Source organism: Chitinophaga niastensis (assembly GCF_003014755.1).
Lineage (GTDB): Bacteria > Bacteroidota > Bacteroidia > Chitinophagales > Chitinophagaceae > Chitinophaga > Chitinophaga niastensis.
Genome location: NZ_PYAW01000001.1, coordinates 922744 through 980414, shown reverse-complemented (window position 1 = coordinate 980414; position 57671 = coordinate 922744). Strand labels below are relative to the sequence as shown.

Annotated in this window: 48 protein-coding genes and 1 tRNA gene (2 of these 49 only partly in view); 20 read left to right on the top strand and 29 right to left on the bottom strand. The window is 40.3% G+C overall.

The window, feature by feature from the left end; all coding sequences use genetic code 11:
* On the top strand, positions 1 to 242 hold the end of the coding sequence (locus tag CLV51_RS04185) for a family 10 glycosylhydrolase (RefSeq protein ID WP_106526741.1). It extends 847 nt beyond the left edge of the window; only the last 242 of its 1089 coding nucleotides appear in the window; its start codon lies off the left edge, out of view; the stop codon is at positions 240 to 242.
* A gap of 108 nt (positions 243 to 350) precedes the next feature.
* On the opposite strand, the gene CLV51_RS04180 is transcribed toward CLV51_RS04185, so the two are convergent.
* Positions 351 to 2639 (bottom strand): GH92 family glycosyl hydrolase, encoded by a 2289-nt coding sequence (locus tag CLV51_RS04180; protein ID WP_245898613.1) that lies wholly within the window; start codon positions 2637 to 2639, stop codon positions 351 to 353.
* Positions 2640 to 2700: 61 nt separating this feature from the next.
* On the bottom strand, positions 2701 to 3912 hold the full coding sequence (locus CLV51_RS04175; RefSeq protein WP_106526740.1) for a glycosyltransferase family 87 protein: 1212 nt from the start codon (positions 3910 to 3912) through the stop codon (positions 2701 to 2703).
* Positions 3913 to 4231: 319 nt separating this feature from the next.
* On the opposite strand from CLV51_RS04175, the gene CLV51_RS04170 reads away from it, so the two are divergent.
* On the top strand, positions 4232 to 6082 hold the full coding sequence (locus CLV51_RS04170) for an ABC transporter ATP-binding protein (RefSeq protein WP_106526739.1): 1851 nt from the start codon (positions 4232 to 4234) through the stop codon (positions 6080 to 6082).
* On the opposite strand, the gene CLV51_RS04165 is transcribed toward CLV51_RS04170, so the two are convergent.
* From CLV51_RS04165 to CLV51_RS04120, 10 genes are all read right to left on the bottom strand, one after another.
* Positions 6083 to 6517: an SRPBCC family protein gene (locus CLV51_RS04165; protein WP_106526738.1), complete on the bottom strand. Its 435-nt coding sequence runs from the start codon at positions 6515 to 6517 to the stop codon at positions 6083 to 6085.
* Between the two features lie 60 nt (positions 6518 to 6577).
* Entirely contained in the window at positions 6578 to 7150 is a 573-nt protein-coding gene (locus tag CLV51_RS04160; protein ID WP_106526737.1) for a Crp/Fnr family transcriptional regulator, read from the bottom strand.
* A gap of 136 nt (positions 7151 to 7286) precedes the next feature.
* Positions 7287 to 9209 carry an AIPR family protein gene (locus CLV51_RS04155; RefSeq protein WP_106526736.1) on the bottom strand — a complete coding sequence of 641 codons (1923 nt, stop codon included), beginning with the start codon at positions 9207 to 9209 and terminating at the stop codon, positions 7287 to 7289.
* A 9-nt stretch (positions 9210 to 9218) separates the two neighbouring features.
* A complete protein-coding gene (locus CLV51_RS04150) occupies positions 9219 to 10175 on the bottom strand; it encodes a PD-(D/E)XK motif protein (RefSeq protein WP_106526735.1) in 957 nt (318 codons plus the stop codon).
* 3 nt (positions 10176 to 10178) lie between these two features.
* Positions 10179 to 13175, bottom strand: coding sequence for a Z1 domain-containing protein (locus CLV51_RS04145; RefSeq protein WP_106526734.1), 2997 nt, complete (start codon positions 13173 to 13175; stop codon positions 10179 to 10181).
* A gap of 12 nt (positions 13176 to 13187) precedes the next feature.
* Positions 13188 to 14669, bottom strand: a complete 1482-nt coding sequence (locus CLV51_RS04140) for an ATP-binding protein (protein ID WP_106526733.1) — start codon at positions 14667 to 14669, stop codon at positions 13188 to 13190.
* A gap of 19 nt (positions 14670 to 14688) precedes the next feature.
* Positions 14689 to 15951: a DNA cytosine methyltransferase gene (locus CLV51_RS04135; RefSeq protein ID WP_106526732.1), complete on the bottom strand. Its 1263-nt coding sequence runs from the start codon at positions 15949 to 15951 to the stop codon at positions 14689 to 14691.
* On the bottom strand, positions 15938 to 16372 hold the full coding sequence (locus CLV51_RS04130) for a very short patch repair endonuclease (RefSeq protein ID WP_106526731.1): 435 nt from the start codon (positions 16370 to 16372) through the stop codon (positions 15938 to 15940). The genes CLV51_RS04135 and CLV51_RS04130 overlap by 14 nt, the downstream gene beginning before the upstream one ends.
* Positions 16373 to 16549: 177 nt before the next feature.
* On the bottom strand, positions 16550 to 17275 hold the full coding sequence (locus tag CLV51_RS04125; RefSeq protein WP_106526730.1) for a hypothetical protein: 726 nt from the start codon (positions 17273 to 17275) through the stop codon (positions 16550 to 16552).
* 51 nt (positions 17276 to 17326) lie between these two features.
* Positions 17327 to 17539, bottom strand: a complete 213-nt coding sequence (locus CLV51_RS04120) for a helix-turn-helix transcriptional regulator (RefSeq protein WP_106526729.1) — start codon at positions 17537 to 17539, stop codon at positions 17327 to 17329.
* Positions 17540 to 17706: 167 nt separating this feature from the next.
* Between CLV51_RS04120 and CLV51_RS04115 the strand changes: the two genes are divergently transcribed.
* Positions 17707 to 18033, top strand: a complete 327-nt coding sequence (locus CLV51_RS04115) for a hypothetical protein (protein WP_106526728.1) — start codon at positions 17707 to 17709, stop codon at positions 18031 to 18033.
* A gap of 329 nt (positions 18034 to 18362) precedes the next feature.
* Here the strand turns inward: CLV51_RS04115 and CLV51_RS04110 are convergent, their stop codons facing one another.
* Positions 18363 to 18851, bottom strand: coding sequence for a hypothetical protein (locus tag CLV51_RS04110; protein ID WP_106526727.1), 489 nt, complete (start codon positions 18849 to 18851; stop codon positions 18363 to 18365).
* Between the two features lie 233 nt (positions 18852 to 19084).
* On the opposite strand from CLV51_RS04110, the gene CLV51_RS04105 reads away from it, so the two are divergent.
* On the top strand, positions 19085 to 19372 hold the full coding sequence (locus tag CLV51_RS04105) for a hypothetical protein (RefSeq protein WP_146151220.1): 288 nt from the start codon (positions 19085 to 19087) through the stop codon (positions 19370 to 19372).
* A 61-nt stretch (positions 19373 to 19433) separates the two neighbouring features.
* Here the strand turns inward: CLV51_RS04105 and CLV51_RS04100 are convergent, their stop codons facing one another.
* The 4 genes from CLV51_RS04100 to CLV51_RS04085 all read right to left on the bottom strand — a co-directional run bounded on the left by CLV51_RS04100 (position 19434) and on the right by CLV51_RS04085 (position 21929).
* Positions 19434 to 19709, bottom strand: coding sequence for a hypothetical protein (locus CLV51_RS04100; RefSeq protein WP_106526725.1), 276 nt, complete (start codon positions 19707 to 19709; stop codon positions 19434 to 19436).
* 174 nt (positions 19710 to 19883) lie between these two features.
* The gene (locus CLV51_RS04095; protein ID WP_106526724.1) at positions 19884 to 20156 is read right to left on the bottom strand and encodes a winged helix-turn-helix domain-containing protein; all 273 of its coding nucleotides are present in this window, start codon (positions 20154 to 20156) and stop codon (positions 19884 to 19886) included.
* Complete coding sequence (locus CLV51_RS04090; RefSeq protein ID WP_106526723.1) at positions 20147 to 20539, bottom strand: response regulator; 393 nt, start codon at positions 20537 to 20539, stop codon at positions 20147 to 20149. The genes CLV51_RS04095 and CLV51_RS04090 overlap by 10 nt, the downstream gene beginning before the upstream one ends.
* A gap of 673 nt (positions 20540 to 21212) precedes the next feature.
* On the bottom strand, positions 21213 to 21929 hold the full coding sequence (locus CLV51_RS04085) for a hypothetical protein (RefSeq protein ID WP_106526722.1): 717 nt from the start codon (positions 21927 to 21929) through the stop codon (positions 21213 to 21215).
* A 316-nt stretch (positions 21930 to 22245) separates the two neighbouring features.
* Here CLV51_RS04085 and CLV51_RS04080 point away from each other — a divergent pair, with 316 nt between their 5' ends.
* Entirely contained in the window at positions 22246 to 22452 is a 207-nt protein-coding gene (locus CLV51_RS04080) for a YwbE family protein (RefSeq protein WP_106526721.1), read from the top strand.
* On the opposite strand, the gene pth2 is transcribed toward CLV51_RS04080, so the two are convergent.
* On the bottom strand, positions 22453 to 22848 hold the full coding sequence (gene pth2, locus CLV51_RS04075; RefSeq protein ID WP_106526720.1) for an aminoacyl-tRNA hydrolase: 396 nt from the start codon (positions 22846 to 22848) through the stop codon (positions 22453 to 22455). It lies immediately after the preceding gene.
* A 109-nt stretch (positions 22849 to 22957) separates the two neighbouring features.
* On the opposite strand from pth2, the gene recD reads away from it, so the two are divergent.
* From recD to CLV51_RS04045, 6 genes are all read left to right on the top strand, one after another.
* On the top strand, positions 22958 to 24778 hold the full coding sequence (recD, locus tag CLV51_RS04070; protein WP_106526719.1) for an exodeoxyribonuclease V subunit alpha: 1821 nt from the start codon (positions 22958 to 22960) through the stop codon (positions 24776 to 24778).
* 17 nt (positions 24779 to 24795) lie between these two features.
* Positions 24796 to 28008 carry an exodeoxyribonuclease V subunit gamma gene (gene recC / locus CLV51_RS04065; RefSeq protein WP_106526718.1) on the top strand — a complete coding sequence of 1071 codons (3213 nt, stop codon included), beginning with the start codon at positions 24796 to 24798 and terminating at the stop codon, positions 28006 to 28008.
* Positions 28005 to 31406: an exodeoxyribonuclease V subunit beta gene (recB, locus tag CLV51_RS04060; protein WP_106526717.1), complete on the top strand. Its 3402-nt coding sequence runs from the start codon at positions 28005 to 28007 to the stop codon at positions 31404 to 31406. Before recC ends, recB begins: the two co-directional genes overlap by 4 nt.
* 5 nt (positions 31407 to 31411) lie before the next feature.
* Complete coding sequence (locus tag CLV51_RS04055; RefSeq protein ID WP_106526716.1) at positions 31412 to 32989, top strand: type I restriction-modification system subunit M; 1578 nt, start codon at positions 31412 to 31414, stop codon at positions 32987 to 32989.
* Positions 32986 to 34179 (top strand): restriction endonuclease subunit S, encoded by a 1194-nt coding sequence (locus CLV51_RS04050; RefSeq protein WP_106526715.1) that lies wholly within the window; start codon positions 32986 to 32988, stop codon positions 34177 to 34179. Before CLV51_RS04055 ends, CLV51_RS04050 begins: the two co-directional genes overlap by 4 nt.
* Before the next feature lie 346 nt (positions 34180 to 34525).
* Complete coding sequence (locus CLV51_RS04045; RefSeq protein WP_106526714.1) at positions 34526 to 35416, top strand: amidohydrolase family protein; 891 nt, start codon at positions 34526 to 34528, stop codon at positions 35414 to 35416.
* A 216-nt stretch (positions 35417 to 35632) separates the two neighbouring features.
* Here the strand turns inward: CLV51_RS04045 and CLV51_RS04040 are convergent, their stop codons facing one another.
* The 11 genes from CLV51_RS04040 to CLV51_RS03990 all read right to left on the bottom strand — a co-directional run bounded on the left by CLV51_RS04040 (position 35633) and on the right by CLV51_RS03990 (position 45674).
* Complete coding sequence (locus tag CLV51_RS04040) at positions 35633 to 36148, bottom strand: hypothetical protein (RefSeq protein ID WP_106526713.1); 516 nt, start codon at positions 36146 to 36148, stop codon at positions 35633 to 35635.
* A gap of 45 nt (positions 36149 to 36193) precedes the next feature.
* Positions 36194 to 37000 carry a hypothetical protein gene (locus CLV51_RS04035; protein WP_106526712.1) on the bottom strand — a complete coding sequence of 269 codons (807 nt, stop codon included), beginning with the start codon at positions 36998 to 37000 and terminating at the stop codon, positions 36194 to 36196.
* An 18-nt stretch (positions 37001 to 37018) separates the two neighbouring features.
* Positions 37019 to 37091, bottom strand: a tRNA-Gly gene (locus tag CLV51_RS04030).
* 61 nt (positions 37092 to 37152) lie between these two features.
* Entirely contained in the window at positions 37153 to 38256 is a 1104-nt protein-coding gene (locus CLV51_RS04025) for a glycosyltransferase family 2 protein (RefSeq protein ID WP_106526711.1), read from the bottom strand.
* A gap of 418 nt (positions 38257 to 38674) precedes the next feature.
* Entirely contained in the window at positions 38675 to 39391 is a 717-nt protein-coding gene (locus CLV51_RS04020) for a hypothetical protein (protein ID WP_106526710.1), read from the bottom strand.
* Positions 39388 to 42570 (bottom strand): lantibiotic dehydratase, encoded by a 3183-nt coding sequence (locus CLV51_RS04015; protein WP_106526709.1) that lies wholly within the window; start codon positions 42568 to 42570, stop codon positions 39388 to 39390. The genes CLV51_RS04020 and CLV51_RS04015 overlap by 4 nt, the downstream gene beginning before the upstream one ends.
* A 45-nt stretch (positions 42571 to 42615) precedes the next feature.
* Positions 42616 to 42810 (bottom strand): hypothetical protein, encoded by a 195-nt coding sequence (locus CLV51_RS04010; protein ID WP_106526708.1) that lies wholly within the window; start codon positions 42808 to 42810, stop codon positions 42616 to 42618.
* Positions 42811 to 42953: 143 nt separating this feature from the next.
* Positions 42954 to 43319, bottom strand: coding sequence for a LytR/AlgR family response regulator transcription factor (locus tag CLV51_RS04005; RefSeq protein ID WP_106526707.1), 366 nt, complete (start codon positions 43317 to 43319; stop codon positions 42954 to 42956).
* Between the two features lie 15 nt (positions 43320 to 43334).
* Entirely contained in the window at positions 43335 to 43538 is a 204-nt protein-coding gene (locus CLV51_RS04000) for a hypothetical protein (protein ID WP_106526706.1), read from the bottom strand.
* A gap of 228 nt (positions 43539 to 43766) precedes the next feature.
* Entirely contained in the window at positions 43767 to 44501 is a 735-nt protein-coding gene (locus tag CLV51_RS03995; RefSeq protein ID WP_106526705.1) for a LytR/AlgR family response regulator transcription factor, read from the bottom strand.
* A gap of 6 nt (positions 44502 to 44507) precedes the next feature.
* Positions 44508 to 45674 (bottom strand): sensor histidine kinase, encoded by a 1167-nt coding sequence (locus CLV51_RS03990; protein WP_106526704.1) that lies wholly within the window; start codon positions 45672 to 45674, stop codon positions 44508 to 44510.
* Positions 45675 to 45924: 250 nt separating this feature from the next.
* Here CLV51_RS03990 and CLV51_RS03985 point away from each other — a divergent pair, with 250 nt between their 5' ends.
* From CLV51_RS03985 to CLV51_RS03945, 9 genes are all read left to right on the top strand, one after another.
* Positions 45925 to 48120 carry a peptidase domain-containing ABC transporter gene (locus CLV51_RS03985; RefSeq protein ID WP_106526703.1) on the top strand — a complete coding sequence of 732 codons (2196 nt, stop codon included), beginning with the start codon at positions 45925 to 45927 and terminating at the stop codon, positions 48118 to 48120.
* 140 nt (positions 48121 to 48260) lie between these two features.
* A complete protein-coding gene (locus CLV51_RS03980) occupies positions 48261 to 50660 on the top strand; it encodes an outer membrane beta-barrel family protein (RefSeq protein ID WP_106526702.1) in 2400 nt (799 codons plus the stop codon).
* A gap of 97 nt (positions 50661 to 50757) precedes the next feature.
* Positions 50758 to 50952 (top strand): hypothetical protein, encoded by a 195-nt coding sequence (locus tag CLV51_RS03975; RefSeq protein ID WP_106526701.1) that lies wholly within the window; start codon positions 50758 to 50760, stop codon positions 50950 to 50952.
* A 188-nt stretch (positions 50953 to 51140) separates the two neighbouring features.
* Entirely contained in the window at positions 51141 to 52454 is a 1314-nt protein-coding gene (locus tag CLV51_RS03970) for a radical SAM/SPASM domain-containing protein (protein ID WP_106526700.1), read from the top strand.
* 18 nt (positions 52455 to 52472) lie between these two features.
* Positions 52473 to 53657 (top strand): hypothetical protein, encoded by a 1185-nt coding sequence (locus tag CLV51_RS03965; protein ID WP_106526699.1) that lies wholly within the window; start codon positions 52473 to 52475, stop codon positions 53655 to 53657.
* Between the two features lie 27 nt (positions 53658 to 53684).
* Complete coding sequence (locus CLV51_RS03960) at positions 53685 to 54560, top strand: hypothetical protein (protein ID WP_106526698.1); 876 nt, start codon at positions 53685 to 53687, stop codon at positions 54558 to 54560.
* Between the two features lie 19 nt (positions 54561 to 54579).
* On the top strand, positions 54580 to 56328 hold the full coding sequence (locus tag CLV51_RS03955) for a galactosyltransferase-related protein (protein WP_106526697.1): 1749 nt from the start codon (positions 54580 to 54582) through the stop codon (positions 56326 to 56328).
* 15 nt (positions 56329 to 56343) lie between these two features.
* Positions 56344 to 57519 (top strand): glycoside hydrolase family protein, encoded by a 1176-nt coding sequence (locus tag CLV51_RS03950; protein WP_106526696.1) that lies wholly within the window; start codon positions 56344 to 56346, stop codon positions 57517 to 57519.
* Between the two features lie 15 nt (positions 57520 to 57534).
* On the top strand, positions 57535 to 57671 hold the beginning of the coding sequence (locus tag CLV51_RS03945; RefSeq protein WP_106526695.1) for a glycosyltransferase family protein. Its footprint extends 1015 nt past the window's final position; only the first 137 of its 1152 coding nucleotides appear in the window; it begins with the start codon at positions 57535 to 57537; the stop codon falls past the right edge of the window.

Sequence of the window (57671 nt, the reverse complement as noted above, 5' to 3'; positions counted from 1 at the left end):
CTATGATCTATCATGGGTTTTACCGCGAAAATATAAGCTGGATAGGAGATGCCGTAGCAGAAGGCGTGAAAGGATTACATGGTGCGTTCCCACTGTATGCAGGGCTTTATTTACCTGATTTTCATGGCAACAGTACTGATCTGGCAGAAGCAGTGAGATTAGCTATACAGAATGGCGCTGCAGGGGTTTCCATTTTTGGGGAAGTAACGCCAGAAGTATTGCGGGTATTGGGCGAAAGCTAAACTGTGATTTTTGTGATTAATATGATTATCCTGATGAGCGATGATATCCGCGAATATCTCCGCTCATCAGGATAATCATATTAATCACAAAAATCACAGTTCAGACATTTATAATATATTCTTAGGTCTGTCTGCTAACAGTTTACCAAAGTTATAATTAGGTTTGTTGCCCATCTTAATCACCATAGTACCACCTTTCACAACATCCTTATGCGTGATAAAGCTTTTGCTGTAAGGCTTTCCATTAAGCACGATACTTTGGATATAGATGTTTTCGGCACTGTTGCCGATAGCTTGTACTGTAAAGGTTTTGCCACCAGGAACTTTCACTGTTGTTTTATCAAACAGCGGGCTACCTAATACATATACACCACTGGCGGGGTTTTCAGGGTAGAAGCCCATAGCGGAAAACACATACCAGGATGACATTGCACCGCAATCTTCGTTACCAGCAAGACCTTCAGGTTTATCGAAATAAAATTCTTTCATTACCTGTCTTACCTTTTCAGCAGTTTTCCATTGATTACCGGCAAAAGCGTACATGTAAGTAACGTGATGACTGGGCTCATTACCGTGGGCATACATACCTATCAATCCGGAGATATCATCGGAAGCTTGCGAACCCATATCACCTTTGGCGGTGAACAGGCTGTCGAGCTTATGGGTAAAGGCATCATCGCCTCCCATAAGACTGATCAGACCTTCTACGTCCTGTGGTACCAGCCAGGTGTACTGCCAACCGTTACCTTCGGTGAAGTCGCCTTTCTCGTGGATAGCGTTGAATGGATCGTATGGTGTTTTGAATCTGCCATCACTCATACGTGGACGTACAAATTTGATGGTGCTATCAAAATAGTTTTTGTAGTAGCCGGCGCGTTTTTTATAGTATTCGTAATCTTCCTGCTTGCCCATTTTCTTTGCCATGGCTGCAATACACCAATCATCGATCGCATATTCCATCGCCTTGGAAACAGATTCATATTCTTTATCCGCCGGAATATATCCTCTTTCCTTTACGTATTTCACGCCGAGGTCATCACGCATAGAAGAAGCTTTCATAGCAGCAAATGCATCTTCTGCATTGAAGCCGGAAAAGCCTTTCAGGTAAGCATCTACAATGGTAGGTACTGCGTGGTAGCCCACCATACAGTTAGTTTCGCTTCCCATCAGCGGCCAGATAGGCAATTTACCCTGTTGCTTGTAGATGGTGATCATTGAGTTCACAAAGCTGTTCACTTTTTCAGGATGCAGGATAGTGCTCAATGGTGCGCAGGAACGATAAATATCCCACAGCGAGAAAACAGAGTAGTTATCGAAGCCCGGATTAGAATATACTTTTTTATCGGTGCCACGGTAGCTGCCATCATGATCGTTGAACAATGCCGGATCAATCATGGTGTGATACATAGCTGTGTAGAATACACGACGTGCAGCAGCATCCTTTGTTTCAATGTTTACTTTAGATAATTCCTTATCCCATTTAGCATTGGCGCTATTGACAGTTTTAGCAAAATCCCATCCTGGTATTTCTGCATTGATATTAGCGAGTGCATTTTCGCTGCTAACAGGTGATACACCTACTTTCAGCATTACCTGTCCGGGTGATTTAGCAAAGGAGATAACACCTTTTACTTCTTTTGCTTTCAGAGATTTTCCGTCTTTCTTCTCATCTCCTTCAAACACCATAAATTGTTTTACGGGTACAGAGGATTTGATAGCAAACCAAAGCCGTTGATCTTCGGCCCAGCCTTTGGAATAGCGGTAGCCCTCAAGCGTATATTCATCTACCTGACGGATAAATGTTTCTACAGGCGCATCCCAGCCAATACCTTCTTTCAGGTCGATGATGATGTTGGATGGTTGATCTTTAGGAAATGTGTATTTATGAAAAGCTACTCTTTCGGAGGCAGTGAGTTCTACTTTAATGTTGTAGTCATCCAGCTGAACGGAATAGTAACCCGGACGGGCCTTTTCACGTGCATGGGAATAATGGGAGCCATAACCGGAGGTAGGATTTTCCTGTGTGCCTCTGTTGGTTCTTACTTTGCCGGTGTAGGGCATCATGAGTACATCACCCAGATCACCGATACCAGTACCACTCAGGTGCATCTGCGAGAAGCCGATGACAACGCTGTCTGAGTAATGATAGCCTGAGCACCAGTCCCAACCTTTCACAATATTAGTAGGACCTACCTGCACAGCGCCGTAAGGAACGCTGGCGCCTAAAAATACGTGTCCGTGGCCACCAGAGCCTATATACGGATCTACAGAAGCTACTGATTTACTTTCCACAAAGCCTGATGCTGCCGGCCCCTTTGTTTGAGCATCTGCCTGGATGCTATTAAACATCACAGCAGATAACGCGAATGCGCTGCCAATCTTGAATCCCGATTTCATAATCAAAAACCTTTAATAATCTGGCAATTTACGGTCTGATTATTACTTTTTTGGCTATTTTTTATAAATGGCTAACAGTTTGGAGACTTGGTATAGGCGCAATAGGCTTCGCTTTCTGTAACAAAAATTTCTTTGTGAAGATATCGTACGCAATCATCAACCATAATACCAAACAGGGTAAGGCTTTCAGGGCGTATGGCACTGCCAGGTTTGTTCTTACCCAAGGCGTTACAACGTCTGAATGAGAGAAACTAACCAGCAATATGGAGAAAAAGATAAATATATTATTCCACTTCGTAGCGGGCTGCATCACATACCAGATACAAATAGCCGGAATGGCGATGATGTAGGTAGGCGACTCAGAACTGGTGCTAAAAAGCACAGGGAACATGAGCGTAGAACACAGGATATATAAGCGGTAACGCGAGTTGTAGCGAAATTCCAGCCTGGAATATTGTAACAGGAACAACAGGAAAGCAGGAATCAGCACAGCAGTATTGCTTAACCAGGGGATATGAAATATCCTTTTGATCAGGCCTCCGGCAGAAATATCCTGGAATAATGTATTAACGCCTACGTTCAGCTCATTCTTATGAACAATAGCGGCAAACCACTCATAATAGCAATTAATAATATACTGAGGAGAGGAGATGATCATTGGCAGGGCAAACAGCACGCCGCCCCATAAAAATAGTCCTGCTATAAAGCGTCTTGGATTAGGGCTGAAAAAGAAAAAGGCCAGTCCTACTATACCATAAAATTTGGTAAGCGTACCCAGCACAATAAAGAATGCCGCCCAGAGGTCTTTTCCCTTAATAGTGGCGGTAAAGGTGAGTATAATGAAAGCTCCTACAAACTGATTCAGCTGAAACCAGCCACTGGCGCCCATCAATTCCTGAGAGCAGAGCAAGAGGATAATATTTTGTTGTATGCGGGTGAGTGGCAATTGCCGGATGGCGTAAAACAAGGCCGCAGCGCCGGAGAGTGCCCAAAGCATAGCACCCAGATGATTTTCAAATCCTGCAAAAGGGGCTATCATAAAACTAAACACGGGCCCATACAGGTTTACATCATAGTATTCTGCCGGATAATGTATATATAGCTGCTGCTGATGCAGCACATGAAAGAATACATTCTTAAAGATGAGAAAATTATTGATGTTACCCCTGGAACTCTCAACGATAGCGCCCAGAAAAGCCAAGCCAAACCATAAACTGATGATCAGCCATTCTTTTTCTGCCAGATAAGTCAGCACATTCCTTTTTTCGCGCATATCAATAGATTACTTCCAGGTTAAAAGCCACAATATGCAGATATAACGCAACTCAGTGGCAGTTCCCCCTATTATACCAATAATTTATTAGGGGTTATTTAGTCTTGTGAAGCAGACCATTGTTTTGAATGGCTGTTAATAGCCATTATAGCGCCTGCAACAACCAGGCATATCAAACTTAAAGCAATCACAACAAATAATAACATAGCATCCCGATTTATTCACTTATCCTCAAATTTATATAATTGTCATCATAGTCAGGTAACATAAAAATAGGAAGACGATAGGGAGATTATCATTTTCGACGTAAATTACCTGCATGAGCTCATTAGGTAACCCTCGAAAGAAACGCCAGGGAATAGACGATAAATTAACCTTCCAGGAGCGACTGGCAGCCCTCCGTAACCTGCCGGCGTTTTTCAGGATGGTATGGCAAACAAGCCCGGGTCTTACGATTGCCAATACAGTATTACGTATTGCGCAATCTGCCATGCCATTGTCTTTGTTATATGTAGGTAAGTTGATTATAGACCAGGTAGTACACCTGAGTAAAGATAGCACACAGCACTCTTCTTCTTATTTATGGCAACTGGTAGCCCTTGAATTTGGGCTGGCTATATTATCCGATGCCCTTAGCCGGGTGATTTCCCTGCTGGATAGCTTATTGGGCGACCTCTTTGGAAAACATACTTCCATAAAGATCATGGAACATGCGGCTGTACTGGACCTGGATCAATTTGAGGATTCCGAATTTTACGATAAGCTGGAACGCGCACGGCAGCAAACTACCGGCAGAACCATACTATTGGCACAAGTGCTGAGCCAGGTGCAGGATATTATTACCATCGGCTTCCTGGCGGCGGGCTTAGTATTGTTTAATCCCTGGCTGATATTGTTATTGCTGCTGGCCGTAATACCGGCTTTCCTGAACGAATCGCACTTCAACGACTTGACCTATAAACTCGCCTGGGGGCAAACATCTGATCGTCGTGAACTGGATTATATCCGCTTCCTCGGCGCCAGCGATGAAACTGCCAAAGAGGTAAAAGTATTTGATCTCTCTAATTTTTTGATCAATCGTTTCCGGGTGATATCTGATAAGTTTTATACAGATAAAAAAAACCTGGAAGTGCGTCACTCGGTGTGGGGAACACTCTTTGCCGTAATTGGAAGTGCCGGCTATTATTCCGCCTATGTCATCATCATTCTGCAAACAGTTAACGGGCGCCTATCCCTTGGTGACCTCACTTTCCTGGCAGGTTCCTTCCGGCAGCTACGGACTACCTTTCAGGGTATCCTGATCCGCTTTTCCAGTGTTACACAAGGCGCAATGTACCTGCGCGACATGTTTGACTATTTTGAGATTAAGCCCAAGATGGTTACACCATTGCATCCACGGCCGTTTCCCAAACCTATACAGCATGGATTTACCTTTGAAGGAGTGGGCTTTAAATATATTAATTCCGAAAAATGGGCCATCCGTCATCTTAGTTTCACCTTAAACGCCGGCGAAAAGCTGGCGCTGGTAGGAGAAAACGGTGCCGGCAAAACCACACTGGTAAAGCTGCTCGCACGTTTATATGAACCAGTAGAAGGACGGATTTTGCTGGACGGTTTTGACCTGAAAGAATACGATTTAATAGAACTTCGTACCCAGGTGGGCGTTATATTCCAGGATTATCAGCGCTACCAGATGACGGTATCACAAAACATTGCTGTAGGCAATATTGCTCAAAGTGAAAATCGCGCCCTCATTGATGATGCTGCGCACCAAAGTCTTGCTTATCCTTTGATAGAAAAACTGCCGATGGGCTATGAGCAAATGCTTGGTCGCCGCTTTAACCAGGGTGTAGAGCTATCAGGTGGTGAGTGGCAAAAGATAGCACTGGCGCGTGCCTACATGAAAGATGCGCAGCTGCTGATATTAGATGAGCCCACCTCCGCACTCGATGCCCGCGCAGAATACAATGTCTTCCTTCGCTTCGCTGATCTCACAAAAGATAAAACAGCGGTACTAATATCACACCGGTTTTCCACCGTACGCATGGCCAACAGGATATTGGTATTGGAAAAAGGGCAGCTGATAGAAATTGGCAGTCATGAGGAATTGTTGCAACGCCGCGGCAGGTATGCGGAATTGTTTGAGTTGCAGGCAGCGGGATATAAATAATTAATTTTTCTCTGCCTGATCCTTAATTTTTGTGAGCCAGTCGCTCATACCGTTGACCAGCATTTTATTAAGCATGCCTTTAAACAGGAATGCTACAAAGCCTTGCATACTTTCTTCTGTTCTTAACAGTGTGCCGCCGTTTTGTGCTACCAGTATCCAGTTATGAACAGCGTAAGTACCGGCAGCTTTGCCTGTCCAGCCGATGAATTCATTGGGTTTTACGGTGTGTAGTACAGAACTGATGCCCGTGCCGCCGTTTGTCCATTTGAAGCTGGTACCGGGCTTTACATCTCCATTTACTTTAATTTTTTTCACTTCAGGCAGCCACATACCCCAGCCATTGATGTTGCTTAAAATCTTCCACACCTTTTCAGGGGCTGCATTAATAAAGAGTTCTTTTGTCTGTTGTACGGGTGCGTTGTGATTGATGTTCATTTTGTTTGCGTTTTGTGATACAAAGATGCGCCACAAACAAACGCGTGTACTTGATATAAATCAAGAATTTAATTTCTTGTTCCTCAACCGGCTCAATGTTTCTGCCGTCATGCCCAACATAGAAGCGATGTACTGCAACGGCACCTGGTTAAACAACTCGGGTTGCCAATTAAAGAACTGCTGATATCGTTCTTCCGCCGTCATCGCCAAATGCGTAAACACCCTATCTTCCAGGGTTTTGAAGCACTTCGCGATAAACAACTTCTCCAGGTAATGCCACTGCGGAATAACTTTTCCTATATCATTGTAATCCTCTCTTTCAATAGAATATAACTCACAATCCGTAAGTGCCTGGATATTACAGGTAGATGGCAACTGAAATATTAGTCCGGATAAATCAGTGATCATATAACCTTTAGAGCTGATCCACTGCGTTACGTCTTTAGTAGCCGTAGTAGTGTAAACCCTTAACAGCCCTTCCTGGAGGAAGCTAAGCCTGCTGCATTGGCGCCCCGCTTTAAGGAAGTAGTCGCCTTTTTTTATGGACTCCGGCTTGAAAAAAGATTGGATTTTTTCTATGTCGGAGGAAGGGATGTTGAAGTAGGATTGGATGTAGGTGGCCAGGTGATTCATGAGGGGAAGGTAGGAAAAATGTTGGGATGGGGTCTTTAGCAAAATAAGAGCAGCTGGATAACCCACTGTTTGTTAACGTGAGAACCATACTGCCATTATATTTTTTTATAGCCTATAATATTATATTTTAACAACATTAATTTGCTACCTCCTCGGACAATAATAACTCTTCTTCGTTCATATATCTGCTCTCAATATCTTTTTCGGATAATGAGTATTTCATGATTATTTGCCGATTTTCCTTTATGAATGCGGCGACCTCTTTGCATAGAGAAACATCATTCCACAATTCCTCCTTTTTTGCATACTCCGACTTATCATCGCTTTTAGCATATTTTATACAAGCATCATGTGCTACAACTAACAATTGTTTGGAAAACTCTTTAAAATCAGCAGGCAGTTCTTGTTCTCTCCAAATCCTGGCAAGATTAAAATTATTACTTTTGCCTTGCACTGTTGCTTTATACAAAATGGATAAAGCATAGGGAACTGCAGCAGAGCGAATTTGCCCTATAGCCTTAGCGCCGGAACCATATATCTTCTCAAACTCTTTAAATAATATAGCTTTCGCTATTAAATCCTCATAAAAAGTAGTTCCCATTTGGCTTGCATCCCATTCTTTTCTGTTTCGATCTTTTTTGATCAGCTCCATAAAATCTCTAAAAACTTTCTCTCCCCCCTTCCTTACAAGAAACGGTGTTTCACCCCATGATACAAAATACTTTGAAATCTGCTCTTTAGTAAGTCGCTTTTCCTTTGGATATAGATTTTCATTGCTCTTCTTTTCTTTCTCATTTACCTTCAGCAAGGTTATAAACTCTCCCCGTGCCCTTTCAAAAAACCACTTATTCCCGGCAGGAGTAAAGATCATTTGTGAAAGTTTTTTTATCCTAATGAGATATGGGCTCCTGGAATTCAAATCAACATTCGATACTCTGGATTGAGAGTTGGAGAAAGCGGATATCTTAGATACCAAATCATCAAGAACTTCAGCAGACCCGGACTTAACTATATTAATCTTTGCTGTAACATTTACCCCGGATATAGGTAATCCTTCTTTTGCGGAAAAATATATCGAAGCAGTAGTCTGCCCTCCATTAACAATTTGAAAATCTGTCAATTCTTCTATATGGTACATTCCCCCGACTTCCTTTCCCTTTATTTCAGTAGCAGTTATTGTCAAACCATTATTAAAAGCCATGAATTTCTCTGGCTCTTCCTTAATAGTCTTTCTCATTTCCTTATTCACAACATTGAATGATAAGAAGGACCGCACATTTCGCTCCAATAATCTTGTGCTATTGCTTTTATATATTTTTGCCAAAACCTCAGCAGGTATCACGGACAGATAAGATTCGTAGTGCTTTTCATTTGCCGCTTTAAGCGCTTTAAGAGGCTTATCAAAGCGGATTACCAGAGGATCTCCCTGAGTTTCAGAATATATATAATTGTAAATTTTATTTAAATCAATTAATTGAAATTTTATATCGATTTTTTTTGTTTTGGGTTTACCTGATAAATTGTATTTAACATTTATTGCCTCTTCAGAGAATTGAAAAACTTTCAGAGAAGGCTCATTTCCCCTTGGTTCAATTGAGATCCCATTTGTAATGATAAACATTTCAATTGTATCAATTTGCTCAATAAAATCCTCATTAACACATGATTTTATTAAACTCGCACATGGATCATTTTCCTGAATTGCGGACAGATTATTATTGAAAGCTTTTTTAGAAAAATTCTTCAATTTTAAAAACAGATTTTTATAATAATCAGACTTGGTAATCAACAAACTATCATTTCCCTTGGTAAGAATCAAATTTGTCAAAAATAACTGAAGCCGCTCTCCTGTTTCATTTATCAGATATGCATCTACTTCTGTATTCTCAACAGGTAAAGAAAAGAAAGACGGGGAGTAACTCTCCGAATCTGTAAGTCGTGAGGAATTTAGAAAAGGAAGAACATAATCCAATAACTCATATCGGTCAACAGTATTTTCTTCTGTTGTAATTTGTTCGATCAAAGATTGATTATATTCTACTAAATCATTAACTGTCATACCGCACGATTAAAAAATATTAGGGAATTTGAACTCACTTATTGCATCAAGTGATAATCGATACTTAACATCTACTATTGCATCAGGTAAGGCTGATCTTTTTATTGAAGGAAACTTTTCAGCATCAACTTTATAAATAATGCATTCAGAAAGCTTAAAAGTGAACATATCATACTCATGTATATTTGTTAAATTTACACCTGCTTTACTTAATGCCTTCCAAAATCCTTCAGTATTAATTACGGACCCGGATCTCAGCAAATCAGCAATCTTTCTTACCAAAGCAGATATTGTAAAGGAATTCTCATCTGTAGATGCTTCCAGCTCATAAACTACCAAAAACAGTGTTTGATGGGATAAGAAATCAAGTTGATATTCACTAGAGATATTGACTAGCTGTTTATTCCTATCAATAGCCTTAACTTCAATAAATGTGCCTCCGAGTTCAAAATCGTGCCCTTTGCCATAAGGCCCTCGCCAGGAATTAATAACATCAACTGCTGAAGCTCCGCTATAATTTAATACATGCTCAAACATCAGCAATTCTCCTATTAAACCTATAACATCCTTCTCTTTAAGGCCAGAAGAGGTTGCATGAAAAAGCTCAACCCACTTATTATAACATTGCAGATATCTATCTATAGCGACAGACTCCGTGGTTACATCGACGAGACTTTCCAATATTGAACCAATAAAATAATCAAAAATATCAGAGAAGCCATTATCCAACAGCGTTAATACAATGACAGCCTTTGAATAGATCTTCTTTGTCTCAAGACTAATATTCTTAAAAGAGTTATCACGTATCATATCGGAGTGGTTCCGATCATTGATATAGAAAAGGATACATCTGTTACCAGTTGGATCAATTGCATAATATATCTCATGTTCGCAGTGAACCGGGAATCTCAATTGACGGTAACCAGATGCATTGGCGTCCTTAAGCTCATCCCACTTTAGAATCATAAATTAAATAAGATTTATGGCCTCTGAATAATCATCATCTGGTAATTCATCTTCAGATAATTCAGCTTTAATTTCTTCATCATCCACAATTGCAACTTTGTTTGCGACATAATCATACTCTCCACCTGGATCATTTATAATTTTGGGGAAGCTTAAAGCATAGCCAATTAATGGCACCTCCTGAAAAAGAGATTGTATCCCGTTTCTCTTTGCGGCACCAAGTAATTCATCGTGTGGTGAGAAGATTTCTTGAATATCAATCAAATAAACAAGTAATAAACCTTCTGAATCAGACCTTAAATCATAGAAAATATGGCCCGGAATTGTAATTTTATTAGCCATATCTATTGCATTCTGAAGACTTTCCCCTCTTTCTATAAACCTACCTTTCTTAAATTCTCTGAATTTATTCTCCGCTTCTTTTTTGGTAGTTATATCGAGCCCCAAACTTTCATCAGTGCCGGAGGTAATAATATTCTTCGATTTCTGCGCGGCTGTAAATTCAAGCTTATCACCTTTTAAGCTATTGTAGTATTTAGAAACAGGCTCTTCTTTTTGGGGGCCACGTCTTATTGTCCCTGTAATATCTAAATCTTTATGCTTAAATCTCTTTTTACTTCCCCCTCTTTTAATTGCAATAGTCCATTTCATTAACTTTCCATGTTCATTACAAAGTTTAATATATCTCTTTAGATTAATAGTATCTAAATGTGCCGGACTAAAGGCAAGAGTAATATCCAGAAACTTGAATAAGTCATCTATGTTAACCTCAGTTCTATAGAATCCAATATCATTGGTCCACGTGAAGGAGGAATAAAGGTTTCTAAAATCAGCCCATGACCTAAGAAGATTATCTGCCTGAAGATTAAATACAGTAGACTGTTTATGACTTGCGGAATAAGAAAATTTAACCTCATTCCCATTTTTCAATATAGATGGTCTTGTTATTTTTAGAACACCAGGATGTTTTTTAATTCTTAACTCAAAATCTTTAGGTGATTTCTTTTGTGCCTCCATCGATTCAATCAGCACTTCCAATTCATGCAAGGTTTCATTTACAAAGTCATACCTTTCTTCTGTATCTTTATCAATAAACAATCTGCAGGCATCGATGTATCCGGGCCTGTAGCCAAACCATCTTCCCATTTGCAACAGTGCATCATAATAATTTGTGCTACGGAGAAAATAATTTACAGTGAGCCCTTCCAGCGTGAATCCTCTTGATAAACGATTACCTCCAATAGCAATGTATTTTTTTGAAGCACCCTTATACTCCAGCTTATCCTTAGTTTTAGAGTTTACTGCTTTAACCTCAACATTAGATATAGCGTTTGGCAAAAATTTAGAAATATCTTGGTACTTTTTAGGAATCAGCCCATCAGCATTATAGGCCGCCGGGAGATATTCTTTTATCCTTGATACTTCTACTTCAAAAAATCTATTCCATTGTAATTCCAGCTTCTTGTATATACCATCCTCCTGATCTAATCCATCAAAGTTAATTTTGTCACTAAGGTATTTAACATATTTACTCACGTTTTCAGCCAATGCATTTTGCGCATCAATAAGCCGGGAGATGTGAATAAGCATTGAATGGTGAGAAGTATACCCTGGAAGATCTTTCAATATATCATTCCTACTTTCCCTTAAGGCAATAGACAAAATAAAGCAGTCAATTGCATCCCGCATAGAACGGGATAAATTAAAATCATTTTCACCAGCATCAGGGGCTGGTTGATTGTGATCTTCAATAGTTACGATAAGAGGTAGTTTCAAATCATTTAACTCCTCACTTGTAAAAGAGAAAAACTGCTTTGGCCCTATATAACTGGAAGGCGGATTCAGCTTATAAATGAATTTATCAGGAAACAGACTTGGTGCCAGGGAAAAGCCTAAAATTTTTATTTCTCCATTAATTCTGTATTTAACCTCCCAACCATTTTTTTCAATGTTCTCTGCATTTTGATCCTGTAAGATATTAGCAAAAGGAGTGGCAGTATAACCCAGGTAAGACCGGCGCTTAAATAAATTCAGTAAAGCTCTGATATGTCCATTTATTTTGCTTGCATACTCGACTCCCTTATGCCCAAGATTATTGAGCGACGCATTATCCGCCTCATCATCAAGAATAAGTATCGATTTATCAATTCTATCCTGTCCGTGTGCAATCGAGGTTCTAATCCAGTATAGAATGTTAGCTAAAACACTGTGGTTCTTTTTACAAACCATTATTTTCCGATTACCCAAATGAGAATCAGCAGCCCGTTTATTAAAATCAAAAACTTCAGAGGTAACGGATTCTATCTGAAAAATGCCTGAATTAGAGAAATTCTCTATGCAACCAACACCTACAGGTTGATTTTGCTGTCCACTATCAACCTTTCCCAAACCAATCACATCACTGTTAATCCTTCTCTGCGTTTGAGTACGCAAATCGTCCATTATACCGGAAAAAACAATAATTAAGTCATAGCCAAGATCAATAGCCCTGTTTACAACTCCGTTAAAATTTGCTGTTTTACCTGATTGAACTGCCCCTAAAACGAGTCCTTTCTGCAGTTCAGGAATATCGGCTCTGGGGTCACCTAGTCGCTCTATAATTTCAAATGTACTCTTTTCTGTATTGGATAAAACGTCCAACGGCCTTCCAATACGCTTCAAATATTGATAATAACGTGACCAGTAATGCCACTCTTCATCCTTTATTCGATCTTTATTCAGCCATCTTGAATAATCCTCTGATTCTGAAAGAACGTTATCTGGTTCTGCAGTAGTAACAATAATGGATTTTAATCTTGAATTGATTTTATTCAGCCAAATATGCAGGTTCTCCTCAGTTTGCCCTTCAAAATGATCCTGAAAATATGGGATTCCTTTCAATTCATTAAAATGATTCCGGGATAATGACTCCAGTCGGGATACAGTAAAGGCATCTCCATCATCTCGTTTTGCCTTTTCCATTTTTGGTAGAATAATATCGCAAATACCTTCCCAGGACATAACGTTATTTTTTTAGGTTAACGATTTAATATAGGCTTGTTGAGCGGCGGATTGGGAAATATTATCAAGTAGCCATTTCTCTACTTCCTGTTTTGACAATCCTCCATCAATATAATAATGTCTTAAATTTAAGATTTTTTCCTTTTCTTCCTGAGAAAAATCATTTTCTTCGACAACACTCCCTGACGAATCTGCCTCCCATACTTCATTTAACTTTCCTTCTATAAGCTGAAGGAGAATCAATAATTTATTCTTATCGGCAGCACCAATACTCTCCAGAAGCTGACGTACAAGTAAAAATGATTCATTTATTCTCAATTTGGGTCCCGCACCTGTAATAACTTTATTTATAAGCTGTAGATCAGAAGGGTACCCGATATTCTTTAACACCATCTCTCCGGTCACTTTCTCCTTATATTCTTTTATGGATTGCGCTTCGACCACACCTATCATTTCAACCATAGCCTTTTTCAACTCAAAAGGTAATTTCAAAAATGATTTAGCCACATTTAGCTGAAAAAGAGCATCAGTGTCATTTTTTATATCAATTCTTACCCTTCCAAGTCTTAACAGGTTTGACTTTTTCCTTGTCCTTAACCAGCTACCATAGTGAATAAGGCGATCATTTCTATAAACGAACAAACCTTCCATATCAAAAAGGCTTTTCCCTGGCGGAGTCCATATCGAAGATCCTCTCTTACTTTCTTCTATTGCTTTTTTAGGTAGAATAATACCTTGAAAATCAATATAGTCCGTTCCACTCCACCAATGTTTCTCATTCACCTTCTGAATATCAGACTGGTTAAGAGGAAATGGATTAAATCCGCTTATAATCTCATTATTAAGTCTGATGATCAGCTTTCTTGAGTCAAGATACCTGTGAAATATTAGCGACAAATGGTTTCTTACTTCGTTCAGTTCATCTTCCAGTTCCTGTTCATTGGCCTTCCGGAGCTTAAAAAGATTACTCCATGTAATTAATGTATTGGGGGAAAAAGACGGATCAAGATTGTGGTAATTCTTATTATCAGAAAAATATTGATCAATAAATCCCTGAACTTCATCATCCGTATTAATAATCAGGGCCCAACCATTATCTTTTAAATAATCAAGATCCCAGGTTCTGCCACTAAACTTCTCTGTGCCTTTCATTCTTGATATAACAGCAAATTTCTTCGCCTGAGAGAAGGATGCTGTTTTAAGCCCCAGGCCAAACCGACCCAAATCATCACCCTCTCTTTCCAATTCAAGATCATTGCTGGGGAATCTCATATTCGCCACAAGCTGATCTGATGCCATACCACCACCATTATCTGCAATAAGTAATTGGTGCGGCAATGATTTTTTATTAAATAAGATCTCAACTCTGGTAGCACCAGCAGTAATAGAATTATCTATCAAATCCGCTAAAGCAGTTGAAAGCGTATAACCTTGTTCAGCTATTGATTTAATAAAAAGGGCAGGAGAGGGAATTAATTCAACGTGGTCGGGCATTCACAATTATTTTAATTATTTAATCAACAGTACAGGCTTTAATAAGTTTCTTAATTCTCTTGGCTATCTCGGCAGCCATTAAAGGAGGCACCGCATTCCCTATCTGTTTAAATGCAGCTGTTCTGCTACCACCTTCCTTTACACCTTCAAAATAGTAATCATCAGGAAACGATTGTAATCTTGCAGCTTCTCTAACAGTTAGCGAGCGATTTTGTTCAATATCAGGATGTATATAGTAATGCCCATCCTTCGCAATATGAGCGACAACAGTATGAGACCATGGCAAGTCCGCAGCTACCACCTTAAAGCGATCAAAGAAAGAAGAACGATTACTGTGTGTTTTTAGTTCTTCCGGTAAATCATTATAATCTAATCTTTGTTGACTTTCATTCCACCTTGTTACTGCTATGCGATAAATTTCCTTATCCTGTTCTGTATTAGGCCTTGAAATGTGTTGTGTTAAAATATCGATTCCGTTTCTGATCATTCCCTTTTCCAGATAGTCATTTGATTTCCCCTTATAAAGCTGATATTTGTCTTTACCACCACCAGCCGGGATCTTTGGTAAGTCCTTTAAAATATCCCTTACCTTAAAGTCTGATTCAATACGAACAGACTTCAAATCTGGTAATACAAGATCAAATCCTTCCTGCCAACCTATAATTATTATTCTCTTTCTGTTTTGCAGTACTCCAAAATGATTTGCTTCCAGTTCAAACAACTGCATTTTATATCCCTTCTTAAGGAAAAGTTTTTCCATATTCTCAAGATATATACCACCACCAGCAGATTTAATTCCCCAAACATTTTCGAAAACAAACATCTTGGGCTTGTATCTATCAAGAAATTTCGCATAAGGCACATACAAATAATTTCTCCGATCGCCTTTCATCCCTGTTGAAGATCTTGCTCTGCCAACAACTGAATATGCCTGACAAGGTGGACCGCCTATTATCAGGTCAACCTGCTTATCACCGAGTTCTTTATCTATTAAACGATAAATTTTATCATTAAATTCCGCACCAATAGGTAGATTAATTACGCTATCCAATAAATGTTCTGGAATTTCTTTGTACAATTCTTTGCGGGTAATTTCACCTTTAAGATATTTCACATAGATATCATACTTCCCTTTTCTTTTTAAATGATGATATGCTACACGCGTTCTTAAAGAATAGCAGGCAGCTTCATCTATTTCCACATGCGCTATGGGATTATATCCCTGCCTGAGAAACCCTTCTGATAAGCCTCCGGCGCCTGCAAATAAATCAATGTAATTCATCTATAAAAGATAGTATTTTAGGGGGCAAGTTAACAAGAGTTTGTTGAATATTCTGGGGCTTTAATTCACATTCCCAAATATCAATAACGATCCATCCCAATTTAATTAAAAAATTCTTGTTTTTTTTATCATTTTCAATATTGCCATTAATCTTATTTAGCCACCATTCAGATCTTGTTTTAGGAACAACATAATACTTACACCCATCATGACCATGCCAGAAACAACCATGTACAAATATTACTGTTTGATATTTTGGAAGAACGATATCAGGCTTACCAGGTAATTCCTTTACATGAAGTTTATATCTAAAACCACTTGCATGAAGAAATTTCCTTACAAGTATTTCAGGCTTTGTATCCTTGCCTTTAATACGACTCATATTATAACTCCTCGTTTCCTTATTATGTACATCTGCCATGGAGGGGATAGTTATACAACTGCTGCGAACAATACACGGATTAATAAAATATAGTATCAATAGCAAAAATAGGCTTACTTTATGACTTCTTCCTTATTATGAGACTCTCTTGCTTCCACATCCAGCGCCCAGACAATCTCAAACAAGGTCTCAACAGAAGACTTTATCTGTATTTCATCAAGGAAATCTACTCACATTTTTCATCACCAAGTCATGAAGTCGATCTATAATTAGCGTTCGCTCTTTATGAAATGCATCTTCGTTCTTTCTATACTCTTTATCACGCTCCACAAATTCACCTACGAGGATAAAGTTTTTATCCTGTTGCTTTTCTTTGTACAACGCTAAAATTTCTTCTCTTCGCTGTTTTGCCCGACGGATATAATTTGCCACTTGAGGAAGCGATAATTTTATTTCTATTTCGTTTGTTACAATATCAACATAAAAATAAAGCGCAGAGGAAAAATTTTCATAGTCTTCATATTCCAGCCACTCACATATTGTTACAATGCAATATTGATAAGCATTTAGGTTACCCAGGCTTTCGAATGACAACCAAAAATTCCGTTTCAGATTTTCCCTTTCTTCAATTGCATACGCTATTTTATATAAACCGTCCTCTTTGTTGTTCTTTGTTTTATGAAGAATAAGTTCTGTTAAAGTAAAACGTTCTTCGTCAATACTTATCAGTGTTTTAGAAATATCATAGCCGTTTTTTATCAGGTGTCTTTTTGCTACTTCAGGTAAAACGGAAGTCTTATTAATGATGATATTTACTATTTCTTCCTCAAAAAGGCTTTTTGCCTGCGCTATATCTCCATTGGTTTTATCAAGCAGGTTGATTGCATGGTGTATTCCGATTGGAATTTGTTGACGTAAAAGGTCGAGTTGATTTTTGAACATATGATAAGAGAGAATACAAGAAGAACAATCATTCTAAAAAATAAACAGCAGTTATGACTTCTTCCTGGTCACCAACAACTCCCGCGCCTCCACATCCAGCGCCTCAGCAATCTCAAATAATGTTTCAACAGAAGGTTGTATTTTATTAGTACACCATTTAGACACAGTGTTTATATTAACATCCACAGCCACAGCTAACCACTTATTTGCTCTGCCTTTTTCAGCCAATACTGCTTTTATTCTATTGAATACTTTATCACTCATAAAAAGGCTTTAAAAGCATATTTTTCATCAATTTATGCAGAATAATTCTCATTATGATTCTACAAAATAGCCCTTATATATATATTTTTAAATTAATTACTGCATTTAATAGCCTTTATACTGATATTTTTATGTAAATTTGACTTAAACCATAAAAATCTATTGTTATGCAAACCTCGCAACTATCCACAACACCTTTCTTTCATTATTCTCACCTTAACGCGCAGGAATCTGCTGATCCCATGCTCGCTGTGGACCGCTTCTGTGAGCTATTTCCACCTGCTACTGCACGCCAAATATTATGGCTGTGGCTTTCGGAAACATTGGCTGCAGAAGACACCCAATACGAGGACGCACAAAACCGGGCTGATTTGCTTTTACTCTATAATGAACTGCTCCGTTTATTGGACGCTAATTATATACTTAGTTTCACAAAACTACCAAGCCAGCAACTGATTGGGGAAAACAGGGAGTTGGTAGTATTGGCCTCCTGATTTTAACGGCAGCAGTTAGCGCACCAACCTTTTAACGACAAGCTTTGAGTGCTGACTTCAAAACTTTGACCTGAAACATACAAGCGTTGACCTGAAAGGTCAAAATCGCTTTGGGGTAAACGATTTTACCTGCTAAAAACATCTTGATTTGACAGCAGAAGATAAAAATTGGATGTTTTGGGTCAACGCTTGTATGTTTTAGTATCAAATAGGTAGTCAAGAAGTAAGCGTGTTGACCCCAAAGGTCAAAATTGCCAGGTAAAAAGGGGCTTCAAGAGCTATTTACCCCTTGAAGCCATTAAAACCTGGCCGCCACCTTATATAAAATACTAATTACCAGCTTGTTCGTTAGGTACTTTTGCTTTTAATGTACGCGGAAAACGCTGCTGTAAATCCTCGAAAATGGGTTTTGCATCTGGTATACTCATCTTGGCGGCTTGTTTTACAGTGTTGTAATAAGCCAATGCCGCTACATAAGCTTCGCTGCCGCTCAGCATAATGGTGTCATCCAGGTTGCTGGCAAGCTGCTCACATATGCGCAACAATGGAGTGAGACCAGCAGCTATATTGAGGTCTTTTTCCAGCTCAGTTACATCCATGTAAGCAGGAGTGAAATAAGGATTACTCTTGCTGTAATCCAGGTTCTTGGATACAAAAGGAATGGTTTTATCTCCCATTTTCGCCAACCCCTGGCGATCAGTGCTCGTTAAGGCATGAAGATAAGGCTGTAACAATTTACTTACCGCCTGCAGGTGTTCAAATGATTGTTGTAATACATCCGCCGGGATGACAATGGAAATTTGGTTTTGGGTTCCCATAAGAAATCAGTTTTGGTGATGAAAATATGGGCGAATGTAGGAGAAAGAGGGCAGGGGCGAAAAGACCTTTTTGTTCATTTTGATAATTATAAAACCATTTTCATTCATTGAATATAAATTCGAAATTTTTACATATCCAACATTCTTATATCCACAGCAATAATATCTCTCAAAAAAACATAAAAAACAACTCAATAATTATTAGCTTACAGTGCACCATCCTTATGCCCACTATGAGAAAAAGACTAATAGAACTATCTGTTATTTACATTATCTATCTGGTTACCTTACTGGTCTATGTAGTTCTTCACCAGGGATCTGTAACCCGTGCTTTATCTTCTATTTATATCTGGCTCATTCCCTTTATAGCCATACTCCCAACGCAATTCATTGCTTTTCTTATTGGCGTGTGGTGGCCAACTAACAGTGATAAAATAGATACCCGAATCTACAGGGGGACCCAACTGTTTGTATTTAGCATCATCGTTATACTGGTAGCTATTTCGATGATCAGAAAATGACATAGGGAAACAAAAAAGCCCAGCAACAAGACCGGGCGTTCTACTGAAATATCGCAGGGGTTTATTGGATCTGATACCAGGGCATCCCGTCTGATCCTTTTGGATGATGAACAGACGGCGTGATATTATTGCCATTGATTTCAAACCATGGAAATGCACTCCTGCCTTCCGGATGATGATCGGTAGGATACACCTTATTTTCCCTTATTTCAAACCATGGCAAAGCACTGGAACCACTGGCGTGGTGTACCGTAGTATAAATCCTGTCATCTCTTATTTCATAATCAGCTAATGAACGCCCACCATCCGGATGATGTAATGTTCTGTGGAGTTTCATGATATTTGTTTTTAGAAGTAAAAAATATGGTTACGGTTAACGGCTCTTCTTTGGGTTTAGAAGATATGTAACGAATATAGGCAAATAAATGATTAGGAACTCAAACTATTTTGTTCATTTTAGTTTTGCAAAAATTACTTTCATGCATTCAAATTAAAGGTTAATTCATAGCTGCTATTTTATCATTAATCTATAGCCTTTACGGGAAATTGATTCGATAGTCAAATGGGGATACCGCTTAAGAATTTTCTTTAATCTTCCTATATAAACATACAAAGAGTCTTGTGCTTCCCATCCCCATACTTCTTCAAAAATATCAGCCTTGAGCACTATCCTCCCGTGGTTTCTATATAAAGTACGAAATAATCTACCTTCGGTAGGCGTAAGTGGTCTAATAAATTCCTCCAACTTAAATTCAGGCATTTTATTTTTATAACTCATATCCATTTTTTAAATTGTTTTTGGTGAATGTCAAGATGCTTATTTAACAGGGTCTTTAAATCCTTCATCCTGAAAGATTTGCTGACGTAACCATTACCACCGCCTCTCCCAAACACTTCTTTTTCAACCAGCACAGGATCTTCCCCGGATAAATATATAATAGGCACCTCCTTATCAGCATTCCTTATTCTTTCTCCCAGATCAATTCCATTTAAACCAGGCATCCTTATATCCAGGAGGCAACTATCAAAACTCATTTTATTAAAAAGCATCCAGGCACTTTCTCCGTCATACGCATTATGCACTTCAAAGCCGCCTTGTTCCAAAACTAGCTTAACCATACGGGAGAACATGGTATCGTCATCCGCATGAAGAATGGTGTGTTTCATCAGATTGTTTAATATTAAATGGGGGTGAATAATTATTCCAATGCATTCAAAAAGATGTTTTCTGAAACTAATAAAGTAAATAATGAGGATGATAATAATCACTGATATTCCAGGTTAAATGCAACACCAAATATCAACAGAAACACCCAGGAATTATTTTGTAACTCAAAATGTAAATTTGATATTTTCTCTTTGAAATACAATGGAATCTAAACAAAGTTTTAGAAGTTTATGAAATATCTAAGTTGCTAATCCTTAATATTTTGAAATGTAAATGAAATGTAAACGAAGAGGTTGTAGTTAACAAGATGTTAAGCAAATATTTAATAGGAAAGTATTAAGAATCGCCAATTTTACTTAAGAATTTGATCACCTATAAAGCATAAAAAATCATCTGATAAAATGAAAGAAATAATAGTAAAAATGATCGCACATCACATTTACTTTTTTATCTGGTTATAAAAAATATTTGGAAGTACTAAAGTTTCATCCACTTCTTTGCAATGCTCCACACGGAACAGGGCATGTTATAATAGCTGAAACAACAAATTCGATATAACAGAAGCCCCGCAATCTCTTGCGGGGCTTTTTATTTGTACTTAAAACTTAAAAAACAAGCATGCAGATTCGAGTCCTGTCTCCTCCTATAACCTAAAGACCGTAAACAACTATTTTATTTTGAACTCAGCTCAGGACGATAAATAAGGATTTCACTCCACCGGTTTCCAACACATTTTGCATAATCCTGTAGAAAATGATCCCATGAACCGTCCCCATAGATCGCATTAAACCTTTCAGGAAGTGGTTTCCTGTACGTGGGGGCTAATTCTTTTAAGCCCTTCTTAAGCCTGGTTACAGTTATAATCTGCGGCCCACCAGAACTATTTGCCTGGTAAACGGCAACACTTTCATCCCCTTCTATCCACACTTTCTTTAATTTGCTTACGAGGCCCATTACATCTCCAATCATGCCTGGCTTGGGATACATGTGATTAATCACAATCTTATCAGCCCAATCGGAGAGTTTTACAGTACTAAGCGAGTCATTGTAATCAAAATAGGCAGATGAGCCTCTGTCAGTAAGGTAAATAGCTACCGCTTTATTCCAATCAGTATTATGCTCAGCACCAAGGTTCCCTCGTGAGTCAAGAGATTCCCAACTGCTTGGTCCCTCTGTAATATGGACCCCTCCGGCATCGGGCCCCGACTGAATGTCATATACCCGCCATGACCAATCGCCTTTGTGGTATTTCTTCGCATGAGCCATTAATGCTTTTTCGAACTCTAAAACCTTGTCTGTTTTTGGAAAAACTCTTGTTGCATTGAGAACATTCTTTTGTCCCATTCCCATCAGCGGAATAAGCAACGTAAAAAGAATAAACTTTTTCATGGGGAGCTTTTTAAAGTTTAAGAATTTTGGGGAGTCTTAATAGGAGGAAACAATCAATCAAAAGGTAAGAAATTAAACTATAACCAGGGAATCTAAGTTTTTAGGTAGTATCCCTGACCATATCTCAACGAAACTGACATTAAGCGCTTATAGCTTTGGCGTTCGATAACTCATCAGTTGGTATTGCAAAAGTGATAGCTCAGCGCGGAAGCGGAAATGGTGTATTGATTGATCAACTCATACAAATCTTCATCTCTAAATAAATTTTCAGAAAAGAGTTAGCTTTGCGGCTGACTCTTTTCTAATATCAACAAATATGCACGGACGTAACAGAAGCGATATATACCCTGGCCTGGAAGTAGCCATCATCCTGAAGAAAGACCAGCGCACCAATAAATTGACATACGGTATTGTACAGGATATCCTCACTTCAGCACCTTACCACTCACGTGGTATCAAGGTTAGACTGGAAGATGGACAAGTAGGCCGCGTAGCGGAAATAAATGTTACGGAAGAAGATTAACTACAGCAATTTCAAATCTTTTGTAATCCGGTCTATCTCCTCATTTGAATTAGGTCCGATCGCACAACATGTTTTTGTAGGTACACCACCAAATTCCGTTAGCCCGGAATCAGTGATCAGCGTAGCATTCAGCCCATCTTCAATGGCCTGTTGGTAAATGCGGTCCAGGTCATCCTCTGAATCTACCGATAAACAAATTTTTGTAAACCCCTTCGTCATCCATTCGGCTACTTCTTCCGGATTCCTTAAGTTCGTTTGTAACGTATGCCCGTCGATGGTAGCGTGACGCGTAAGAAACGCAATGGAAGCATGCGCGCCCTGTGCTATCATTTTACCTTTACGCATATTAAGATCCTTGCGCATCACTATTACCTGCTTTACTATCCTGGATGACATATACAATCTATTTGAGCCGCTAATTTACTAAAAACAATATAACAGTATTCTCCCTTTCAGATCACGCGGAAAATGTCGTACTTTGATCTTTTCAAGTGTATTATTAAGAATGCGAAACCTCTCCACCCTGAACGATGTACACCAGCAGTTTGCCGAGTATTTTGATGTACCGGCACTGAAGCCTTATGCTTACTTGTTGTCCAAAAAACTGAGTGAAGGTCATATCTGTCTGCATCTTGATAAAATACAAGCAGAACAGGACGTATTGCCACCCTATTACGACAAACCGGAAAACGGCGCCGGCGCACTCGCCGCTATCCCCCTGGTAGGCCAGCATGGCAACGATATGCAGCCTTTTGTGTGTTATCAGAACAGACTATACTTTCAACGATATTTCAGATACGAGACACATTTTCTTCAACGCATAAAACAATTTCTGGCAGTAGAAAAAACACTGCTGCCGGAAAGAACAGCTTTATTGCAAAGCCAGCAAACGCTGATCAGCAAGCTGTTTGCCGCTGCCACCATTACAAATGATGGTAATGATCCAACAGATTGGCAGCTGGCAGCCGCTATCACAGGCGTATTAAATAACTTTACAATTATCACCGGCGGACCAGGCACAGGAAAAACTACCACAGTAGCTAAAATCCTCGCCATCCTTTTTGCAACCGATCCCGGCTTGAAAGTGGCCCTGGCAGCACCTACGGGTAAAGCTGCCGCCCGCATGGCTGAGAGCCTGCGCAATACCACCATTGAAGTAGCTGCACCAGTTGCGGAAAAATTCCAACACCTGCAACCGTCCACTATTCACCGGTTGTTGAAGTCGGTGAGGGATAGCCCTTACTTCCGGCATAATAAAGACAATCCCCTCAACTACGATGTGGTAATTGTAGATGAATGCTCTATGATAGATGTGGCGCTGTTTGCCAAACTCATGGATGCTATTCCTCCACATACACGCCTCATCCTGTTGGGTGATAAAGACCAGCTGGCTTCCGTTGAAGCCGGTAGTTTGTTCGGGGACCTTTGTCAGGCGCAGGAAAGCCTGAACCTGTTCTCTGCGGAGCGCATACAATTTATCAACCAGTTTATTGATGATGCTCACCGTCGCATCCCGGCCAGCCAGGAGCGGAACGATTACCATCATCCATTATTTCAGCACCTGGTGGAACTGCGACGCAGTCATCGTTTCACCGGGCATACCGGCATCGGCAAATTCAGCAGGGCCGTTATCTCGAATAATGTAGCGGTGATTAAAGAATTTTTTAAGCCTTCGGCAGATGAACAGGTTATCATCGACCCATCTGCTTCAATAAAATTGTTTGAAGGATTTATTGCCGGTTATGCTTCTTTTATTAAAGAGAAAGATATTGCTACGGCACTCAAACTCCTGAATGCACAACGCGTACTCACCGCCATCAGGGAGGGACCACAAGGATTGTACGCCATCAACAAGCACATTGAAAAATATTTATACGATAAAAAGCTCCTGCTGGCAAATGCAGAATTTTATGAGAACCGTCCTGTTATTCTTACCCGCAACTATTATGAGCATGGGTTATTTAACGGCGATACAGGCATTATACGGGCCGATAAAAACGGGGTATTAATGGCCTGGTTTGAAGACAGCAGCGGAGCGCTGAAAGCTGTGCTGCCCGGCTATCTCACCCAGGCAGAAACCGCTTTTGCCATGACCATTCATAAAAGTCAGGGCTCTGAATTCGGAGAAGTACTGGTGGTACTACCGGATGCTACCGATGTACCTATTCTCACCAGGGAATTATTGTACACCGCAGTGAGTCGCGCTAAACAAAAAGTATATGTGCAGGGTGCTACTGAGGTAATACTCCTGGCAGCAGAGCGTTTTGTGGAAAGAGCATCAGGCATAGCAGCACGTTTTAAAGAAGATGAAACGGCAGGGAATTAAATAAAACGTACTAAGCAATGGCATTGTTTCTCAAGGTTTCCAATTCACTGAATAGTCTTGCTGCAGGATTAGCACAAAACCTGCAGGATGCGGGCAACAGTGTATTTCAACCACATTATATCATTACCCAAACAGAAGGGATGAACAACTGGCTGAAACTCCAGCTGGCATCACGTTTGGGTATTGCGGCCAATTGCCGCTTCATGAAACCCAACGATTTACTGCATCAGCTATACATTATTCTGGGCGGACCTTATACAGAAGTCCTTTCACCACAAAACCTCAGCTGGCTGGTATTCAAGCTGCTGGGACAGGAAGAATTTATTGCAAAATATCCTACAGTAGCAGATTATTATGTGGATAACGGCCCTGAGAGCGACTTAAAGCGCATGGCCCTGGCCGAAAAAGTAGCGGATCTATTTGATCAGTACCAGGTATATCGCCCGGAAATGATCCAGGAATGGACCAATACAGATGCATCGGCATTAGCTACTGCCCAATGGCAGCAATGGCTGTGGGTAAAAGTGAAGCTATTGTCCGGTGGCGCCCTGCCAGATAAAACCATCGTAGGAAACTTTATCCTCGACGCGTTGCACACCAATGGCCATAAATCTGGACTGCCCGCCAGGATGCCTGCTATTCATTTGTTTGGCTTATCTATCATCACGGCTTATCACGTAAAAATTTTACATGAGCTGTCTGCTTTCATTGATGTATACTTTCATATCATCAACCCGGCACCGGTCGTATTTTGGTTTGAAGACCGCAACGAAAAACAACTGGCCCGGTGGCGGCAAAAGGAATTAAAAGACCTCTCCGAAACCAATGCAGGTAATGCTTTGCTGACAGGCTGGGGAAAAGTGATACAAAATAGCTTTGGACTTTTCTTTGCTTATGATGCTTTTATAAACGCTTATGAAGAAAGTGGCATCGAAGAACCAACACCGGATAATCTACTGCATAAAATTCAACATGATATTTTTTCTGCTGCTACTACAGAAAGAAATCCGCTAAGCAGCGAAGATGTTACAGATGGCTCCATTATCATCAACGCCTGTTATACGGTAGCCCGCGAAGTGGAAGTGTTGTACAATCACCTGGTACACCTGGTAGATCAAAGACAGGAAGCCCTTTCGCCCCGCGACATCGTAGTCATGGTAAGCGATATAGATGCTTATGCACCTTATATCAAAGCAGTATTCAACAACGCACCTTATAAGTTCAGGTATACTATTGCAGATGAAAGTTATACCGATAACGATAACCTCTTTAATGCCCTCCATGCTATCCTGACCATGAATGAGGAAAATTTCAAAGCAGAAACAGTGATGCAGCTGCTGGACTTTTCCTATATCCGCAACCGGTTTGCGCTGCACGACCCGGTACGCATACGTTCCATAGTACAAGCCGCAAATATTCGTTTCGGGATAGATGGTAATATAGAAGATCAGACCCGTTTTGTAAGCTGGCGTTATGGATTACAACGAATCATGTTTGGCATTTGTATGAGTGGGGAAGAAGAATACGGAGAAGGTAGCGACAGCTTCTTCCCGCTGGATATGCTGGAAGGTAGCGATGCGCATGAAACCATCCGTTTTTGTCATTTTGCAGAAGTGCTGATTTCATCTATCCTCGACAGGCAGCGCCCACGCAGTATTGTAGAATGGGTAGCATATACAGAACGTGTACTGCACAACCTCGTATATGAGCCACTGGAAGAAATTGATGAGGATTATACCACACTCATGAAAGAACTCACCACCTACAATGCACTGAATGAGTTCATGAGTGATAAAGTAGCGTTTGAGGTATTTAGTCATAGTTTCCTGGAAACCCTCACGGGCACCACACGGGCAGGACTTTTTGTGAACGGTGGTATTACCTTTTGTTCACTCATCCCCATGCGTAGTATTCCTTTTAAAGTAGTGGCGTTAATGGGGCTTAACTACGACAAGTTCCCCCGTCGTGAAAATAAATCCAGCTTCAATATTATGGAGCAAAACCGGCAGCGCGGCGATCGTAACGTGAAAGAAAATGATAAACATCTTTTCCTGGAAACAGTACTATCTGCCCAACAATATTTATACATCAGCTACGTAGGTAAAAATGCGAAAGATAATACGATACTGCCTCCGTCTGCCCTGGTAGATGAGTTGATAGATTATATAGAAGCCGGCACCACATCTCCGGAAATAGTGCGCAGTCAACTGGTTACACATCAGCCCCTGCAGGGCTTCAGCCGTAAATATGCAGTCAATAACAAGCGTCTTTTTAGTTATCTGAATACGAACCTTATTGCTAAAAAATCTGTTATCAATACAAAGAAGATAACAGATCCTTTTGCTTTTGAAGAAATCACGGTAGATGAACTGGTGAGCTTCTTTAAAAATCCTTTCAAAGCGTATTACAACAAAGTGTTGGGCATCTATTACAATGATGAACAAATACTATTAAGCGAAACAGAAATTTTCAGTCTGAATAAATTGCAGCAATGGTCTGTTAAAAACAAATTACTTCCGGTAACCAATATTGATGCGGAGGCCATGCAAACAGTGCTGGTAAAAAAAGGAGAGCTACCACTCAGCAATATGGCTGCAGTAGCCATTCACCAGGTAGAAGGCATGGTGATGCCGGTACGTAATCTGTATAAAGCATGCACACAGGGGGCTCCGGAAAAACGCGTTTCCATTGAACTGAATATTGATAACAGCTTGTTGAAAGGTATTATCAATCATATATTCGACGATAACTACATACAGGTGTCCTGGTCTAAAAATGAAAGTAAGTACCTGGTAGAAGCGTATATCCGTTATCTGTCGGGAGCAGCCGCAGGCGCGTTTTCCGGCATGTATTTTATTTCAGGTGCCAAAAAAGAGGATGCCTTTCTCTCCCTGCCATTGACGCAGGAAGAAGCCTATAAAAGATTAAATGAAATTATCAAAGTATATAAAGCAGGCTTTAATAGCATAGCTCCATTTTATCCTGATTTTGAAACAACACCTAAAGATCTGCTCACACTGGATGTTGGTAGTTTTGAAAAGATGATTGATAACAAGTTGAATAATTATCAATATCCATCATCTGATCTGTATATCATGCAGGAATATGAAAAAGGATATTTTGATGAAGCAGCAGTGCTGGCAGCTTACAAAAATATTTGCCAGCTACTGATAGCACCGCTGGCAGAGATTTTCCCTGCTTATTACGCGAAAACAGAAAACGGAAAATGATTGATATAGATAAATATAAAAAGTTTGAAGCGGCTACAGTACCACTGGAAGGCAGTAACCTCATTGAGGCCAGTGCAGGTACCGGTAAAACTTATTCTATTGCTATTCTTGTGTTGCGGTTAATATTGGAACAAAAGCTTTCCATCAAAGAAATTCTGATGGTAACCTTTACCAAAGCCGCTGTAGCTGAGCTGGAAGAACGTATTCGTTTATTTATCCGTCAGGCGTATAAAGTGAGCATGGGACAACCCATCAAAGATGAAAACATCATGGATGTGGTGCTGAATGTTATTGACCTCGATAATCCCACTCCCGTGCAGCAACAGCTTCGCGATGCCATACTGCTGCTGGATGAAACAGCCGTACTTACCATCCATAGCTTCTGTCAGCAAACGTTGAATGAGTTTGCATTTGAAACCAACCAGCTGTTTGGCGCGGAGATGGTGCCGGATATAACGCCTGTTATTGAAGATGAGCTCAATAAATTCTGGCGTAAAAATGTAACCACGCTACCAATCGCATTGCTGGAAAAGATCTGGTATGAAGAGATGAGAACCGATATCCAGCAAGTATTGCAGGAACATCTCAGCGGGAAAAAATATATCGGATTTAATGAAGATGACAACTACGACATCAGCCTTTCACAACAGGATGATTGGATAACCATATTAAATGATCTGGCAGCAAAAGAGCTACAGGCACAGGAATCGCTTCATAGCTATATCACTGCCAACGCGGCGGATCTCAGGAACACCTGTGAATCAAATACACATGCTAAAAAAGCGCTATCAGGGCTGATTGCCACGCCGGCAGCATTTGTAGCAGAGATAGAAAAGAAGCGAAGCGCAGGTTATATCCAGAAATTATTTCCGGAAATTTTAGACCAGTCAGATAGCGTAAATGATATCAGTAGCGCACTCCGGGAGCTGATAGCCTCCATCCGGCGGCAACTGTGCTGCATGGCCATCAAAGAAGTAGGAGAGGGCGTGCACGGATTCAAGGAACGCAGCAATATGCTGAGTTATGATGACCTCATCAGCAACCTCCATAATGCACTTGTGAAACGAGATAATCCGCAACTGACAGAGGTGCTGCAACAAAAATATAAGGCGGTTTTTGTGGATGAGTTTCAGGACACCGACCGGCAACAGTTCGAAATTTTCGATAAAGCATTCGGTCAAAACACCATCCTGTTCTACATCGGCGACCCCAAGCAAAGCATCTATGCGTGGCGCAAAGCAGACATTTCTACTTATTTTAATGCCCGCAACGGCGTGCAGCATTTATATAGCATGAATCATAATTTCCGCTCCGCAGAAAACATGGTTACCGCTATGAACTGCTTCTTTAAGCCAGTAGCCGGTTTCGATACATTTGATTTTGCCGGAGAAAGTGATAGCATTGAATACATTAATGTAGACAGCCCGCTGGATAATAACAAAGGCCATTTGTTCAAGGGCGATCACAAAGCAGTACCCATTACCGTATTCACTTCCTCCAATAAAGACCAGATCAGTGAAGCAGTGGCTGCACAGGCGGCTCTGCTGCTACAGGATTCGGCTTATCGCATAGTCAACGATAAAGGCGCCCGCAGGATCACACCTGCTGATATTGGGATACTGGTACGCACCGGTAAAGAAGGCAAATCAGTGAAAGATAAGCTGGCGCAACTGGGCATCCCTGCTGTCACCATAGACGACGCCAAGGTACTGGATTCTCCGGAGGCCCCACAAGTGCTGCACCTGCTGGAAGCTATGGAAACACCGGACAGATCTACCATCAATCGTGCATTACTGTCCTCCTTCACTGGTTTTGATATTCATACGATCCTGCTATTAGACGATGAAGCAACTATTACACTCTTCGGCAAATACAGGGACCTCTGGCAACAGGATGGAGCCTACACCGCCATTATGGAGTTCATTACAGACTTCGGCGTTCGTAATACACTGCTGGAAGTTCACCCTGCAAATGGAGAACGCATCATCACTAATTTATACCAGCTTACAGAGCTGGTACACCAGGTGCAGAGCCGCAAAAATTTATCTATGCGGGATCTTATATCCTGGCTCAAACGAGGCATAGACGGCATGGCCACAGAAGGCGATGAATACGCACAACGGGTGGAGAGTGATGAAGAAGCAGTGAACATTGTAACCATTCACAAAAGTAAAGGACTGGAATATAAAATTGTAATGGCACCCTTCCTTGATTTTGTAGAAAACTCAAAGGCTAAGTTCGTAAGTTTTCGTGATCCCGATACCGGCGATTATTTATTGGCAGAAAAGGATCGTCTTACCGAAACGCAGCTGGCGACTTACCAGCAGCAGCTGGAACAGGAAAATCGTCGGTTGATTTATGTAGCTATCACCCGTGCAGTATATAAATGTTATCTCTTCAAAAATAACAAAAAATCTTCGCTCACTACTTTTCTGGATACGCTGAAAGAATCACTACCTGATCCGGATATTATACAACTGCAGGGCATTACACCGGAAAAGCCGGAACAAGGCTACAGGAAAAGCGTTCAGCGTTCGGGAATAACAACACATCATGGGCCGGTATATTTTCATTTACAGGAAGAAAACTGGCGTAAGATGAGCTATACCATGCTCGCCGCAAAGCCCGAACACCGGCCACGGATACGCTCCTTCCAACAGGAAGACCCTTACGATAATTTTATTTTCAATACCCTGCGACGGGGCGCCAAAACAGGTAACCTGTTGCATTTTATTTTTGAGAGCATCAACTTCTCGGATAACAGCAAGTGGGAGCAGTGGCTGGAAGAGGCCATACGCCGCTTTGTACCGGGGCAACGTGATATTTATCTGCCCAGGTTACATGAAATGCTGCAGCATGTTTTTCATACTACTATCAACATAGACGGTACCCGTTTTCAACTGGGGTCTATTGGTCGTAATAAACGCCTGGCCGAATTTGAATTTGATTTCCCGGTGCCGGTATTTCCTTCCAATGCACTCAATAGCTTGTCGGATGACCTGCTGACAGTGAATGTCAGGCGTTTTTCCGAATACAGCAACCAGGAACTGGAAGGGATCATGAATGGTAAAATTGATCTCTTCTTTGAACATGCGGATAAGTATTATATCCTCGACTGGAAATCCAACTACCTCGGCAATAGCGTAACCGACTACGATACAGATGCGCTGGCAGCAGCTATGAACGAAAACAATTATCATTTACAATACCTCATCTACACAGTAGCTGTAAAAAAATACCTGGAAAGCCGTATCCCTGGCTTCGATTACGAAACACAGTTTGGTGGCGTGATTTATTGCTTTGTGCGTGGCGTAAGAAATACAAGCAACAATGGAATTTTCACTACAAAGCCCTCCATAGAAAAGATTGTATTACTGGAATCGTTACTGACAAAATAAGTTATATGACGGCTAAACTAAAACTGAGTACCCTTGAAGGCTGGCTATGGGATTCCGCTACCATACTCCGTGGCAGTATTGATAGCGCTGATTTTAAAAATTATATATTCGGATTATTGTTTTTAAAACGTTTCAATGATGTTTTTGAAGAAGCAATAACGCGCATCATCGAAAAAGATCACATAACAAGAGCAGCAGCAGAAAAGAAAACTTATTTTAAAATGCCGCCGGAAAGCCGCTGGGAAGACATCAAAGTTAAAACAGAAAATATTGGCAATGCATTAGACATCGCATTTGCCGCCATAGAACGCGAAAACGCAACCCTGGAAGGCGTAATGACTGCCACCAAATTTAACGATAAAGAAAAATTAAGCGATGAAATATTAAAACGTTTACTCCAGCATTTTAGTAAACACTCCTTAAAGAACCAGGATCTTTACACGCCTGATTTATTAGGCGATGCCTATGAATATCTCCTTAAACAATTTGCGGATGATGCAGGAAAAAAGGGTGGTGAATTCTACACTCCCAAAGGAGTAGCTATTACCATCGTTCGCTTAATTAAGCCGCAACCCGGTAATACCGTATACGATCCTACCTGTGGCAGCGGCGGCATGCTCATTGAATCCGCTAAATACGTTGCTGCCTTACTGAAAGGAAAGACAGATAATCACATAAACATATCCTTATACGGGCAGGAGAAAAACCTGGGCACCTGGGCGATCGCCAAAATGAACATGATCCTTCACAATTTCATGGACGCCGATCTGCGCAAAGGTGATACCCTTACCGATCCTCTGCACAAAAACAAAAAAAATGAACTACGGCAATACGACCGTGTAATTGCCAATCCCCCCTTCAGCCAGAGTGGGTGGTGGACACCGGCAGAAACTACCCACGAAGTAAAACTGGACAAAAATGGCAAGGAGAAAAAAATAACGCCTAACTACACTAAAGCCGTTGTGGATAAATACAATCGTTTCGTGTTTGGCATTCCCCCACGTGGCTATGCTGATCTGGCTTTTGTACAACATATGCTGGCTGTTTTAGCAAAAGATGGTAAAGCCGGTGTGGTATTGCCTCACGGCGCTTTGTTCAGAAGCGGTACAGAAGGAGCCATCCGGGAAAAGTTATTGAAAGCAGATGTCATAGAGGCTATTATAGGCTTGCCGGCTGCACTCTTTTACAATACCACTATTCCGGCCAGCATCTGGATCATTGGTAAATCCAGACCAGCACATCTGAAAAATAAAGTCATCATCATTGATGCCAGTAATGAATACAAAGAAGGCAAAAATCAAAACGAACTGCTGGATACGCATATCAACAAGATTGTAAATACTTACGATCATTTTGTGCTGGGCAACAATATGAAAGTAAACGATAAGTTTGCCCGCACAGTAGATATAGCAGAGATAGCCCAAAACGAATACTCCCTGAACATCAGCCGGTATATCAACTCCAGCGAGATAGAAGTGGCCATCAATCTGCATGAAGTAAAGGCGGCCATATCGGAATTGGAGGCAAAAGAAAAGGTAATTGATCAAACATTAGCCAACTACCTAAAAGAGCTGGGGATATGAAGAAAGGCTATAAAACAACTGAATTAGGTGGCATCCCGGAGGATTGGGAGGTTGTTAAATTGGGTGCCTTAAGCGATATTAAAAGAGGCCTGGCTTCACACTATGTAACATATGCAGATGATGGCGTACAATTAATCAGGATCAATGACTTTCAGCATGATGATCCAAAATATATCATAGCAACTACCGAAACTAAAAAATTAACCTTAAAAGCAGGAGATGTACTGATGGCCGGAACCGGGGCAACGGCCGGCATGTCGTTGCTTGTAAATGAGCAATGGGAAGGATTACCTTTCAGTTTTAATGTTCCAAGGATAAGAACAAAAAAAAATCTCGATCCTGCATTTTTGTATTTCTTTCTAAATACAAATTTAATAAGTGAACAACAAAACCGCTTCTTTACCGGGAATGCCCAGCCATTTTTAGATATCAGGGCAATAGGGAATTTAAAAATAATCCTGCCACCACTGGATGAACAAAGAAAAATAGCTGCTATCCTTCGTGCTGTAGAGGAAAAGCTAAACATTATAGCTTCCGGGATCAACGAAACACAAGCCCTCAAAAAAGGATTAATGCAGCAGTTGTTAACCAAAGGAATTGGACATACTACGTTTAAAGATTCCCCATTAGGTAAAATTCCTGAGAGCTGGGAGGTGGTGAGTATGGGGGAAATAACTACCAATCTTGATGCACAGCGCATAGCGCTGAAATCAACCGACAGAGAAGATGTTAAGGGAATCTATCCATATTATGGCGCACAGGGAATCATTGATTATATCGATAAATATATTTTTGATGGAGAATATTTGCTTGTTGCAGAAGATGGGGAAAATGTAAAATCAAGAAAAAATGATATTGCTTTTATTGTAAACGAACGATTTTGGCTAAACAATCACGCACATATTTTGCAATCAAATGAAAGAAGTAATTTATTCTTCTTAAAGTACACCCTGAATTTCATTTCAATATTGGCATATGTAACAGGCCAGGCGCAGCCTAAGCTAAATAAATCGGCATTAGCAGAAATCAGGATATTACTTCCTCCGCTGGCCGAACAAGAGAAAATAGCTACCATCCTCAGCACGGTAGACGAAAAGCTGGCCATCCTGCAATCTAAAAAAGCATCTTTTCAGGCGATGAAGAAGGGCCTGATGCAACAATTATTTACCGGTAAGATGCGTGTAATATAAAACACCTGCATTATTACAAGTGTTTTATAATGTATGTTTATTCAAATACTTAAAATAGCCACACGCCATTCATCATAGCCACTCCGCAAGTTGTTTCAGAAGTCGCGCACAAATTGGCAGCTCCATCTGGCAAAAATGGATGTAAAACCCTAACAGTCATCATTGCCGTATTCATCCGGCAACAGGCCCCCGGAGGTAGTTAATGATACCGAAGGTCAGGCACCATTAAAATATTAAATAAAAAACGTACATTAGATTTGCCAACTCTAAATGCCATTTTCTTTTCAATTATAATTCTACACAAGAAAATTTATTCATCAACCAAATCTTATCAAATTTCTGTTAAATGAAAAAGTGTTTTACATACGCATGCAGCTTATCATTATTGCTGATTGCACTTACAGGTAAAAGTCAGTCGGGTCCTGCACATTATACCGGGAAAATAATCGATACGCATGTACATATTGCAGTAGAGGAAGGAGAGAGCAATAGCATGAGTACGGAGCGTACAAATACACTGAAAGATGTACTGGCCTTCATGTCTACGGCATCTATTGTGAAGGCTGGTATTATTACTATGGCACAAAAGGGAAATATGGCCGATACCCGCCTGAGAAATGATAGTGTGATCGCACTGAGTAAAAAATATAATTCACTGATCCCTATTTGCTCTGTACATCCGATGGACGGAGAGGAGGCATTTGCAGAAATGGAGCGGGTGCATAAACAGGGCGTAAAAATAATAAAGTTACATCCCAACTATCAACGCTTTGATGTAGCAGCGCCGGAAGTTGCCGCCTTAGCACATAAAGCAGGTGAGCTTGATATGGTTTTGCTTTTTGATAGTTATAGTCCGCTGGATGGGAATGAAATTGGCAAATTGATTATGCTGGCTGTGGGTAACCAGAAAGCGCAATTTATATTTGCTCACATGGGGCTGGTGAATTTTCCACAATTGCTGACCATTGATGCACTTAAGAAATATCCCTGGTATAAAAATAATATCTGGCTTGATGTATCTGCTGTTGCTCCGATATTAGGCGACTCTCCTTTCCATGATCAGCTTGTATGGACAATGAGAAAGATTGGTATTGATCAGTTTTTATTCGGATCAGATTTTCCGGTTTTTGACCCGTTAGCTGCCATCAAAAGCGTACATGCAATGGGTTTCACCCAGGAGGAGGAAAAGAAAATATTTTACACGAATGCATGCAGGCTACTACAGCTACAACCCTAAGTATTTGAATACATAAAAAATTTAACCTATCACTTGTTCGTTTAACAACAGCAAACATGTAAAAACCGTTAAAATATCAGTTACTAAATAGGATGGCATGTTTCCGGACATTCATCTGTAAAATAACAATCGCTCACCGAAGAGGTGAGCGATTGTTATTTTATAAACCCGGAAAATAGGGAAGTTGACGTTTGTAATGATATGAATGGCTTGTGCTTAGCGGCCGTCTTTATCTCTTTCTTTATAAAACGTATTAGCATACCCTGCAAAGTCTTTTATCTTTAAAAGCCTGTCGTGCAGGGCATCTATCCTTTCCTTATTTTTTGACGCTGTAATAACAGAAAAAGCATTGTGTCTGACATCAAGATCTTCTTCTACGTTTTCAACAGTGTCAACACAATAGTCTATAACGTCCGGGAAGACGCTGAAATTCCACGTCAGGCTTCTAAATCCCCACTGCTTCACCAATTCATCTTCTTCGTCTTTTAAATTGTACAGGATCTGATCTTTAATTTCAACAAGGTCAGGATCGGCAAAATCAGCCACCTCAATAATTCTATAAATGGCAACTTTTACAAGGTCATAAGTGTATTTAGATTTCAAAAGACCTGATAAGAAGCGCCATTTATTATTGTCGTTTAAATATTCAAACTCATTACGAATGATGTCTGCTTTTTTATCATCATCAGTGGTGGCCTGATAATCTTTTATGAATTGTTCAAGTACTGACATTTGAAATTATAATTACAGGTGCAGCATTTATGACTTTGCGCAGTCTTATTCCTTCACCAGATTAAACATTTTTATGATGGTATCCTGTATTTCAAACAAATCACTCATTGCATATAATCCTACTGATTTTGCAAGATGGTTGTTTGACGGCTTCTTCTCAACACAAGCGCTGATCAGTTGAATTTGATTGGCAAGATCTGGTAAATACTTCATCCCACTTATGGAATATAATGAAACGCGCGCTACACCGTCATTGTAAACCTGTCCTCTGGCGTTTAATCCATCTAATTCTTCCAGTGCAGGAACTTTATCAAAAGTACCGTCATAAAATTCTATAATCGGGCTTTCATTTGGGCCAGTCAATTTGTGAATATAAGCCGCATAAAATTTACCATCCAATTGTATGGCAACTACATCTTGTTCCCTATAAAAAGTTATGTTTTCGGGGGTAGTTGGCTTCTTCTTAAGCGGGACAGGTGTTGTGTTAATAAAGGCTTTTATCTCATCGGCTTTTCTGAAAAAATCATCGCTTAAAGCCACCGCATTATTTAAGTCGTCGATAGCAGTGAGTGCCTTTTCAGTGATTTGTTTATCTGCAAAACCATACTTGTGCAATAAAATAGCCAATGCAAGTATTGTTTTCTGTTTGTAATTCGCTGAGATGTTTTTATCTGCATTTAATACGCAATTCCAGCGCAGCAAAATCTTTGGAAGTATGTATGAAAGCTGGTTATCAATTGAATGGTGTTTATCATAGCACATGGCATAAAACGTAAGTGTTGCTAAATCTTCGTCAATTGATAACACTAAATACTTTGCAGCAAGTTTATCTAAAATTTGTTTGTGGGTCATATCTAAATAGAAAAAAAGAGCGGAAGACGGGACTCGAACCCGCTACCTACAGCTTGGGAAGCTGTCGCTCTACCAGGTGAGCTACTTCCGCTAATGAAGTATCTAAAGATATAAAAATATTGGGATACCAATGGGAACAAACACCAGGGAATTTAATACAACCATTTTGTAGGGCAATCCAGGTCAATACTTACGTCAGAAAAGTTCTTATAAACGGTACCTTGTCCAAAACCACCACCATTCACCATATTCCCGTTAACCTTGTTATAGGAAAAAATTTTCTTCCCCCGGTAAATAGCTCTTTTAAATAGCAGGTTTTCACGCAACAGACAAGCGCTAACCCGATAGAAATCCCGGTGATCACTGGCAATCAGGTGATCATCAGTTTGATAAGTCAGCGCAAGCAGCTCTTTACCATTTTCCTTATAAAGCCGGAGTCCTTTATCTTCAGGTTTATATGTACCTACGTATATATTCTTCAGGTTCAATGCAAAATAATCTATTTTCTCAGGGCAATCATTTTCGTATACTAACAAATTATTGTCTACATAAAATCTTTCAAACACATTATTTTCATCCAAATAAATAATCTCCGACGTGTTATCACCGGCAACTGAAAAAAACAGCTCTTTTGATTTTTTGGTAAAAAATCCGTCTGCTATTCGCAGGCTGTCATCATGTGTGATAGCCCTTAAAAATGCCTGGTCTTTAATAATAACTCTTCGCCTGCCGGTAGATTCAAGCCTGCTTTTAAAATCCTTATCTTCATAACCATAATCTATTACCCGCTCATCATATCCTCTCAATGCATAAAAGTCGTCGCGCCTTACACATACCCTTCCCTGTACATCCCACCATTTTCTGCCAGGGCCAATAGGGGGAGGTGCCATAAAAACATGCTCTTCCTTATTGAATATCTCATTTATATATGTTGCAAACCCTTCACCAGTATAGTTATCAGCATCAATGCTGCATAAAATATCTCCTGTAGCCAGTCTGAGTGCCATATTTTTGGAATGGCTCATATGAAAGAACTGCGGGTCTTTTGTATGGAAATAAGTGAGCCGGCCTTCATCAATATAGGGCTGGAGCTCCTTTTGTGCCCAGTCATATAAATCATCTTTAGAGTTGTAATCGAGTAAAACGAATTCAATATTATCATACCCGATATTGTCGAGGATATTGCGGTGCAGGGTTTCTTTCAGGTGCATTGTCCGGTTCATGCAAACGGTGCAGAATGAAATTCTATTTTGCATCTATTATTCTTTAACGGTGATAGAGGGTCGATAAAGAATATAACAGCAGACGGGGAAGATTGTTTGATTGGGGAGACAGGAATTTAGGCTATTGAGCGCGGAAAGAAACAAGCCGCTTAATTAAAAGCGGCTTTAATATTAGAGTCTCCTTGCGCAAGCCCCATCAGGATTGCAATAGCAATTTCTCAGTGGAGGGCATTCAGAATCATCCATACAGAAGTTAAATAAACATATAATGTTTGCACTTTCTCCGCCACCAATATTTTTTAATTCGTTTCTGTTTAGGCTTCTGCCCAAAGTCTGTAAGCTTTTCATACGTTTAAAATTGAAGATGAAGTAAGGGATGAATCTATAAAACATCGCTGCGATCGGGATGCATCCCGGATTACTATAACAGTAAGCGCCGGCAAGCTCGCTGTCACAACCGGAAAGTCTTTTCCATAAACGTTGCGAACAGGCTTTTTTCAGATAATTTTATTTCCAGCATGCCTTTACAGGCAGGGGTAAAAGTAATATCGTTGGCCAGTTGCCGGTTGGACGATGGAGACAGTATCCCGCTGAAGGTACAATTGCCATTTATTGCAATAGGTGACATCTCTGTAAGATCTCCTTGCAGGGTAATGGTGTTGCCGGTAAGATTGTTTTCCTGCACAAGTAGTTTTACCCTTATAGCTTGTCTGCTTGGTTTTATCAACCTTGCAGGTAAACTGCCATTAAATGTATAGCCAGCCTTCTGAGGAATAATAATTGCTAACGTATCCGGAGTGGCAGGTCCATCACTTTTTATGGATTTAATGGGCACAATGATGCCGGTATAAGCAGCTGTTATAGTATGCTGTTGGCCATTGTCAGCCAAAGCAACAGCTACAGTGGCATTCCCTGTTATTTGTCCGGTAGATTGCTTAAATGAAATGGTTTCATTTCCGGATTGTATGATATATTGTAGTGGAGCATCCAATAGAATATTTACCGGGTAACGGGCAGTAACCGGGTAAATGATAAACATACTTAATAACAGCAGTAAACAAATGGTAACAGAAAAAGCGATGATACCCCAACGTACCATCCAGGTAGGTGTTTTACCTATTATTTCCTGCACCTCAAAGGAATGCTGATAAGTATGATTGTCTATCATGATAGCGGGTTATTTATCATTTTTGTTTTATCTCTTGCCAATACAGAGGTGTAATGTTTTAACAGATAATGATATATCACCAGTTCGTGCAGCCGCTGGTTAGCCACAAACAGTCTGTTTAGGAACAGGTGTATATAATCCGGTACCAGGTGTCTCAAACCATCCGTGCCGGCCTTTTGCTGATTATCTGATTGGACTATATGTTGGTTAATAGCTTTATTGGCTATGGATCTTGCATGGAATATATCAATAACCGTTGCTGGTATCAGCAATGACTGCAATGGCGCTGTTAGCACCTTGTCAATAGTTTTGCTGTTGTTCCGGTATTTATTATTCAACTGGTACAACAATGATCCGTCACCATTAAACTCCTGGAAGAAACTGTGCTGAAGCTGTTGTAATAAGTATAATTTCTGTGCTGTGGTGTAGCCGAAATCGTTCAATAAACAGTCTACGCCTTTCAATGCAAACAACCAGCGGTTGTGTTCATTTCCTATTGTTTGTATTACAGGGAGTAACTCTATAACTGCTTCACTATCGTGAAAAAAGAATTGCTCACTCAGCTCAATGGTCGTATTCCCGTATCGCTCTATCTCTCGTATATAGGTATCATATTGTATTTTATGTACAATATCATTTGTTATATAGTCTTCAAAAACCTGATTCAGCCTGCTTATTATGTGCTGACTGAATGCAGGATCTGTTGTGTTCCTAAAGCGTATCCGCAGGTGACTATCCGGATCCTGATAACGGATATAAAACCACTGCGTAATAATTTTGGTTTGTTTAAACTCCGTGACCAGGGGTAGCAATTCCTTTGTTAATAGCTTATCTATCCACTTTGCGCCGCAATATATTTTGGCATACAACCATTCGCTGCCTGCTGTAAAAGATCGTGCAACCGCTGCTGCCTGATGTGTTTTATGGTCTGCCACGGGGGTTTCATGACTGGTATGGTAGAATGGGATTACCATTTCATTGCAGTGACTACCCCCTGCACCCATCACAAAGTTGTTGTCTTCATTCACCAGAGATTCATACAAAACGACATCGCCCTTCTGCAACTTATCTGTCAGCAACGCTTGTGCATACTCACAGGAAAGATCAAGGAATAATTCATTGTCGCCTTCCGCCATTACTACTTTTTCAGGTAAATTATATTTTATCAGCAGTAGCTGCAGGCAAGCCGCAGCTGATGCAGTAGCCAGCAAATCATTAAATTCATTTGTAAACAACAGCCAGCGCGCCCGTTTTAATACAAGCTGCCTGTAGCTAATGCGTGGGAGGAAAGAGGTATTCAGAAATATGTTCCAGTCCCACTGTATATTAAACGGGGCGTATTGATTTTGCAGATCACATAAGAACTTATATATAGCCAGACTTTGGGTATAATTATGCGCACTCGTAAGCCTTGGAATAATTTCCTTGTTCAGGCTTTTGGAGCGCAGTATCACGATATTATTTTTCACCGTCACATACAAATCGCTTACCGATAGCTGGAATTTTTCATCCACACTGGCAGTTCCGAGGAAAGGAATTTCGTAGTCATACAGTTGTGGCCTTAGTAATACGTTGCCGGTACGGCCTTCGGGCAGGTGTATTACTTCGGCGACTATCTTATCAGGAAATAAACTTTGTTCATAGTTTACGCATGCCTTCATCTGTTTGGTCAATTCACTATCTCCCGCTGCAAAACGACCCATTAAGGCTAATGCGCCCGGGCCACCGCATGATTTTATAATAAACTGAAAATTGCCTTCCTCTAATTGTGTATTATCCGTTGCCAGGAGGGTACCCATTAAACAGGCCGTTGCGGGGAGGTTGCCCGTATGACCTACTGGCGTTATTTGTTGCAGATCTGCATCCGTTAATTCAATGGAGTAGGCATTTTCCTTCTGGGCGAGCGTAAATTTTTCGAGTACCAGTTTATTATAAACATTCCATACTGTTTGTGCAGGTGGCATACCACCGGGCACAACTAAGTCGTCTACCAGTGGGGTATAACAGGTTTTATCGCCTGCAATCATGCCATACCCTATACCACTCTCGCTGTCTAACACTGTCATTAGTGGCATTTCTCTTTCTTCGTAGCGCTGATAAAACTTTTTACAAAAGTTTTGCAAATCACCGGGTGCAGTAGCCTGGTTTAATACAGTTAGTTGTTGCAGATGACCGGTAATGGTAGCAATTGTTTTGGCGGAAATGTTGTTGACCCTGGTTTTATAAAAAAGATCTACCTGCACCACATCCTTGCCAGTGATAGCAGGGAATTGCGTTTGCAGGATATGACGGATACCAGTATATTGACCGGTACCAATACCTGGCTGGTCCAGTAAGTGTTGTATTTGTTTCAGCAATTGCACAAGGCCGGTTTCGGCTGTACCGGCTTCCAGTTGGGTGGATAATGTTCTGAAATAATCAGGGCCGGTTATCGTAGGATGCCATGGTGATACCAGTATCTGGTTTTGAATGAGTGTTTTTATAAAATCGGCAGCATCTGCTGCTGGTATTGACAAATTGGTAAGTACCGCTATCAGTTGGTGTAAATTGGCTCCTTTGCCGGCTGCAGCTATAATTTGTTCCAGGTAGGGTGTATTCGTAAAGGTGCTAAGAAAATAATGTCTTTTCTTATCCTTTAGCTGGTATTCGTAATACCGGTATGTAGCTCCGGTAAGATACAAGCTGGTGTTGGGATGGTATTTTAATTGTGTGCTAATGGTTTCATCCTGTAGTAACTCATCTGCCAATGACGACAAATAATGCATATCCAGGCGGGTCACTTTATGGTGAGGGTCAGCAGCCAGTACAATATGTGTAGGCTCCTGGCTGATAGTGCCTGAAGCGCATCCCGCAAATAAACCATAAGGTGTGCAGCGGGTGCACATTCTTACGAGGTATTTATAAAGGGTCAGTGCTAATTTATGCTCTTTTTGAGAACGAAGGGAAACGGTGCCGAGCAACCATTGCTGCAGCGTTGCATACAGGTCGGGACTGGCAAGATAAATGGCCTCTTGCAACAAAGGGTTAACAAAAAGAGTTTTTATGGCTGCAGTTAATTCATTGGTATTGTACTTACAATTGGCATGTAATGATAATAGCGTACTATATGGCAATAACGGCACCCGTAATAAATAAAAATCAAATGCTTTCAGCTGGTGATAAGGTTTGGTGTCGTACATGTCTTTAGCTTTTATCAATCTACAGTTACATTAGCCCCCAACGGCTTATTGCAGCTCGCTGGTCGTCTGAGTACTGTTTTCTTCGTGGCCCGATTGTACTGTAATATAAGGCCTTGTTTCTTCCCCTCCTCCTAATACGGCAGCCATTTCGGTTTCACTGAAAGGAATAAATCCTCCTGTGCCTGAAAGCGCTGTCACGTGTTGTGCCCTTTCCTGGTGGCTAAAAATTTGCTTCAGCATGCTATTCATTTTTTAATGTGAATGGTTATACTATTTATCATGAATCAGGAGCTACGTGCAAAGTGTTTACTATTGTGCTTTTACGCATTTTTTTTCGACAAAGATTATTATTATCACGACAAAAAGCAGGTTTTAGTAACTATTTACACCTGTATTCCTAATATTTTTTTTACTTCCTGTTGGAATCTGGTGAAGCTTACGGGCTTAGCCAGGTATCCGTGGTCAGGTCCTATTGTTATATCCTTTATATACGATAAAGGGTAGGCCGTAACAATGATGAAATGACAGTTTTTTTTTCTAAGCAACAGGTTAATACTGTCTCTTTTGACACCCTTTAAATTCACATCCAATAAGATTAAATCCACCTTATTCTCCGATATTAATTGCTCTACGCCTTGCAGTTTATCTGTAGTCATTATCAACTCCACTCTATCTATGCTGCCCAGGTAATTGCTCAATAACTCCACTGCTAGGGGTTCGTCGTCTACTATGGCGCATCTGTAAGGCATATCATTAAACCAGGATTATATGGCAGTGGAAATGGATAGTGTGGGAGCGTTGATGGTTGTGAATACGGTGGTATCATGGGTATTATTAGTGGTATCACTCCATGAGTTCATCATTTTCGTTATACTCAGGTTATTAACAGTGCTGATGTCTGTTTTTGCCACAATTTCTTTATCGAGGCTAAGTTTCAAATGGTGGTGGGGAAAGTCTGGATGTTTCATGTTTTTCTGTTGGATTAATTGACTTTGATTTACGATACAAAAATGCAACAGCCGAAACAGAGACGGATTTTTTTTAGATAAAAGAAGGAACTAGCACGACCAATTATACATAATAGGTGATTTCATGTAATTAGCCGTCCGTCTATTGACAAAAGGGAATAATACAGCGAAGGGGTCTTTCCTGTTTATTATTTATGAAGGTGTGTTTATAAGCAGCGGAGCATTAATTTATTCTTCATCGGTGTTATCATGCGCTATCCCAAGCCGCTTATTCAGCTCCTGTTTGTATTGCTTGGAAATAAGGATGGAGTGATTATTCAACAATTCGGCAGTGTTACCTATTATGTTTTTGATCGCATTCAATTGTACAATATAGGATTTGTGCGCGCGGGTAAACAAACTGGTAGGAAGCATGCCCTCCATATGTTTCATGCGCTGGTATATAATATATGTTTTCTGCGCAGTCACAATTCTTATATAATCTTTCATGCCTTCTACATAATAGATATCGTCAAACACCAGTTTGCACAACTTCTGCCCATCTTTAATAAATATATAGTTATTGGGCACGACCTCTTTAACAGGGAGTTGTTTTTTCTGTTGTAGCAGTATTTTTGCTTTGTTAAGTGCTTTTAAGAAGCGGTCAAAAGCAAAAGGCTTCATCAGGTAATCCACCACATCCAGCTCAAAACTCTCCAGCGCATAGTTGGGACTTGCTGTAGTAAATATTACCAGTGGGGCAAAATGAAGGGAGCGTATCATTTCCACGCCGTTAATAATGGGCATCTGTATATCAGAAAACAGCAGGTCGATAGGCTGCTGCTGCAACACATCCGATGCATCAAAGGCATTTTCGCAAGCCTTTACAAGTTCCAGTTGTGGTACTTTGGCAATATAGGTGATCATTAATTCCCGGGCAATGGGTTCATCGTCTACTACCAGACATTTTATTTTCTGTTCCATTTGGGTTTAATTGGCAAGTGTTAAAGAGAGGATAACTTTGTAATAGTCGGCTGTGTCTTCAATATGGAGTGTGTGACGTCCCGGATAAAGTAGTTCTAATCGCTTGCAGGAGTTGGATTGTCCTATACCGCCTACTTCTCTTTTTACTATCGTTGCTTCGTTTTTGCTATTGCCGATCTCTATTTGTACCTGTGGGCCGTTTGCTTTAATCCTTATAAGTACTTCGCATTTCCCGGCTGCATTACTTTGTCCGTGTTTAAAAGCATTTTCCACGAAGGGAAACATTAAAAGGGGGCCAATCTGTTGATCGTTTATTTCCTGATCATTGCATTCAAACCGGATTTCGGCATTTTTACCATAACGCACGCGTTCCAGCTCTGTATAATTCCTCATAAACGCTACTTCATTTTGCAACGACACTTGTGGCGTATCAGATTCGTAGAGGGTATAGCGCATCATGGAAGAAAGGTGGAGTATTAAACCCGATGCCTGTTGATCACCTTTCAGCGAAAGGGTGTAAATATTATTCAGTGTATTAAACAGGAAATGCGGGTTGAGCTGGGCTTTCAGGAAGTCCAGTTCCAGGTCCAGTTTATCTTTTTCTATGTTTAATCTGCGGATAGTGCTTCTGATAATGTCCAGGACTAGTTTAATGACCATGCTGGGGGCAGCAGCAGTTGCAAAAAACCAGGCTCCTTTCAGCGTACGGTTAAATAAAGAGGCGCTGAATAACCCTTCATTTACTATTTTTTCAATGCTTTCCTTAGTAACAGGGTCGTGGATAGTCAGGTTGTTGTGGATAAATACACAGGTAATGTAATTGAACAGGCTATTTACGAAGAAGGGTATGGCAATACATATAATTCCCGGGATGAATCGTCCCCTCAAAATAAGGTCCGGGACTACAAAATACAATATAAAGTAGAAGAAAAACATGATGCTAAACATGTTTCTTGCACCAAATGCTAAACAGGCGCTCAGGGATTCATTGTAGTTGGCGTAAACCAGGATAGTCTGTAAAATTAATATTATCAGCCACATGGACGCATGCGCTGCCAGTCGGACTCTCTTGGTATAAAACTTTTCAAATTCCCCGGAAATGATCCAGTTCAATATTGGATTGCCTCTTACAGTTGTGCTCTCCACTGCTTTACGTCTCGTAGAAGTTGACATTCGTCGAATAATGTTTCACTGTTAGCTAAATTTTTCGTGCTTAGCAGGACTAAAATAGGTAAAAAAAATTATCGGCAATATTTTTTTCTCATGCAACAACCGGACATATAGTGTTTTTTTATACTTTTTCGCCGTAGAAGTAGCATAAGAGAGTACTCCGACGACTATAAAGACTAAATCCCGGCCAATGAAGGGAGCCCTGTAAAACAGGCTGGGGGCACGCCATTTTAACTAAAATTCAACTATCAGGATGGCCATTTTCCCGCATTATAAGCAGCATGATATGATGGACTGCGGTCCAACTTGTTTGCAGATTATAAGCAAACATTACGGTAAGGTACTTAACATAGAGCGTATCCGCAAACTAAGTGACATTGGCAAAACCGGTGTATCGCTGCTGGGCATTTCCAGGGCCGCAGAGGCATTGGGCATAAGGGCGCAGGGAGGAAGAATTTCCTTTGAGAGCATTGCCGGCAAATCAGTACTACCCTGCATTGTGCATTGGCGCAGGAACCATTTTGTGGTAGTATATAAAATAAGCCGCAACAAAGTGTATGTGTCTGATCCCGCCAGTGGCCTGATAAAATACACACAGGAAGAATTTATAGAAAACTGGGCTTACGCCTGGCAGGGCAATAAAGCCATGGGAGTTATACTCCATCTGAATCCTACTCCTACCTTTTACCAGCAGGAAGATGACATTCCTGTAAAGGGAATGGGGCTGCAATACTTATGGGAGCATGTTTGGCATTATAAAAAACTGTTACTGCAGATAGGTATCGGTTTAGTGGCTGCCAGCGTCATTCAGTTAATATTTCCTTTTCTGACTAAAGGTATTATTGATGTGGGCATACAAAATAAGAGCCTGCATTTTATTTATCTCATGCTCATAGGACAACTACTGCTGAGTGCCGGTCAATTCTTTATTGATTTGTTGCGGGGTTGGGTGTTATTGCATATTACCAGTCGCATCAACATTATGGTGCTGAGCGATTTTTTGCACAAACTAATGCGGTTGCCGTTATCTTTTTTTGATACCAAACTAACCGGCGACCTGCTGCAACGTATAGAAGATCATAAGCGCATTGAAAACCTGCTGACAGGCAATACCATCAATACTTTATTTTCCCTGATAACACTCGTAGTATTTAGTGGTTTGATGCTGCACTATAGTCTGGATATTTTCATTGTTTTTGTTATTGGTAGCGCATTGTATTTAGGCTGGCTGCTGATATTTTTACGCAAGCGCAAAAAGCTTGACTTTAAACGTTTTGAAGCCCGCGCACAAAATCACAGTAAAACCCTCCAGATAATAAACGGGATACACGAAATAAATCTTAACGATAACGGCACACAAAAAATATGGGAATGGGAAAGGTTGCAGGCCAAACTGTTTAACCAAAATATAAAGAGCCTTACCCTTAACCAGAACCAATCTTTAGGGGCCTTATTTATTAACCAGGCGAAAGATATCCTGATTGTTTTCCTGGCTGCCAAAGCAGTACTGGAAGGGCGTGTAAGCGTGGGTGAGATGATGGCGATGCAATTCATCGTTGGTCAGATGAACGGACCTGTAATGCAGATGGCAGGATTCTTACAAACGTTGCAGGATGCCAAAATAAGCATGGAACGTCTGGGACAGATCCATTCCCTGCAGGATGAAGAAATGCCTGAAATGCACCAGCAGCACCACCTGCCTTCCACCAGGAGCATAGCATTGAATGAGGTATCATTTGCCTACCCCGGCGCAGGCAATCAGCAGATATTAAAAGATATCAGCTTCACTATAGCAGAAGGACACACCACTGCCATTGTAGGTGCCAGCGGCAGCGGTAAAACAACCTTATTAAAGCTGTTATTAAAAATGTATCCACCGGTGGAAGGCACTATACAAATAGGTAATAGCACCGACTTCCGCGGCATCAGTCCTAAATTCTGGCGAAGGCAGTGCGGTATTGTAATGCAGGAAGGTTTTATTTTTTCTGATACCATTGCAGGCAACATTATCATGGGCGATGAACAGCCTGATATAGCCCGGCTGGAACATGCACTGGCCATTGCTAATCTGACCCAGTTTGTAAACGACCTGCCATTGGGCCTTAATACAAAAATAGGTGCGGAAGGTAAAGGCATCAGCGGAGGTCAAAAACAACGTATACTGATTGCAAGGGTGGTATATAAAAACCCTGAATATATTTTTCTGGATGAAGCTACAAGTGCATTGGATGCCAATAATGAGAAAATGATTATCCAGCAACTGAACGACTTCTGTAAAGGCAAGACGGTAGTGGTAGTGGCTCATCGCTTAAGCACCGTCAGGAATGCAGATAACATCATTGTATTGCATAAAGGAGAGATAATAGAACAGGGCTCACATAATGAGCTGGTGCAACTGCGCGGTTACTATTATGATCTGATTAAAAACCAGCTGGAATTAGGAAGTTGAAAGCCTGCTAAATTTCATCGTGCGTTCTCACTATTTGGTCTAATAAGTTTCAAGAAACAAAGCAGAAATAACAACTTTGAATTAAGCAATGAGATTAACAGATAGATGTTAAATCTCACTGCAAATAAAAACTCTGAACTATGAAATGGTTAAGTACAATCCTTATAACATTGATTTTATCGGTTGCAGCTAATGCACAAAATGCAGCTATCACCGGTTGGATTGTAGATAAAACCGGTACTCCCATACAATTTGCATCCATCGTATTACTTTCCCAAAATACCAATAAGCCAATAGCACAAACTACCTCTGGTGAGAAAGGAACGTTTAAACTGGAAGCCAAAGCAGGGGAAGCTTATGTGTTGAAAATATTCCAGCTTAACTATGATTTGTACAGCGTGAACATTGCTTCTTTTGCAAATGCAGACATGGGTCGTATCACACTTAATACCAAGTCTGATAACTTAAAAGAAGTAACAGTAGTAGGTAATCCTCCTTTAATTACCCGCAAAGTAGACAGGGTAGTATTGAATGTACAGAGTAATCCGCTGACTGCAGGTAAATCTTCACTGGAGTTATTTAAACTGGCACCAGGTGTATCTGTACTAAACGGAAACATAAGCATAAACGGCATCACACATGCAAGGGTAATGCTGAACGGAAGAATGTTGAATTTAGCCGGTGCTGAGCTGATTAATTTTCTTACTACGCTGAGAGCAGAAGAAATAGCCAGCATAGAAATAATTGCTAATCCACCAGCAGAATATGCTGCGTCTGCCGGAGGGCTCATTAATATCGTGTACAAAAAGCAACGAAAAGACGGACTCAATGGTTCCATCAGCAGTAGCTATGTACAAGGCAGGTATGCAGGAGCAGGTGAAAGCGCATCGTTGAATTATAAACAGAATAAGGTGACCCTGTTTGGTAGCTACAGTATGAACTGGGATAACGGATATGGAAGTGACTGGACTACCAGAACAAATGACAAGGGAGATTTTAATTACAAAGAAAGTTCATTCAGAAAAGATACTTATGCCGGCCGCAGGTTAAGAGTAGGTGGAATCTACGATATCAATAAGAATCAGTACATGGGAATTGAATATTCCAATTCCGGCTGGAAGGAAAAATCTCCTTATCAAACTATTACTACCCTCGGAAATACCGGTGCTAAAGACATTGTATTGAATGGTATTTTCCCTCAAAATCATGATGCATCTTATAACAACCTTGGATATAATTATAATATAAAATTAGACTCACTGGGTACTGCTCTTACTTTCACAACAGATTATACCTGGAATACCTCTACCAAAAAGAACAGTGCAGCTTCCAATTATTACGACGAAGTAAGCGGGAGATTTGGAGACACCTCGTATCGTAATACGATACCGGCCAACTCCCAGGTATATTCAGCGGATATAAAACTGGATAAACCATTATCTAAATCGGCAGCTATCAGTTTGGGTGGCAAGTTGGTAATGGCTGCTATTGATAATGATGTACAATTCGAAAACTTTAAAAATGCAACCTGGATAAAGGATCTAACCCAAAGCTACCAATACCGGTATAAAGAAGATATCTATGCAGGTTTCTTAAACTATACAGGCACGGTTTTTAAAACCGACATCAAAATAGGATTACGTGCAGAATACACCAATACAGACGGGCATCTGCTGACAGCTGATACTGTCAGAGATAACCGGAAAAGTTACCTGGGATGGTTTCCAAGTCTGTTCCTGCAGAAGACCCTGAACGAAAAAGCAGGCAACAGTATTGCGTTCTCTTTCAGAAGAGGTATTGACAGGCCTTCCTATACCCAACTGAATCCATTTGTAATATATATTGATAACTATACTACTCTTGAAGGAAATCCGTATCTGAAACCTCAATATGCCAACTCATTTCAGTTGACGTATACCTATCACGAAGATTATTCCTTATCGTTTATCTATCAAAGGGCCAATGATGTCATCTTCAATATCTTACACACACGCCCAGGAGACAGCCTGTCCGTATATTATGCGCCGGAAAATCTGGATATACGTGATAACTACATTGTCATATTGAGTACGCCATTACAGGTAACCAAATGGTGGAATATGAACAACACTTTTGCTTTCAAACAGGAAAAGATGAAGTTCAAAGACTTCCAGTACAATAAGCCTATAGTATTTATACAAACCGCCCAGGACATAGTGTTACCAGCCAAAATGAGGCTCAGTGTAAGTGGATTATATTATTCAAACATCATGCAGGGTAATATAGCTGTAGATGGTTTTTACAGAATAGATATGGGATTACAGAAGGCATTCATGAAAGATAAACTGATAGCCAAAATAAATGTGAACGATGTGTTTAACACAGAAAAGAGCAGAACAAAAACAATCTACCAACACTACATTCAAAATGGTCTGGAAAAAAATCAGACACAGAGCATAGCCCTTCAGTTGATATATAATTTCAAGCTTGGGAAAGCCTTTACTGTAAAGGAAATGGACCGTAGTAACAGCGATGAAAAGAGCAGGTTAGGTAGTAAGTAAATGATGAGTATTAATTAAACGCATTGTTATAACAAGAGGGGGAAGCTGAAAACCCTTAATCAGAGTAAGCATAAACAGTAATTGAAATCAAATTAACATGTCTACAGAAAAAAAAGACCTGGGTTTAACCCCTCTGAAAGAAAACGAATTAGGACAAATCGAAGGTGGATTTGCTGAAGTTGACGGTGTTGAAACCGCATCAGTTGATGACACAAACTTCCTTTGCGGTATCAACATCAGCAAATGTGGTAAAACTACTACTGTCCCTACCACTCCTGCCCCTACTGCCTAAGCAAGCAGCTATTTTTTAGCATCCTCCGGAACCGTCATTCCCCTCTGGTTCACTTATGCAATAAATTAAACCTATTGTTATAACAAAGGAGGATGCTGAAAAATCGCATCAGGTAAATTTCAAATCAAACACAATAGGATAGGGTGTAATTCCCTATCCTATATTTCTGGACAGATAAGAACTGATATATGAAATTAAGCCATTTTAATAATGCCGTAGGATACAAAGACAAGGTAGTGCTGTACAATTCCCGCAGTAATAAATTCCTGTTAGTAGAACCGATGTTGCAAGCGTTGATGGAGGCCGGCAAAACATCATCCAATATAGAAGAACTGGCCAATTATCATCCCAAGTTTTATAAAGCACTGCAAACAAAGGGATTTATTGTAGAGGAAACACTTGATGAAATACAAGAGGTAAAAGACTGGAGCGCAAAGATAGATGGGAATGAAAATACCTATCATCTTGTGATTAACCCTACCATGAACTGTAATTTCAAGTGCTGGTATTGTTATGAATCTCATATAAAGGATTCTAAAATGACGGAATCTACCCTGGATAATCTTAAGAAGCATATTGTAGCCGTTTTACAGAATAAACCCGGATTAAAGTATTTCCATGTGGATTGGTTTGGAGGAGAACCGCTGTTATTTTTCGACAAAGTGATAGATCCGATACTGGAATATGGAACTAAAATATGCCAGGAATATGGAGTAGCATTCAGCACATCGTTCACTACCAATGCATTTCTGATCAATCCTGCAATGATTGAGCGTTTTAAGTTGTACAAAATAACTGATTTTCAGATTACGCTGGATGGCAACCGCGAGACGCATAATAAAGTACGCTTTGTTAACGCCAAAAGAGGATCCTACGATGAAATAGTAGCCAATGTTGCAGCCCTGTGTACTGCCGGGTTCCATGTAACACAACGGATAAACTATACTAAAGACACCCTGAATAACCTCGAAAGTATTGCAGACGATCTGCAAAAGGTACCAAGAGAATTCCGCCACAATATTTCTATTTCCCTTCACAAGGTATGGCAGGTAGAGGATGATACCTTGAACGACAGAGTTACTGAACTGATACAATACTTCATCAGTGCTGGCTTTTATGCCGCTTACGGGGGTACACCGGATAATGTGAGGCATTCCTGTTACGCAGATAAAAGAAATCATGCTACTATCAATTATAACGGAGAGGTATATAAATGTACGGCCCGTAATTTCTCGAGTGAAACCAGGGAAGGGCTGCTGAATGATGATGGTAGCATTACCTGGAATGAGAAGTTTGAGAAACGCATGAACATTAAGTTTAAGAATAAACCTTGCTTAAGTTGTCCGATTATGCCTATCTGCAACGGAGGATGTTCTCAGGTGGCACTGGAAAGTAACGGGGAAGACTATTGCGTATATGATTTCAAAGATCATTTGAAAAAAGAGGTGGTGTTGAATAAATTTCTGGAGACGTTAAATACAAGAGCGTTAAAAATTGCATAATACCATAAACTGCGTCATATGGAACTTAAACTTTCCCGGTATATCGTAGAAGTGACTATTCCGCAATTCGAATCGGAACCAACAGCCGATCGCCTGCTCTATTCTACCCGTAGTGGTAAAACAATCCGGCTAAGCCGTCGTTATCTGGACATATTATACACAGCTAACTTTACCCTGCTTCCGGATAAACTATTTTCTTTACTGTTTGATAATGAAATACTGATACCGGCAGAGGAAGAAGAAAAAGAAGCACTGTTAACCCGCAACTTACTGGCGTTGGAAGATGTAACCGGTAACTCCGCTACACTGTTGGTGCCGGTAAAAACAACGCCTGATAATAATTTTTTTGATGCCGTGATGGTTCAATTGAACAGTGTCCTGGCAACTATCAGCACTAATAATATAAAAGGTTTCAAATATACTATCCGCTTACTGATGGTCATTCAGCATTCTGTTACAGACCTGGATTGGCTGCTGTTATTAGACACGCGCTTACGGGAAATTAAGTCACCTGTTAAGACAACCTTTACATTAAACATGCTGTATGCCACCGGAGGATATAATAACCTGGTAATTCCTCCCCTTCAGGCATTGACAGTAAACCGGCTTTTTTTTGTTTTTAATGAAGAGAAATATAATAACCTGCAACATAGTACTGCTGATATTGACATCATACAAAGGGATCTCCTAACAGGTCAGGGCCATCCCGGGCTGCGGGTACAAATGGTTTTCAATGTAACTGATAAGAGCTGGAATAACTGGAGCGGGCAGTTTATCCATGCTATCAGCGCCAGCGCCAGACACCAAAAAGTAGTCATTGAATTTGCCATGGACAAGCCCGTATCAGAAATGAAGGAACTGGAAAAAGAATTGATCTATTTTCTTTCTGATTGCCGCATTAAGTGTAAATGGTTGCCCCGGCCTTATCATCTTTGTTTTGTTCCGGCGCTGCAGCAGGAAGATTTATCCCCACTGTCTGTCAATCAATCAGGTATACAATTGATCAATACCGACTTAAATCTGGATGGGAAAGAACTATTGCAGATAATCAGGTATTTATCGGCAACAACATACCATCCCTGTAATCAACAATTGCCACTGCATGAGCAATTCCCGGATACATACTCCGTCAGCAACATACAGGAACGGATACTGGTTACAGCCGGTATTCCTTTGCGTAGACAACAGTTGGAAACGCTATAAAAGATAATACTGATTAAAAACTATGACATGATGCTTTTGACCACAGGCGCTTCACTCATGCATACTGCTGAGAGGCTGGAAGCTTTTTTTAATGATGTATTGTTAGCACAGTTAACCCAGAAGGACAAGCATACTTTATATCCATTAAATTCCTGGTTTCTGAAAGGGCTTAACTATAGCAAGTCAGGAAGTATGGTATTGGCAAAGTATTACTTTGAACAGGGGGAGCGGTATGAGCAAACACTGCCCAAAGGCACATTGCTTTGGAGGGCGGTACAAAATGAATACCTGCCCAAAAAAGCGTATTACTTATATAAAACCGGCGAAAGAGATTTCGCCGAAAAAATGCTGCATGACGTTATGCTTAATATGCAAACGATGGAGCAGCAGGGTTTTGAGTACCTGGTGTTTAGCCGTATCCAGCAATATCATAACCTCGTCAGGATGTATTTTGCTTATGGGCAAACAGATGAAGCCATCAGGCTTTCAGCAGAGGTGGTTGCATTTTTACTGAAAGGGCATTCTGAAAAATTAATTGATCTGAACGTTCCGCTGGTTCAACATCCTGAGAAATATGAACTATTCAAATACCTTTTTATATGCCAGATATTGTTTGAAACACTTAATGTAATGATAGCATTTTTAAAGGAACCCCAGCTGACAATAAAGGTAAATGAGCTGTTACAGGTTATTTTACCAGCAGCAGAACAATATCAGCCGTTTTCTGATGATGCTGACTTAACAAAACAAACGATCCTACTTTTTGAATCATTTTATGCAGGTAACTACAAACTGTTTTGTGAAAAGGCTGATTTATTTGCAGTGAATAATCCCGTACAATATATACAGGCAAAACATTGCCTTGAATTATATACGGAGTTGTGCCGTAAAACATACATGTAGTCAGTAATAAAATATATCTATGATATTTCTTTCCGCACAACCTGATGAGGTGTTTTTTCTCTGGCAGTTAGAGGTACTGCTATATAATTTTAAACAGGTAGGCATAGATCCGGCCTGTATCCATATATTATTGGGCGTAGATCCGCGTATCGGGCTAAAAATGGAATATAAGTCGCTGGTGGCCCGGCAGGACCTGGCTCAGTTTTTTATTTACCCCGATAACAGAGAAAACCCTAAGTACGTATCAGGAATAAGACCGCATATCATTAAACAGCATTTTAATAAAAATCCATGGTTGCAGCAGGAGACCCTGTTTTACCACGACTGTGATATTATTTTCCGCGAACTGCCGGATATGCAGGAAATGGAAGCAGATAATACGTGGTATGTTTCCGACACCAAAAGCTACCTGGACACAAAGTACATACTGAAGCACGGGACTAAAGTATTGGATGATATGTGCAGTATTGTAGGCATTGATAAAGAGCAGGTAATAGTTAACGATGAAAACGCCGGTGGTGCACAGTATATTCTAAAAGGAACAGACTATACTTTCTGGAATAAGGTGGAGAACGATGCGGAAAAATTGTTTACGCAGCTGAAGGATACTAAGGAAAGCTATGCTATAGCCTATGCGCAGGAAACCGGAGAGGAGATTAGTGCATATGCTGGCATTCAGGCATGGTGTGCAGATATGTGGGCTGTACTGTGGAATGGGCTGTTAAGTGGAAATCGGGTGAAAATCAGCAAGGAACTTGACTTTTGCTGGCCTATCAATAAAATTGAAAGATGGGATGAATGCAAAATATTTCATAATGCGGGCATAGTTGGAAATCAGGCAAGAAAGTATTTCTGCAAAGGCTCGTATGAACATAAAGTACCCTACTTCGAATTATTTGGCTATGTGGATAAAACATCCTGTAGTACCAGATATGTAGAAGTCATGAATAACTATATTAAATCCTCCAAAATAGTTCTTAAAGACACGACTATATTGATACCGGTAAGAATTGATTCGCCTGACAGGATGAATAATCTGCATACTATCCTCCGGTATATTGATACTTATTTTGAAACAAATGTGATAGTACTTGAAATTGATGATTCCCCCAAAGTGAATAGGGAGGTTATACCACCTTATGTCAGGTATTGTTTCCAATATGATGAGCGTGCTATCTACTATCGCACTTACTATAACAACCAGTTGTTGAACATGTGTGAAACCCCGTACGCAGCCATATTCGATACAGATGTTGTGGTGCCACCCAATCAGCTGTTGTGGGCAGTAGAATATCTCCGTCATATGGGAATGTCGCTGGTATATCCTTTTAGTGGCGGCTGTTATTTTGTGGATAACAACTTCAGCAATCTTTTTCGCAAACAGTTGGATTTTGGCATTCTTAATAATTACAGGGATTGTTTCTATGAAACACCTGTGGATGGATATGGTGGTGTTTTTGTAGTGAACCTGGACACGTTTAAACGGTTAGGCATGGAAAACATAAACCTGGTAGGGTGGGGGCCGGAAGACCAGGAGCGGTATAAGCGGTTTAAAATAGCCGGAGAAAAAATAAAAAGAATTGAGGGGCCATTGTATCATTTGCATCATATCAGGAAAGAAAATTCAAATTTTCATAACAACCAGCTGGAGTTAAGCAACAGGCATGAGTTTTTGAAGGTATGCAATATGTCCACCGCGGCCTTGCAGGAGTATATTCATGAAATGAAGAGTGAAGGTTATCAACCACCTGCTTTACGATACATTTAAAAGAATAAATTCAGTATGAAAACAATGACAGCAAGTGAAGCCATACAAACACGTGAAGAGCATCTGGAGAGGATAGCCAGGTATTTGTTGTTAAATGGCGGGTTTACAAATAATATTAGCTTAAACGCCGGCAAAACAGGTATATCATTCTTTATGCTGCATTATGCCAGATATAAGCAGGTGAAAATGTACCATTCTTTTGGAGAAGATCTGCTACAGGAAGTTTTTAATACCATGAATTTAAAATCAGGTAAGGGTTTTGGAACCGGGCTGGCAGGAATAGCATGGAGCATAGAACACCTGTTGCAGCATGATTTAATACAGATGAACGAGTCCTCCCTGGAAGTATTAGTTGATATAGATGACGCAGTATATGCCTGGAATTATGAATTAACCTGGGGATTTTCCGAAGGCTTAACAGGATATCTCCTGTATATGCAAAACCGTATCAATCGTGAAGGCTATAATTCCGAAGACCTTGATAAAATTATACGGTATGAAGTTTATATCAGTATGATAGACCGGCTGGAAAGAATTTTTATAAGGAAATTCAGAGAAGATAGCAACGCCCTTTCCAGATTTATAGCCGATAATAAATATACCGCTACCGCGAAGAACACAGAGATATGCAATCATGCGAAAGTAATTACCATCCTGGCCAGAAGCCTGCATTATGATATATATCCTGTCGTTACAATGCGACTGCTGGAGAGGATGATAGCATGTATTAATCCTGCTTTTGCAGCTATGAAACAAAATATTCCAGACAATCTGCACGATGCGTTCATGCATTTTAATATACAGGTGGAATTATGCCAGGCCTGTTGGAATGCCTGGAAGTACACTGGCAATGAAAGTTGGAGAGATACCGCCAGAGAGCAGCTGCTGGCAGCCATTGATACCTACATGCCCCTGACAGGTGCTGCATTTGATAATATAGTCTATCTGCAGAAAACTATCTTCATGGCACAGGTGTACAGACGTGCTTACCTCGAAATGCAGGAACCGGCATTTGAGCGTGCCTGCAATGAAATCACCGATCATTTAATTAGTCTGTCGTATACAGCTATTGCAAAGGAAAATGATAAGTGCATGGGCATAACAGAAGGTTTGGCCGGCATCGGCCTGGTTGTTTTATCAGGTATAGACGCCGAAACCTGTTTCTGGGATGAATGTTTGTTAATCAGTTAAGATAATCAGAGCTATATGTTACACATCGTTAGAATATTTGATGCAACCGCTGTTGGCCCATCAGTATTAGATACTCTCCTTACTTCATCATGGGAAAAAGGGGAGTACTTATCTTATAAGATATATATCGGCAGCAATAAATATGTGGAGTA

Bases quoted from the DNA above. Each gene is read 5' to 3' on its own strand.
- CLV51_RS04180 (WP_245898613.1), bottom strand. From the start codon at position 2,639: ATGAAATCGGGATTCAAGATTGGCAGCGCATTCGCGTTATCTGCTGTG.
- CLV51_RS04175 (WP_106526740.1), bottom strand. From the start codon at position 3,912: ATGCGCGAAAAAAGGAATGTGCTGACTTATCTGGCAGAAAAAGAATGG.
- CLV51_RS04170 (WP_106526739.1), top strand. From the start codon at position 4,232: ATGAGCTCATTAGGTAACCCTCGAAAGAAACGCCAGGGAATAGACGAT.
- CLV51_RS04165 (WP_106526738.1), bottom strand. From the start codon at position 6,517: ATGAACATCAATCACAACGCACCCGTACAACAGACAAAAGAACTCTTT.
- CLV51_RS04160 (WP_106526737.1), bottom strand. From the start codon at position 7,150: ATGAATCACCTGGCCACCTACATCCAATCCTACTTCAACATCCCTTCC.
- CLV51_RS04155 (WP_106526736.1), bottom strand. From the start codon at position 9,209: ATGACAGTTAATGATTTAGTAGAATATAATCAATCTTTGATCGAACAA.
- CLV51_RS04150 (WP_106526735.1), bottom strand. From the start codon at position 10,175: ATGATTCTAAAGTGGGATGAGCTTAAGGACGCCAATGCATCTGGTTAC.
- CLV51_RS04145 (WP_106526734.1), bottom strand. From the start codon at position 13,175: ATGTCCTGGGAAGGTATTTGCGATATTATTCTACCAAAAATGGAAAAG.
- CLV51_RS04140 (WP_106526733.1), bottom strand. From the start codon at position 14,669: ATGCCCGACCACGTTGAATTAATTCCCTCTCCTGCCCTTTTTATTAAA.
- CLV51_RS04135 (WP_106526732.1), bottom strand. From the start codon at position 15,951: ATGAATTACATTGATTTATTTGCAGGCGCCGGAGGCTTATCAGAAGGG.
- CLV51_RS04130 (WP_106526731.1), bottom strand. From the start codon at position 16,372: ATGGCAGATGTACATAATAAGGAAACGAGGAGTTATAATATGAGTCGT.
- CLV51_RS04125 (WP_106526730.1), bottom strand. From the start codon at position 17,275: ATGTTCAAAAATCAACTCGACCTTTTACGTCAACAAATTCCAATCGGA.
- CLV51_RS04120 (WP_106526729.1), bottom strand. From the start codon at position 17,539: ATGAGTGATAAAGTATTCAATAGAATAAAAGCAGTATTGGCTGAAAAA.
- CLV51_RS04115 (WP_106526728.1), top strand. From the start codon at position 17,707: ATGCAAACCTCGCAACTATCCACAACACCTTTCTTTCATTATTCTCAC.
- CLV51_RS04110 (WP_106526727.1), bottom strand. From the start codon at position 18,851: ATGGGAACCCAAAACCAAATTTCCATTGTCATCCCGGCGGATGTATTA.
- CLV51_RS04105 (WP_146151220.1), top strand. From the start codon at position 19,085: ATGAGAAAAAGACTAATAGAACTATCTGTTATTTACATTATCTATCTG.
- CLV51_RS04100 (WP_106526725.1), bottom strand. From the start codon at position 19,709: ATGAAACTCCACAGAACATTACATCATCCGGATGGTGGGCGTTCATTA.
- CLV51_RS04095 (WP_106526724.1), bottom strand. From the start codon at position 20,156: ATGGATATGAGTTATAAAAATAAAATGCCTGAATTTAAGTTGGAGGAA.
- CLV51_RS04090 (WP_106526723.1), bottom strand. From the start codon at position 20,539: ATGAAACACACCATTCTTCATGCGGATGACGATACCATGTTCTCCCGT.
- CLV51_RS04085 (WP_106526722.1), bottom strand. From the start codon at position 21,929: ATGAAAAAGTTTATTCTTTTTACGTTGCTTATTCCGCTGATGGGAATG.
- CLV51_RS04080 (WP_106526721.1), top strand. From the start codon at position 22,246: ATGCACGGACGTAACAGAAGCGATATATACCCTGGCCTGGAAGTAGCC.
- pth2 (WP_106526720.1), bottom strand. From the start codon at position 22,848: ATGTCATCCAGGATAGTAAAGCAGGTAATAGTGATGCGCAAGGATCTT.
- recD (WP_106526719.1), top strand. From the start codon at position 22,958: ATGCGAAACCTCTCCACCCTGAACGATGTACACCAGCAGTTTGCCGAG.
- recC (WP_106526718.1), top strand. From the start codon at position 24,796: ATGGCATTGTTTCTCAAGGTTTCCAATTCACTGAATAGTCTTGCTGCA.
- recB (WP_106526717.1), top strand. From the start codon at position 28,005: ATGATTGATATAGATAAATATAAAAAGTTTGAAGCGGCTACAGTACCA.
- CLV51_RS04055 (WP_106526716.1), top strand. From the start codon at position 31,412: ATGACGGCTAAACTAAAACTGAGTACCCTTGAAGGCTGGCTATGGGAT.
- CLV51_RS04050 (WP_106526715.1), top strand. From the start codon at position 32,986: ATGAAGAAAGGCTATAAAACAACTGAATTAGGTGGCATCCCGGAGGAT.
- CLV51_RS04045 (WP_106526714.1), top strand. From the start codon at position 34,526: ATGAAAAAGTGTTTTACATACGCATGCAGCTTATCATTATTGCTGATT.
- CLV51_RS04040 (WP_106526713.1), bottom strand. From the start codon at position 36,148: ATGTCAGTACTTGAACAATTCATAAAAGATTATCAGGCCACCACTGAT.
- CLV51_RS04035 (WP_106526712.1), bottom strand. From the start codon at position 37,000: ATGACCCACAAACAAATTTTAGATAAACTTGCTGCAAAGTATTTAGTG.
- CLV51_RS04025 (WP_106526711.1), bottom strand. From the start codon at position 38,256: ATGCAAAATAGAATTTCATTCTGCACCGTTTGCATGAACCGGACAATG.
- CLV51_RS04020 (WP_106526710.1), bottom strand. From the start codon at position 39,391: ATGATAGACAATCATACTTATCAGCATTCCTTTGAGGTGCAGGAAATA.
- CLV51_RS04015 (WP_106526709.1), bottom strand. From the start codon at position 42,570: ATGTACGACACCAAACCTTATCACCAGCTGAAAGCATTTGATTTTTAT.
- CLV51_RS04010 (WP_106526708.1), bottom strand. From the start codon at position 42,810: ATGCTGAAGCAAATTTTTAGCCACCAGGAAAGGGCACAACACGTGACA.
- CLV51_RS04005 (WP_106526707.1), bottom strand. From the start codon at position 43,319: ATGCCTTACAGATGCGCCATAGTAGACGACGAACCCCTAGCAGTGGAG.
- CLV51_RS04000 (WP_106526706.1), bottom strand. From the start codon at position 43,538: ATGAAACATCCAGACTTTCCCCACCACCATTTGAAACTTAGCCTCGAT.
- CLV51_RS03995 (WP_106526705.1), bottom strand. From the start codon at position 44,501: ATGGAACAGAAAATAAAATGTCTGGTAGTAGACGATGAACCCATTGCC.
- CLV51_RS03990 (WP_106526704.1), bottom strand. From the start codon at position 45,674: ATGTCAACTTCTACGAGACGTAAAGCAGTGGAGAGCACAACTGTAAGA.
- CLV51_RS03985 (WP_106526703.1), top strand. From the start codon at position 45,925: ATGGCCATTTTCCCGCATTATAAGCAGCATGATATGATGGACTGCGGT.
- CLV51_RS03980 (WP_106526702.1), top strand. From the start codon at position 48,261: ATGAAATGGTTAAGTACAATCCTTATAACATTGATTTTATCGGTTGCA.
- CLV51_RS03975 (WP_106526701.1), top strand. From the start codon at position 50,758: ATGTCTACAGAAAAAAAAGACCTGGGTTTAACCCCTCTGAAAGAAAAC.
- CLV51_RS03970 (WP_106526700.1), top strand. From the start codon at position 51,141: ATGAAATTAAGCCATTTTAATAATGCCGTAGGATACAAAGACAAGGTA.
- CLV51_RS03965 (WP_106526699.1), top strand. From the start codon at position 52,473: ATGGAACTTAAACTTTCCCGGTATATCGTAGAAGTGACTATTCCGCAA.
- CLV51_RS03960 (WP_106526698.1), top strand. From the start codon at position 53,685: ATGATGCTTTTGACCACAGGCGCTTCACTCATGCATACTGCTGAGAGG.
- CLV51_RS03955 (WP_106526697.1), top strand. From the start codon at position 54,580: ATGATATTTCTTTCCGCACAACCTGATGAGGTGTTTTTTCTCTGGCAG.
- CLV51_RS03950 (WP_106526696.1), top strand. From the start codon at position 56,344: ATGAAAACAATGACAGCAAGTGAAGCCATACAAACACGTGAAGAGCAT.